Genomic DNA, 53,187 nt, shown 5'->3' with positions numbered 1-53,187 from the left:
TCGGTATCCTGTCTTTATTTCTTCTGAACGTTTCCCTCACCCATCTCTTCAGTTTGTTTCTTCTGGTCGCCTTTCCGAACTTCCTTTTTACCACTATCCCCAATCTCGAGTGATCAAGACCGCTCCTTCGAAACAGAACCACAAAGTACTCGTTTTGGAGATTCTTTCCTTCCTTGAATATCGCCAGAAAATCTCTCCTGAGCCTCAGGCGTTCCTCCCTGGTGAACCGCTGCGTCATACAGTCAGTCTCCAGCGGCCTTTTTTCCTCCTGTTCCTGAGAACTCTTCTACCACCTGGTGTTCTCTTTCGTACCAGAAATCCGTGGGTTCTTTTTCTCTTTCTTCTCGAAGGCTGGTACGTTCTTTTCATCTCACCTGCCCTCCCTTTTCACGGTGTCTGTATTGTCATCGATTCTTAGTATACCACATACCAGAAACGCTGGAACCCCTTGCTATCCTTCAAGTGCCAGTGCTACTTCCCCTGCGAGCTTCACGTTCTCTTCAAGAAGGGAAAGGTTCGCCTTCAAAGTCTTGCCGTTTGTCATCTCCGCGAGTTTTTTGAGAAGGTAGGGTGTTACATCTTTTCCCTTCACCTCCAGTTTGATCTTTTTAAGAAGACGTTCTATCTCTTCCCGTGGAACTTCGTGTTCTTCTGGAACGGGGTTCAACACCATGAGGGTCTTTTCAAGGTTCAGTTCTTCCATCGTTCTATAAATCTTCAGTACTTCTTCCACACTCTCCACTTTCTCCACTTTCCGTCCGCTTCTTCTTGAGAAAAACAGTGGAAATTCATCAGTCTTGAATCCCACCATCGGAATTTCCAGGGTTTCAAGCATCTCGAAGGTGGCTTCCACATCGAGAATGGATTTTATTCCACTAGATACGAGGATGACCCTAGAGGATGCCATCTCCGCGAGATCCTGAGAAACATCCACGCGACTAGGATGAACACCTCCCGTACCACCTGTTACAACAACATTTATCCCAAGTCTTCTACAGAGAAAGATGGTGGCACTCACGGTGGTGGCAGCGTTCATTCCTTTCGCTATCGCAATCGGAAGTTCCCGGGTCCCCGCCTTTTCAGCACCTTCGCCTATCATGATGTCGAGGTCTTTTTCTTTCATTCCGACAATGATCTTTCCTTTCAAAACGCCCACCACCGCTAACCGGAATCCCATTTTTTCAGATATTTCCTTTGCTTTTCTGAAGAGTTCCATGGCTTCTTTTCTGGGCAATCCATGAACAAAAACAGTAGTTTCCATTCCCACCACGAGTTTTTCTCCTGCCACCCTGTTTTCCAGTATCATAACGCTCCCTCCTAGAATTCTATTCCTTTCCTTGCAGGAACACCTTTTTTGTAGTAGTGCTTCACTTCTTTCATCTCCGTGACGAGATCTGCTTTCTCAATCAGCCACTCGGGGGCGTACCTTCCCGTTATCACGAGCTCCACATGTTCTGGTCTGGCGTTCAGCAGTTCTTCTATCTCTTCCCTCGAGAAAAATCCGAGGTGAATCGCCACACAGAGTTCGTCCAGCACAACAACGTTGTATCTTCCAGAAACCAGTTTTTTTCTAGCATCTTCCAGGCCTTCTTTTGCCCTTTTTATCTGCTTTTTCGAGGGCTTCTCCACGACAAATTCGGGAGTTCCGTACTGAGCAATCTCGATGTTTGGAAAGAACTCTCCTATCTTCAACTCCGACGTTGGAGTTCCTTTCAGGAACTGCCCTATAAACACCCTCAGACCTGCACAGGCCGCCCTGATCGAAAGTCCCAAAGCGGCCGTGGTTTTTCCTTTACCGTCTCCTGTGTAGACTTGAACGTATCCTCTCAACTTTTACCCCTCCTTTTCTGTATGCTAGCATAGGAAGGGGTGAGAGGAAATGGTCATAAGAGATGTGAAACTGGTCAAAGTAGCGAGGACGCCGGGTGATTATCCCCCTCCTTTGAAGGGTGAAGTAGCCTTCGTCGGAAGGTCTAACGTGGGAAAATCGTCTCTCCTTAACGCCCTTTTCAACAGAAAGATCGCCTATGTGAGCAAGACACCGGGGAAGACCAGATCGATAAATTTCTATCTTGTGAATTCTAGGTATTACTTCACGGATCTGCCAGGATATGGATACGCGAAGGTTTCCAAAAAAGAACGCATGCTCTGGAAGAGACTGGTGGAAGACTACTTCACAAACAGATGGTCTCTTCAGTTGGTGTTCCTACTTGTGGATGGAAGAATCCCACCTCAGGATACAGACCTCATAATGGTGGAGTGGATGAAAAGTTTAAACATCTCTTTCACCATCGTTCTCACCAAGATGGACAAAGTCAAAATGTCTGAAAGAAAGAAAAAACTGGATGAACACAGAAAAGCGTTTTCAAAGTACGGGGAGTACACAATGATACCAACTTCTGCTGTGACAGGTGAAGGGATCGGTGATCTCCTGGATCTGATTTCAACACTCTTGAAAGAAAATTGATAAAATAGAGTTAGGGGCAGGGGATTTTTCAGCAGCGGAGATTCGCAGGAGAAGATACGGTCAGCGAAGATTTGGTAACAAGCGAAGTTGTGAGATCAAGCAATGAAAGGGGGGGAAGCCATGAGAAAACTCGTGAAAATAATCCTCGTTCTTGGGAGTTTGCTTGGAACGCTGATGGCAGTTGTTGGGGCTAATAAAGTTTGGTAAGAATAAATTAGCTTTCGGTAAAGCCCAACTTCCCCCTGCCCCAGGTTTTTGAGAGGAGTGAAGAGGTGAAAAGGAAAGACAAAACAGAAAGGAATTTTCTTCTTTATTCCTTGACGATACTCGGGGTGTATCTAGGATTGCTATCCACAAATATCCACTACTTCAAGGTCCACCAATTGAGATTGGTTTTCATCTTTTTCCTGACAAATTTGTTCTTCGATAGTGTCAATATAAAAACTCTTGAATTCACAAAAGGAAAAGTAGAGACATCAGCTGTCTTCATTGTTAATATTTTCGCGGCAGTTCTTCTAAATCCTTTTGAAGCTTCCCTTGTGGCTGCTACATCTGGTATTTTTCTCAAATTGATAAAAGTTTTTCTGGGAGAGAAATATCCCATCAGTCGATACATATTCAATTTTTCCCAGCTGGCTATAACCACCTACATCACAAGCTTGTTGTTCCACGGACTATCTGGCCAAAGTAGTCTTCAAAATACCTTTGCTGTATTGTTGAGCACCTTCGTTTACTTTTTTATCAACAATGTCTTTGTTTTCCTTGCCGTTTATATCCTCTCTAGAGACGACATCCGAGAAACCGCTTTTAAAGTTCTTTCCGGCCCCGTCACAAGCATGGCCCTCATGATTCCTGTCATTGCCGTCATCTACATCCTCTATCAGTACATCGGTTTCATCGCCATCCCTGTCTCTCTTGCTGCCGTCCTTTCTATTCAAATTGGAAACTACTACAGGTACAGATACTACGAGGCAAAGCTGGAACACCTGAAACTTCTTGCGAAAAGCTTAGAAGAGAAGGATGAGTACACCCGCGGGCACAGTGAAAGAGTGGCAGAACTTGCAAAGAAGATGGCAAGAAAACTTGGATTCTCACCCAAGAAGGTGGATCGAATCTACAACGCGGCATTTCTGCATGACATAGGAAAGATCGGAATACCCGATCACATCTTGAAAAAGCCCACTATCCTTTCAAAAGAGGAGATGAGCATAGTGAAGAACCATCCAGTCATGGGTGAAGACATCTTAAGGGAAGTGGATATATTCAACAACAGAGAAAGCAAGTGGGTGAGACACCATCATGAAAGGTGGGATGGTACAGGATACCCTGATGGGTTAAAGGGAAGAGAGATACCTCTACCCTCCAGGATCATAGCAGTTGCCGATGTGTACGAAGCTCTCACAAGTGACAGACCTTATAGAAAGGCTCTCACGGAGGAGCAGGCGAGGGAAATCATGATAAAACAAATGAGTGGTACAGTGCTCGATCCAGACCTTGTCAAGCTTCTCTTTGAAATACTCGATGAAGAGGAGAAAGGAGAGGAAAAAAAAGATGATGATTGACGTGTTTGTGATTGCCCTGACCCTTTCACTGATCACTGGGAACATCAAAAACATTCTGAAGTACGAGTACAGAGGGCTTTATCTTTTCGCTGTTCCATTCGTCCTTCAACTTCTTCCGTGGAAAGCGATCACCGTTCCCGTTTCTTTTTTCATGCTATTTCTGTTTTTCGTGTGGAACAGAAAGCTTCCCGGTTTTAAAATCATGGCCGTAGGGGCTGTCTTAAACGGGTTCACTATGAGTGTGAACGGCGGAAAGATGCCGGTTTGGGAACCAACACTCAGACTCCTCAACCTCGGCCTGGATTTCAAGCACAGCACGTTCACCAAATTCTCCTGGAAAACTATGTTGGCAGATTACATTCCCGTCTATTTTCCGTGGGAGAGAAAGTTCGTTATAAGCGTGGGGGACATTCTGGTGTTCATTGGCGTTTTTATCTTCTTCGTTCTAAAACCTCGATTCCAAAGCCAACCGTCCCGGGTCCCACATGAGTCGTGATGATCTTTCCCATAGGTGAGATTATCTCATCGACAATCTCATAGCTCTTCCTGAGTGTGTTCAGAAGTTCTACAACACCCACCTCACAGTCCGAATGAACTCCTATCACTCTGAGTCTGGAACCCTCCGGTGTATCTTCACGCAGTTTATCTATGAGAGCCTCAATTGCCCTTTTGTCTCCCCTGACCTTCCTGTAGGGTATCAGCTCTCCATTCTCTATATGTACACACACCCTTATTTTGAGGAGATTTCCCACAAACCCCTGAAATTTTGTCACCCTTCCACCCTTGACAAGGTAGTTGAAATCCGAGACATAGAAAATCGCCTTGAAATCCTTGTTCTTCATCCTTTCGTCGAGCTCTTTCAAAACTTCCTCAACAGTTGCTCCTTTCTCCAACATCTCTCGTGCTACTCGTGCCGGTAAGGGGACAACTCCAGAAGCAAGCTGGGTGTCAACAACGCGTACGGGAATGTCCACCTCCTTTGAAGCAAGGACAGCAGAGTTGTAGGTCCCAGAAAGTTTGGAGGATATGGTGAAAACCAGAACCTCATCGTATCCTTTCTCTTTGTATTCTAAATATCTCTTTTTGAAGTCCTCCACACTCGGTTGAGAGGTCCTTGGAACACTGATCGCCTCTTTTATTCTTCTGTAGAAACTTTGTATCTCTTCTGGTGTTCTCTCATCGGGTTCAGTGGTACCATCTTCCCACACCACGTAAAGGGGAATGCTGTCCATGTCGTATTTCTCCATCCAGGAAAACGGAACATCTGCGGTACTGTCGACGAGAATTTTCACTTTCATGCTTTAGCCCCCTATTCTCTCTTTTATTATCGAGGCTGCACCAAGGATACCAGCGTCTTCGACAAGAGGACTCGCCACTATTTCATAAGTTCCCACAAAAGAAGGCATGATATAGTCTATCACCCTTTCCCTCAGGGGGTCGAACAGAACGCTTCCCGCTTTGGAGATACCACCGCCTATGATGACCACCTCGGGATTGAATATATGAATGTAACCGGCTACAGCCCGTGCCAGTGCGTCCACTACCCGGTCTCTTATCATGAGAGCGAACCGATCTCCTTCCCTTGCAGCGTCAAAGAGGTGCTTGGCATCTGCCTTCTCTGGAGAACCTGCCAGTTTGTAAACCAAAGAATCGTGGTACTTCTTATAACCCTCTCTGAGGAATCTCCTTATTGCCGTTGCAGAGGCTATCGCCTCAAGGCAACCCCTCGTGCCGCAGTTGCACATGGGACCGTTTGGTTCAACGACCACGTGCCCCAGTTCTGCTCCTATTCCATCTTTACCCGTGAGAAGCTGCCCTTGGGTTACAACACCCCCGCCAATTCCCGTTCCAAGTGTTAGAGCTACAATGTGGTTGTGACCTTTTCCTGCTCCAAACCATTTCTCGCCGAGAACGAAGGCGTTCGCGTCATTTTCGAGAAAAGCTTTCTTTTTTGTAAGTTTCGATATCTCCTGGGTCAGGGGAACATTGTGCCAGTCTGGAAAGTTCGGAGAGAACCTCACAATACCGTTCTCCCTGTCTATCGAACCGGGAGAGCCTATCCCAACATAGGGAGTTTCCTCACCGACAGATACCTCAAGGATTGCTTCTGATATCCTTCTGATCACGTCATCTTTTCCATTGTCAACGAGTGTGTCTCGGGTGATTTTTTTCAGTATCCTTCCGTCTTCACTCACCAGTCCCACCGAGAACGTTGTTCCACCGAGATCAACACCTATCAGTTTCAACTCCAGCACCCCCTGGTATGATCAGTACCTTGCTTTTTCCTTGTCTATCAGTTTCAAAAACTCCTCGTTTGAAGATGTTTCAGCAAGCTTGTTAAGAATCAAAGTCAGCCCCTCTTCCTCTGTCATGGCGGAGAGCATCCTTCGGAGGAGCCATATCTTTTTCAGTGCTTCTTCATCCAGAAGAAGTTCCTCCCGCCTGGTCCCAGAAAGGAGAAGGTTGATAGCGGGAAATATTCTCTTGTTCGCTAGCTGTCTGGAAAGGACGAGTTCCATATTACCCGTTCCCTTGAATTCTTCGAATATAACCTCGTCCATCTTCGATCCGGTTTCTACCAAAGCAGTGGCGATGATCGTGAGGCTACCACCTTCTCTTGTGTTCCTTGCTGCTCCGAAGAATCTCTTCGGCTTGTACAGAGCAGCAGGATCCACACCACCCGTCAGAAGTTTTCCACTCGGGGGAACAACTATGTTGTAGACCCTTGCAAGCCTTGTTAAGCTGTCAAGGAGAATAACCACGTCATAGTTGAACTCAACTAAGCGTTTTGCCATCTCGAGGGTGAGCTCTGCAACTTTCACCTGTTTGTCAGGTGGCATGTCGAAGGGAGCTGCTATGACAATGGCGTTCGTGGATTCTCTTATATCCGTCACTTCCTCGGGTCTTTCATCGACGAGAAGGATGATCCTTATGGTGTCTGGGTGATTCTCTGCTATGCCATTTGCTATCTCCTTCAAGATAGTGGTTTTCCCCGTCTTGGGTGGAGCAACGATCATTCCCCTCTGGCCCTTTCCAATGGGGGCGAAGAGATCTATCAGCCTCGTGGAGTATATCTTCGAATCGGTTTCAAGGATGAAGCGTTCCCTTGGATAGTCCGGTGTGAGATTGTCGAAATTCACCCTTTCGCTGGCCGTTTCGACCGGACGGTAATTTATGGCTTCGATTTTTATCATGGCGAAGTACTTTTCTCCCTCTTTCGGCTTTCTTATGACACCCGATATGATATCTCCTGTGTTCAGATTGAACTTTCTGATCTGAGAAGGGGAAATGTATATGTCATCGTTGCTCGGAAGTAAATTGTCTTCGATACGTCTGAGGAAACCAAAGCCCTCTGGGTGTATCTCCAGAACGCCTTCACCGAAGAAGTAACCAGAGGATTCCGTTTGTGCTTTCAAAATTGCAAATATGAGATCTCGCTTTCTCAAAGAGGTGTATCGAGGAATACCTAGGGATTTTGCTATTTCGTAGAGCTGTTTTATATTCATCGACTCCAGCTCCGATATGCTAATGGTCTTTTGTTCTTCTGACAACTTTCCACCTCCCTAGGGATTGGTGGAAGGAGGAAAAGGCGGGAAAGAAAAAAGGAGGCATCAGTCCTCCTGACTGGATGCCTCCACTAGCTGAACGAGAGACATTTCGGCGGCGTCTCCTCTCCTGAAACCTATTCGAAGTACTCTCACGTAACCGCCTCTCCTTCCAGCATAATTCTTCGCTATTTCGTCCACCAGTTTGTTTGTGAGCCTTCTGTCCCCAAGGACCGCGTTGATCTGTCTTCTCAGATGAACGCCTCTTGCTTTATCGCCGGTTGTGGCAGCTTCTATTGCCTTGCTAACGAGCTTATCCATGAATGTTTTCAATGCTTTCGCTTTGGCTGTGGTGGTCACGATGGATCCGTGTTCAATTATCTCTCTTGAGAGATTCCTCAAAAGGCTTTTTCTGTGACTTCCGTACCTTCCTAGCTTGTGTCTCTTCATCCTATGCCTCATCTCTCATTCCCCCTTCCTGAGCTCGAGTCCAAATTTTTCCTTCAACTTCTTTTTGACCTCGTCGAGAGATTTCTGTCCGAAATTTTTGATCTTCAAGAGCTCATCTTCTGTTCTGCTCATCAGATCACCTATCGTTTCTATTTTCGCTCTCTTGAGGCAGTTCAGAGATCTCACGGACAGTTCCAGTTCGTCTATCTTCTTGCTGTACACATCCAGGTGTTCCCCTCTTTCTTGTTCCTCTCCTTCAACAGCGGCTGCAATTTCTTCTTCGTCCTCTGCAGTGATGACGTACTCCTCGGATATCTTCAGCTCCGGGAGTCCCTCCATGACTATCCTGAAATGGTTTATCAAAATGTCAGCCGCCTTCTGCAACGCTTCTTCGGGTCTTATCGACTTTTTTGTCCATATCTCGAGGATGAGTTTGTCGTAGTCTGTTCTCTTTCCCACACGTACGTTCTCCGTTAAGAAATTCACTTTCATAACTGGACTGAAGACACCGTCGATCGGTATCCATCCCACTTCGGGCTTTTCTTCCCTTTCTAAAACCGGGACAAAGCCCTTTCCAACTTCAGCGTAGATTTCGAAGAAGAGATCGGCTTTTGAATTCAGAGTCGCTATATGAAGATCCGGGTTTGCTACCTCTATACCAGCAGGTGTCTTTATGTCACCAGCCACGAGCTCACCCGGTCCTTTCTTTTCCACTTCCATTTTAATTCTATCTTTGACAGTCACGTTCACACGGAACTGGACTTTCTTCAGGTTCAATATGATGTCAAGAATGTCTTCCTTGACTCCCTCGATGTAATCATACTCGTGGTACTTCTCTGGCTTTATGAATCTCACCCCAACGACCGCAAGCGAGGGTATAGAGGAAAGGAGGACCCTTCTCAAAGCATTACCAATGGTTATGGCGTATCCCTTTTCAAGTGGCGAGAGCGAGAATCTGGTGTAGTAGTAATCTTTCTCTTCTCGCTCTTCCTCCACTCTTAGCCTTTTCGGCATCACAAACTCTATCATTCTCATCACCTCGAGTAGAATTCGATGACGGTTTGCAAGTCGACCGGGAGGTCTGTAACTTCTTCAAGACTCGGATACCTCAAGAAGGTTCCCCTGTAGTTGTCAAAGTCAACCTCTATCCAAGGAACCGTGTTCCTTTCCTTGTTGAGCTCTATGGCCTTTTTGATCACCTCAAGATCTCTGCTCTTCTCCCTGACCTCCACCACATCGTTCGGTCTCAGAAGGTAGCCTGGTATGTCAACCTTTTTCCCATTCACAAGAAAGTGACCATGGTTGACGAGCTGTCTTGCCTGTCTTCGACTGATAGCAAAACCCATTCTGTATACCACGTTATCAAGCCTGGCTTCGAGAAGCTGAATCAGGTTTTCTCGAGTATCGCCTGCTTTCCTCATGGCCTTTTCAACGTACCTTTCGAACTGTCTTTCGAGGATACCGTATATTCTTTTGACCGTTTGCTTAGCCCTGAGCTGTATCCCGTACTGAGTGAGCTTTCTTCTTCTTTGTCCATGCTGGCCTGGAGCGTACGGCCTTCTATCAAATGGACATTTGTCGGTATAGCATTTTTCACCTTTGAGGTAAAGCTTCATGCCCTCTCTTCTGCAAAGCCTGCAGACGGGTCCCGTATACCTTGCCATTCTCTTCCCTCCTCACACTCTTCTCCTCTTTTTGGGTCTGCAACCGTTGAAAGGAATGGGTGTAACGTCCTTTATTTGGTTGATCTCGAGACCGGCTCCTTGAAGTGTTCTGATAGCAGGTTCTCTTCCCGGACCAGGTCCTTTGACCAGAACGTCCACCTTCTTTATGCCCATCCTGAGGGCTTCTCTGGCTACTTTGTCAGCAGCCAACTGCGCGGCATACGGGGTTCCTTTCCTGGTTCCTTCGAAACCGACAGTGCCTCCGCTAGCCCACGTCAGAGTGTTTCCATCCTTGTCCGTGAGGGTGATGATGGTGTTGTTGAAGGTGGATTTTATATGGACAATTCCGTAGTCGAAACTGAGCTTCTTCTGTTTTTTTCTAGCCGACGTTCCTCTCTTTCTGGCCATTTATTTCCCTCCTTCATGAAGTCCTCTTTTTGGTCTTTATCCTGCTGGGCCTTGGACCTTTTCTGGTCCTCGCATTGGATCGAGTTTTCTGACCTCTTACTGGAAGGCCGAGTTTGTGTCTTATACCCCTGTAACATCCTATCTCTATGAGTCTTCTGATGTTGCTTTCCACTTCACTCCTCAATTCACCTTCGACTTTGAAATGATCCTGGATGTACTTGGTTATCTTACTTATTTCTTCATCGGTGAGTTCGCCTACTCTCTTGTCTGGATCCACGCCCGTGTTTTTCAGTATTTCAAGGGATCTACTTCTACCGATCCCGTAGATATAGGTCAGTGCAACCCAGACCTTTTTGTTGTTGGGTAGCTCGACACCTACGATACGAGCCATTCATTTCCCTCCTTCTCAACCTTGCTTTTGATTGTGTTTGGGGTTAACCTTGCAGACGACGTAAACTCTCTTTTTCCTTCTGATTATTTTGCAGTGCTCGCATCTCTTCTTGACAGAAGCTCTCACTTTCATGCTCCTTCACTCCTTTCATTCCGGTTTCTTCCTATAAACGATTCTGCCACGGGTAAGATCGTACACAGAAAGTTCAACGATAACACGATCACCCGGCACCAATCTTATGAAATGCTTCCTCATCCTGCCAGACACGTGAGCCAGGACCTTATGACCATTGTCTAATTCTACTCTAAACATGGCATTTGGTAAAGCCTCTATTATCGTACCTTCCATTCGAATGACATCATCCTTTCCCATTTCATCCCTCCTTGGTCAATATCTCCACTCCACTCTCTGCAATCAATACAGTGTGTTCAAAATGAGCACATCTTGAACCGTCCACGGTCACAGCGGTCCATCCATCGTCCTTCACAATAACCCTCCAGTCTCCCTCACTCACCATAGGTTCTATGGCCAGTGTCATTCCCTTACGAAGAACGATCCCCGTCCCCGGTGTGCCGTAGTTCGGAATCTGAGGATCTTCGTGGAGCTCTCTTCCCACACCGTGTCCCACATAGTCCCTGATAACATTGAAACCAGCTGACTCAACGAATTCTTGTATACAGTAGGACACGTCTCCAAGCCTGATTCCTGGTTTTATGATTCTTATGGCTCTTTCAAGGGCTTCTCTTGTTATCCTCACCAACTCTTCTCCTTTCTTGTCGGTTTCACCAGCTATGTAGGTGACCGCCGCATCTCCGTAAAGTCCTTGATACACCGCCCCTACGTCGATCGATACGATGTCCCCTTCCCTGAAGACCTTCTCTTTCAACGGCAAACCATGAACAACTTCTTCGTTGACCGAAACACAAGTTGCGTATTTGTATCCGTTGTAACCTTTGAAAGCCGGTTTTACTCCATACTTTTTGAAGACCTCCAGAACGATTCTCTCAACATCCCAAGCACTCTTTCCAGGAAGAACAGCTTTCCTTGCCTTACGCAAAGCAACAGCTACCGCTTCTCCAGCACGTCTCATTTTTTTGATCTCTGAAGGTGTCTTTATCCTTATCATTCACCACTCCACCCCATTATTCTAAGAACTTCAGAGACAACGTTGTCAATCCCTATGGTACCATCGATCTTCCTCAACAACCCTGTCTTTTCGTAATAATCTATCACGGGCTGTGTCTTCTCGAGATAAACCTTGTACCTGTGTCTCACCGTTTCCTCCTTGTCGTCGTCTCTCTGTACGAGTTTCACCTTGCAGTCGTCGCACATTTCATCTTCTTTTGGGGGAAGGGAGATCATGTTGTAGATCTTACCACATTTCGGACAAATCCTCCTTGCGGTGAGTCTTTGGACAACCACGTCCTCTGGAACGTCAAAAAGAACGGCGGCTGTGAGCTGCTTGTTTTGAGAACTCAGGAAATCATCGAGAAATTCTGCCTGAGCCACAGTCCTCGGATATCCATCCAGGATGAAACCCTTCTCACAGTCTTTCTCTGAAAGTCTTCTCTTTACAACCTCGTTCACCAGTTTGTCGGGAACCAGTTCTCCTTTCTCCATTATCTCCTTTATTCTCTTTCCAAGTTCGTCATTTTCTTTCTTCACAATCTCTCTGAAGATGTCACCGGTGGATATATGCGGGATACCCGCTTTTTCCTGAATCCGCTTCGCGTATGTACCCTTTCCAGCACCCGGTGGTCCGAGAAACACCAGGTATGCCATCATCTTCTCCCCCTTATTCTACCTTTTTTGAGGAAACCTTCGTAGTGCCTCATCACCATGTGTGTTTCCATCTGCTGAATTATATCTAGAGCGACACCGACGGCGATCAGAGCAGACGTTCCTCCGATCCAAACGTTCACCTTTATGGCTCCCTGGACCAGGTACGGAAGAAGCGCTATGACGACAAGAAAGACCGCTCCAATGAACGTGACCCTGTTCAGCACTCTGTGGAGATATTGCTCGGTTGACCTTCCTGGCCTCAAACCGGGAATATATCCACCGTATTTCTGGATGTTACCGGATATTTCTCTGGGATCGAATATCACAACGCTGTAGAAGTAGGTGAAGAAGAAAACGAGTAGACCATAGATAAGCAGATAGAGGAAACCTCCTGCTCTGAAGAGAGTCTTGAGTGTTTCGTTGTTCGTCATGGAAGCTATTGCCGATGGTATCGAAACGATAGCGCTCGCGAAGATGATCGGAATCACACCACCCTGGTTCACCTTTATAGGTAGGTAAGTGCTCGCTCCTCCATAGACTCTTCTCCCAGTAACCCTTCTTGCGTACTGGATGGTGATCCGTCTTTCTGCTTGCTGAACAAGGATGATACCAAAGACGGTAATGAGAGCAATAGCGATCAGGAAGATCCACTCCAGTATGTTAAGACCACCGAGGTAGGCCCTTCTGACGTAGCTAGGGTACCTCGCCACTATTCCCGCGAAGATTAAAACGGAAATACCGTTACCTATACCTCTTTCAGTGATTCTTTCACCGAGCCAGAGCAGAAACATCGTTCCCGCCAGCATGGATATGGTAGAAAGGATAATGAACTGGAGTGCGTTCACTTCGGGAGCCACCATGTCGGGGTTCGACCGAGCAAGAGAAAAAGATATGAAAAACGCCTGGAAGCCTCCTATCAGGAGTGTAAGACGTCTTGTATAGGTTGCAAACTTCTTTCTTCCCTCTTCACCTTCCCTGAGTGTCTCCTTCAATGAAGGCATGACGGAGGCAAGAAGTTGAAGTATGATCGATGCAGTAATGTAGGGTGTGACACTCATGGTGAAGACAGAGAATCGACTCAAGGCACCTCCAGTGAACACATCGTAGAAACTTAGAATACCGGCAACACCAGCTGTTTCTGCTATCCTCTTGAAGATTTCCCCCCACGCTTCCAGATTCAAACCAGGAACGGGGATGTAGATCCCCATCCTAAAAACGATCAAAGCGAGGAAGGTAAAGATTATCCTGCTCCGCAGCTCCGGTATTTTGAAAGCGTTTCTGAGGGCTTGCCACATTTATATCACCTCAGCCTTACCACCAGCGCTTTCTATCTTCTCCAACGCGCTCTTGCTGAAAGCGTGTGCTTTGACGGTCAGAGGTTTGGTGAGTTCTCCATCTCCGAGTATTTTTATACCGTCCTTCATATCCTTTACGATCTTTCTCTCGAGGAGTTTTTCAGGTGTGACCTCCTCATTTGCCTCGAACTTTTCCTCGAGTACTTTGACGTTCACAACGGCGTAGACCTTCTTGTTTATGTTCTTGAAGCCTCTCTTAGGAAGCCTCCTCTGAAGGGGAGTCTGTCCTCCTTCGAACCAGGGGTGAACCTTTCCAGTTCCTCTTGCCTTCTGACCTTTGTGCCCTCTTCCGCTCGTTTTTCCATGGCCGGAGCCTGGACCTCTTCCTACTCTCTTTCTTTTTTTCATGGCTCCGGGAGTAGGTCTTAAGTCCTCAAGCCTCATGCGTCGCTACCCCCTTCCTCGACCTCTTCCACCTCTACGAGGTGCTTGACCTTTCTGATCATTCCTCTGATTTGAGGGCAGTCATCTTTGATGACCACCTGATTCATCCTCCTGAGTCCAAGTCTTTTCACCGTGTCTTTTTGATCCCACGAGTAACCAATGGGGCTTTTTACGAGTTTTATTTTCAGTTTTTTAGGCATTGTTCTCCCTCCTCACACCTTTGTACACTTCTTCAACTGTGATGTCTCTGAGCTTTGCTACTTTTCTTGGATCAAGAAGTTCTTTCAGTCCGTCTATCGTAGCCATCGCGAGGTTCAGAGGATTGGTGGACCCGAGTGCTTTCGTGAGGATGTTCTGAATTCCAGCGAGTTCCACGACTGCTCGTACCGTTCCACCCGCTATGATACCCGTACCTGGTGCAGCAGGTTTTAGAAGCACCTTAGAAGCGTCCTGTCTTCCGATCACCTCGTGGGGGATCGTACCGTTGATTACGGGAACTTCTATCACATTCTTTTTGGCCTCGGAGATAGCCTTCCTAATGGCCTCTGGAACTTCTCTTGCTTTGCCTATTCCCAGACCGACTTTACCGTTTTTGTTTCCAACAACAGCGACGACCCTGAAGCTGAGATTTTTCCCACCTTTTGTAACCTTAGACGTTCTTCTGATCTCTATTATCTTCTCTTCAAACTCCTCATATTGAATTTCTTTCATGACCTCCTGTGTTTCCACAGTATCACCCTCCCTCAGAATTCGAGTCCAGCTTCCCTGGCTCCATCTGCCAGAGCTTTGACCCTACCGTGATATTTGTATCCTCCTCGGTCGAACACGACCTTCTTTATTCCCTTTTCAAGGGCTCTTTTCCCAATGAGAAGACCTACTTTCCTTGCAGCTTCTACGTTCCATGTTTTTTGAAGATTCTCTCTCAGCTCGGGATCGAGTGTGGATGCGAAAACAAGAGTATGTCCTGTTGTGTCATCTATGATCTGGGCATATATGTGCTTGTTACTTCTGAACACACAAAGCCTGGGTCTTTCGGGAGTACCAAAGACCTTCTTTCTGACCCTTTTGTGCCTTCTGATTCTTCGCTCGTTTCTGGACTCCTTCTTTATCATACAACAACCCCCTTTTATGCTTTCTTACCTTCCTTCTGTCTCACCACTTCACCGACGTACCTGATACCCTTACCGGTGTAAACGTTCGGTGGCCTGAATGCCCTTATCTCAGCCGCCACCTGTCCTACTCTCTGTTTGTCGATGCCGGAGACGATGATCCTGTTTGGGGCCGGGACTTCTATTTTCACGTCACTTGGTATCTCGTAGACAACGGGGTGTGCGTAACCAAGGTTCATCACGAGGGTGTTTCCCTGAAGCTGCGCCCTGTAGCCTATCCCTACTATTTCAAGCTCTTTTTTGTAACCTTCTGTAACACCGATTACCATGTTCCTGACGAGAGACCAATAAGTTCCCTGGAACATCTTTACTTTTCTCCAGTCAGACTTTCTCCTGACCTGATCCTCGTTTGGTCTTACCCAGATTTTCCCATCTTCAACCTCTATCTTCACGTAAGGGAGAAATTCCTGAGTCAGCTCCCCCTTGGGACCTTTCACTTTAACAGTACTGTCCTTCACTTCAACGGTGACACCCTGAGGAATATCTATGGGCTTTTTTGCGAGTCGAGACATTCAAGACACCTCCTCACCAGACGTAGGCGATTACTTCTCCACCAACTCCAAGCTGACGCGCTTCTTTGTCCGTGAGAACACCCTTTGAAGTGGTGAGTATAGCTATTCCAAGGCCATTTTTTACTTTGGGTATGTGGTCTTTGTCAACGTAGACTCTTCTTCCCGCGTGTGAAACTCTGACAATTCCATGGATAACCCTTTCCCTGTTCTTTCTACCACCTTTGTATTTGAGATAGACTCTCAGTATGCCCTGTTTCCCATCCTCAATGTATTTGTAGTCGGCTATGAAACCTTCCCTTTTCAAGATTTCACATATCTTTCTTTTGAGATTGGAAGCGGGAATGTCGGTATATTCTTTGAAAACCATGTTTGCATTTCTGATCCTCGTTAGCATATCGGCAATTGGATCACTCCACACAGTACCATCCCTCCCTTACCAACTTGCCTTCCGGACGCCGGGGAGCTTTCCCTCCAGGGCAAGCTTTCTAAAGCAAACCCTGCAAAGACCGAATTCTCGATAAACTGCCCTTGGACGTCCACAGATATGACACCTGGTATACTCACGAACCTTGTATTTTTTGGGTTTCTTCCATCTTTCTATCATCGCTTTCTTGGCCATTTATCTCACCTCCATTTATCCTCTTTTGAAAGGCATTCCAAAGAGTTCAAGAAGTCTCTTGGCTTCCTGATCCGTTTTTGCGGTCGTGACGATCGTGATGTCCATTCCCTGGATTCTTCTCACTTCATCGGGGCTCAGCTCCGGAAATACCAGTTGTTCGGAGAGGCCGAAAGAGTAGTTCCCTCTTCCGTCAAAAGAGTTCGGATCCAGTCCTCTGAAGTCCCTCACCTTCGGAAGCACGATGTTTATGAGCTTATAGAGGAAGTTGTACATCAGCGCCTTCCTGAGGGTGACCTTGAGACCGATTGGCATTCCCTTCCTTATTTTGAAGTTGGATATGCTCTTCCTTGCCCTGGTGACAACAGGTTTTTGTCCGGTGATCTTTGCGAGTTCGTTCGCGTGTTTTTCAATGAGATCGTAGTTTCTGGCGCCTTCTCCGATTCCCATGTTCACAACGATCTTGACCAGTTTGGGTACCTGATGGATGTTCTTGTAGTTGAATTCCTTCATCAAAGCGGGAACAATCTCCTTTTCATACTTTTCCTTCAGAGGAACGTATTCAAATCTCATACCGATTCCTCCCTCAATCTTTGTCAATGATCTCACCACACTTTTTACAATATCTCACCTTTTTTCCATCCTCAGTAAACTTGTACCCCACTCTCGTTCTTCTATCGCAAGCGGGACAGACAACCATGACCTTACAGGCATAAATCGGTGCTTCCCTCTCTATAATTCCACCTTCCCGAAGTTGAGGGATGGGCCTTTGATGCTTCTTCACCATGTTCACACCTTCGACTATCACCTTGTTCTCCTTCGGCAGAACTCTGAGAACTTTTCCTCTCTTTCCCTTATCTTTCCCAGAGATCACTTCGACCAAATCTCCCTTTTTTATCCTCATCTTCATATCACCTCACCAAACTTCTGGTGCGAGAGACACGATTTTCATGAAGCCTTTTTCACGAAGTTCCCTAGCGACGGGTCCAAATATTCTCGTTCCCCTTGGGGCGTTGAATTTGTCGATGAGAACGGCCGCGTTATCGTCGAATCTGATGTAAGTACCATCGCTTCTTCTGATCTCTTTTTTCGTTCTCACAATGACTGCTCTTACCACATCACCTTTTTTCACGTCGGAATTGGGAATAGCGTCCCTGACAGAACACACTACAATGTCCCCAATCGTTCCGTACTTTTTGTGGAAACCACCGAGAACTCTTATAACCCTGAGCTTTTTGGCGCCAGAATTGTCAGCCACGTTGAGATAGGTCTCCTGTTGGATCATGACTCAGCCCCTCCTTTTTCCTCGACCACTTCCCTTTCGATTTCTTCAAGCTCGTCCTGGACCTCCTCTTCTTCCTTCAAAACTTTCTCAGGTTCAAATCGCTTTATGATCCTCACAACTCTCCATCTTTTGGTCTTGCTGAGAGGTCTGGTCTCTTCTATTTCAACGACATCCCCTACTTTGCATTCGTTCTTCTCATCATGGGCGTGGTACTTCTTGGTTCTCTTGATGTATTTTTTATAAAGAGGATGCTGCACATACCTTTCCACTGCCACAACGACTGTTTTATCCATTTTATCGCTCACGACCGTTCCTATCATTCGTTTCCTGGGCATGGTTTCACCTCCTTATACCTAGCTCCCTCTCCCTGAGAATGGTCTTTATCCGCGCGATGTCTCTTTTTGTCAGTTTTATGAGTGAGGTGTTCTTCAACTGCCCCATAGCCAGCTGGAACCTCAACTCCATCAGTTGCTTCTTCTTCTCTTCAAGGAGATTTCTCAGTTCTTCATCCGTGTAATTTCTGAGCTCAGAAGCCTTCATACCGCTTCACCCCCAATGTGATGACGGGGTACTATCTTCGTGGCAATCGGCAATTTGCTGGCAGCATATCTGAGAGCTTCGTGAGCCGTTTCTTCATTCACGCCGGCTATTTCGAAGAGGATCTTTCCAGGTTTCACAACGGCAACCCATCCTTCCACGTTTCCCTTTCCCTTACCCATCCTGGATTCAGCGGGTTTCTTCGTGTAAGGTTTGTCGGGGAATATCCTTATCCAAATCTTACCTGCTCTTTTCATAACCCTCATCATTGCTATTCTGCAGGCCTCTATCTGCTGGGCTGTTATCCAGGCCGGTTCAAGCGCCTTGAGACCCCATTCACCGAACTGAACGAGAGTTCCTCCTTTTGCTTTTCCCTTCAACCTTCCTCTCTGTTGCTTTCTATACTTAACCCTTCTGGGCATCAACATGGTGATTACCTCCCTTAGATATCAGCGTCTCCTTTGTAAATCCACACTTTGACACCAATGGTACCGTACTTTGTCCAAGCGACAGCCGTTCCGTAGTCTATGATCGCCTTTATCTTTTGAAGCGGAAGTCTTCCCCTGAGGTACCATTCTCTCCTCGCTATTTCCGCGCCACCGAGTCTTCCGGCGACCATCACCTTTATTCCCTGAGCGCCTTTTCTCATGGCGTTTGTGATGGCTCTTTTCATAGCTACTTTGTAAGATGCTCTTTTTTCTATACGAGAGGCTATAGATTCAGCAACAAGTTGTGCATCGAGTTCGGGCGTTTTTATTTCTTCAATGTTAATAATCATTCTTCTGTTGAACTTCTTTTCCAGCTCTTCTCTCAAACTCGTAATTTCCGTTCCTTTCCTTCCTATGATGATACCAGGCCTTGCCGTTTTCACCGTGATGTTGACCCTTTCAGCATCGGGCCTTTCTATGTAGACTTCGCTAATTCCAGCGTGGTAGTACTTGTTCTTTATTATCTTCCTTATCTCTTCATCTTCGAGGAGCCATTCCTTGTAGTTTTTCTCGTTGAACCATTTTGCCTGCCAATCGGCGCTCAGTCCGAGCCTGAATCCTCGGGGATGCACCTTCTGACCCACTTTATCACCTCACTCTTTGGATAATATCTTTTTTTCTAGTTCCTCCAGAGCTCTTCTATACTCTTCTTCCCTGGTGCGGTCTCTTACAACAACGGTGATATGAGACATTCTCCTTTTAATTATGTCTGCTCTTCCTCGTCCCCTGGGCCAGATTCTTTTCAGTCTTGGCCCATCGTTCACATAACACTCAGCAACGTAAAGATTATCGGCATCGAGGCCGAAATTGTTCTCAGCATTCGCAACAGCTGATTTCAGGACCTTTTCGATGATCCTGGCAGCCTTTTTGGGAGAGAACGCGAGTATCTGGAACGCTTCTTCAACGGACTTTCCTCTTATCGTGTTCGCCACTGCCCTCGCTTTTCTTGGAGAAATGCGGATATACTTTGCAACAGCCCTGGCTTCTATCCTCGGAAGAGAAGCTAGAAGTTCCTTTCTCTTTCTATGGAAAAGCGAACGCTTCAGCCCGTTCCTCGGTATCTGGAGCCTCATTGGTTCCCCTCCTCACTTCTTCAATTCGCCTTTTTTCGCCTTTTTGTCAGCGTGACCTCCGAATCTCCTGGTTGGGGCAAACTCCCCAAGTCTGTGTCCTACCATGTTTTCTGTGATGTAAACTGGTATGTGCTTCATACCGTTGTAAACGGCTATCGTGTGCCCAACCATCTCGGGTATGATCATGGAGGCCCTGCTCCAGGTCTTTATTACTTTCTTTTCTCCTGTTTCGTTGAGTTTTCTGATCTTCTCCAAGAGTTTTCTATCTACATAGGGGCCCTTCTTCTTAGAGCGACCCACTCAATTCACCTCCTTACACTTCGTTTCTCCTTCTGACGATGAATTTGTCAGATGGCTTCTTGCCGCGTCTCGTCTTGTAACCCTTGGTGGGCAAGCCCCAGGGACTGGTTGGATGATGTCCTTTGCCTCTGCCTTCACCACCGCCATGTGGATGGTCCACCGGGTTCATGGCAACTCCCCTGACATGTGGTCTCCTGCCCAGCCACCTCACCCTTCCCGCTTTTCCGTGTACTTCGTTTTTGTGATCCTCATTACCGACCATACCCACCGTTGCATAACATTTAACGTGGATCTTTCTCAGTTCCCCGGACGGCATCCTCAACAATGCGTAATCTCCTTCTTTTGCCATAATCTGGCAGTAAGTCCCGGCTGCTCTCGCAATCTGGCCTCCCTTGCCAGGAATGAACTCAACGTTGTGTACGAGCGTTCCAACGGGAATCTTCTCCAGTGGCAAGGCGTTTCCAGGTTTTATCTCTGCGTCAGGACCACTCATGAGCGTGTCACCAACTTTGATACCTTTCGGAGCAAGGATGTACCTCTTCTCTCCATCCGCGTAAAAAAGAAGCGCTATCCTGGCAGATCTGTTCGGGTCGTATTCGATAGCCATGACCTTTGCAGGAATCCCAGCTTTATCGTATCTCTTGAAATCTATGATCCTGTATCTTCTTTTGTGTCCTCCACCCCTGTGTCTGACGGTTACTCTGCCGTGATGGTTCCTACCGCCTGTCTTCTTCAAAGGAGCAAGCAAGGACTTTTCCGGCTCCGTTTTTGTGATATCGGAAAAATCAGAGATTACCATGAAACGCCTGCCCGGGGTAACTGGTTTAAATCTTCTGAGTCCCATGACTTCACCCCTCTCAATGTTCGCCTTCCAGCTCTTTGATGGTATAACCTTCTTTGAGAGTTACTATTGCCTTTTTCCAGCTGCGAGTCCTTCCTTCGAATATACCCCTTCTCTTTGGCTTGGGTTTAATGTTGATGACGTTCACCTTCTCCACCTTGACGTTGAATATTTTTTCCACTGCCTCCTTTATTTGGTTTTTGTTCGCAAGCGGATTCACTTCGAAGACGTATTTCCTTTGCTCCCGGAGTCCCAAAGCTTTTTCTGTGATTATGGGTCTGACCAGCACATCATTCAGTGAGAGCTTTTCTTGCTTCATTTCCGAGCACCTCCTCTATCTTGGAGACCATATCTTTGGTGAGAATCAGGTAATCGTACTTGAGCATGTCAAAAACGTTGAGACCATCTATTCTTACCGCTTTTTCACCATTTTTGCTGTTGTTTGGATTATCCGCTATTATCACTTTTACGTTTGGAAGATTTCTTCCAGAGAGTTTCACGTTAATGTAGCCTTCTTCTTTCCACGGAAGAGCGATCAAAGCTTTTTTATCGGCGAGATCAAGATTCTGAAGAACTTCTTTCAAGGACCTCGTTTTCGGCCTTTCGAACTTCAGATCTTCGAGTACCAGGAGTCTGCTCTCCCTGAACTTGATAGACAGGGCGGATCGCAGTGCGAGTCTCTTCATCTTTTTGTTGAGTTTCTTGCTCCAATCTCTTGGCTTTGGACCGTGGGCTACGCCTCCATGTCTCCAGATAGGAGATCTTATGGATCCGTGTCTTGCTCTTCCTGTGTGTTTCTGTGGCCAAGGTTTTCGACCACCGCCGGAGACCTCACCTCTTGTTTTTGTAGAGGCAGTACCAGCCCTCCTGTTGGAGAGCTGCATGTCCACATATCTCCACATCACGTCATAGTTCGGTTCGATGTTGAAGACAAAATCACTGATCTCCAGAGTACCGACTTTCTCTCCCTTCACGTTAAAAAGGTCTACCTGAGCCATCTTCTATTCCTCCTCCACTGTTACTTTTTCGGGGCTTTGGCGCTTCTGATCAGAACAAGTCCGCCCCTCGCTCCAGGGACTCCACCTTTAATCGCTATTAGATCATTTTCTGGATCGACGTCTATGACCTGTAAATTTCTGATGGTTATCCTCTCGTTTCCATATCTTCCTGGCATTTTTTTGCCTTTCCATATCTTTGCAGGTTCAGTATGTTGACCGACGGATCCAAGTTCTCTGTGGAATTTGGAACCATGGCTCCTTGGACCACCACTGAATCCCCATCTTTTCATTGCTCCTGCGAATCCTCTTCCCTTGGACCAACCGGTAACGTCCACGTATTCCCCTTTCTCGAATATATCGACCTTTATAACCTGTCCGGGTTCGTATTCGTCGGGGTTGTCTACTCTGAACTCCTTGAGTATCTTCATCGGTTCAACACCGAACTTTTTGAAGTGACCGGCAAGAGGCTTGTTCACCTTTTTTGCTTTTTCAAATCCAAGTTGAACAGCGTTGTATCCATCTTTTTCAGCTGTTTTCCTCTGAACAACAACACAAGGGCCTGCTTTTATGACAGTAACCGGGACCGCTTCGTTACCAACAAAGACTCTCGTCATGCCGATTTTTCTTCCTATTATCATCTTCATCAAAGACACCTCCAGGGATTACAGTTTGATCTCAACGTCGACACCTGCTGGGAGATTTATCCTCATCAAAGCGTCGATGGTTTTTGGAGATGGATCTATGATGTCTATCAGCCTTTTATGAACTCTCTTCTCGAAATGCTCTCTGGAGTCTTTATGTTTCATAGGAGATCTCAACACACAGTAAAGTGTCCGTTCAGTGGGCAAAGGAATTGGACCGGACACCTTAGAGTTTGTTGATTTTGCAACCTCTACTATTTTCTTTGCAGATTCATCAAGCAACTCATGGTCGTAGGCTTTGAGTTTTATCCTTATCTTCTGTCCAGGCATATTCTAAGCACCCTCCCTCTTCTCTTAGGAAGGAGGGGGAAAATTCCCCCTCACTCAATAACCTCTGTGACGGCACCAGCTCCAACCGTTCTTCCGCCTTCTCTTATAGCGAATCTCTGTCCTTTCTCGATGGCCACAGGGTAGATGAGTTCTATTTCCATTTCAACGTGGTCTCCAGGCATCACCATTTCGACTCCTTCTGGAAGTCCCACAATTGCTCCTGTAACATCAGCGGTTCTTATGTAGAACTGAGGTTTGTAACCCTTCGTGAACGGTGTGTGCCTTCCGCCTTCCTCCTTTTTCAAAACGTAGACTTCCGCTTTGAATCTTTTGTGAGGTTTGATGCTTCCGGGTGCCGCAAGAACCTGCCCTCTCTCAACTTCATCTTTGTCGATACCTCTGAGCAGACATCCCACGTTGTCTCCGGCGATACCCTCATCGAGTTCTTTTCTGAACATTTCAACGCTTGTTACAACCGTTTTCCTTATCTCGTAACTGAGTCCTATGATCTCAACTTCGTCACCAGGTTTGATTCTTCCTCTTTCAATCCTTCCGGTGACAACGGTTCCTCTTCCTGTGATGGAGAAGACATCCTCAATGGGCATGAGGAACGGTTTGTCAACCTCCCTCTGAGGATCGGGAATGTAGTTGTCCATAGCATCGAGCAGCTCCTGAATAGGTTTGTAGGCTTCGTGGTTTGGATCATCCGGGGCTTCAAGGGCTTTCAACGCGGATCCTTTTATAACAGGTACCTCGTCGCCGGGATATTCGTACTGGCTCAAAAGGTCCCTCACTTCCATCTCAACAAGTTCGATGAGTTCAGGGTCATCGACCATGTCCGTTTTGTTGATGAAAACGATCATGTAAGGAACCTCAACTTGCCTTGCGAGGAGCACATGTTCCCTCGTCTGTGGCATGGGTCCATCGGTTGCGGCAACGACAAGAATGGCTCCATCCATCTGGGCAGCACCAGTGATCATGTTCTTGATGTAGTCGGCGTGGCCAGGACAGTCGATGTGTGCGTAGTGCCTTTTCTCCGTTTCGTATTCAACATGTGTGATGTTGATGGTGATACCTCTTGCCTTCTCCTCAGGAGCCTTGTCGATCTGATCGTAAGGTACGTACTGTGCAAGACCTTTGAGAGAGAGGTACCTCGTTATGGCTGCTGTCAGTGTGGATTTTCCGTGGTCGATATGTCCAATGGTTCCAACGTTAACATGGGGTTTTGTTCTTACAAACTTTTCCTTCGCCATATTCTCCCTCCTTAAACAACTTTAATGATCTTCTCGGCGATTTTCTCCGGGACCTCTTGATAGTGAGAGAACTGCATGATGTAACTCGCTCTTCCCTGGCTCAAAGATCTCAGTGTTGTGGCATATCCAAACGTTTCAGAGAGAGGAACTTTTGCCACTATAACCTTCAAGTGGCCTCTCGTTTCGAGAGATTCCACCTTCGCCCTTCTGGAATTGAGGTCAGCGATGATGTTCCCCATGTACTCTTCCGGGGTGGTGATCTCCAGTTTCATGATCGGTTCAAGAAGGATGGGTTGTGCCTTTCTCATTGCCTCTTTAAACGCCATAGAGGCAGCTATTTTGAAGGCCATCTCAGACGAGTCAACTTCGTGGTATGATCCGTCGAGCACGATCGCTCTTATTCTCACAACAGGATACCCTGCAAGAAGGCCTGACAACATCGCTTCTTTGATCCCCGCTTCGATGGCAGGCATGAACTCCTTTGGAATTACACCACCAACAGTTTTATCGATGAATTCAAAGTTTTTATCCTCTTCCTCCGGTATAGGTTCAATTCTAAGGATAACATGACCGTATTGTCCTCTACCACCGGTTTGTCTGATGTACTTCCCTTCTGCCTCGGCAGTTTTTTTGATGGTCTCTCTGTAGGCCACCTGGGGTTGCCCGACTCTGACGTTGACGCCGAATTCTCTCTTCAATCTGTCGACGATTATTTCGAGATGCAATTCTCCCATACCGGAGATTATCGTCTCTCCGGTTTCTTTGTCCACTTTCACCTGCAGAGTAGGGTCTTCTTCAGACAGTGCCAGAAGCGCTTTTACCAGCTTGCCTTCGTCGTTTTTCGTCACCGGTTCGATGGCAAGAGATATGACTGGCTCTGGGAAATCAATCTTCTCCAGAACGATTGGTTCTTTCTCGTCACAGAGAGTGTCTCCCGTCTGAGAAACTTTCAGCCCAACTCCTGCTGCTATATCACCCGGCCTGACGTAATCGACCTCTTCTCTCTTGTCAGCATGCATGAAGACAATCCTGGAAATTCTTTCCTTCTGATCTTTTGTGGAATTGTACACGTAACTTCCTTTTTCTAGCCTTCCAGAGTATACTCTGAAGTACACCAGTTTCCCTATGTATGGGTCTACCTGGACCTTGAAGACAAGGGCTGTGAATGGCTCGCTTTCATCCGGTTTTCTGTAAATGACCTCGCCATTAGAGACTCTCCAACCTTTTACTGGTGGAAGATCTAGAGGAGACGGAAGATAATCCACAACGGCGTCCAGCAGGGGTTGTATTCCTTTGTTCATCTTTGCTGCACCGCATAGAACGGGAACTGCTTTGTTCTCTATAGTGGCTTTTCTCAATACCTTCTTGATTTCCTCTTCTGTGATCTCTTCTCCCTCAAGATATTTCTCGAGTATTGTCTCATCCAGCTCCGCCAATTTCTCCAGCATCTCCTCTCTTCTCAATTCTGCCTCTTCTTTCAGCTCCTCTGGAATCTCCCTCTCTTCGTACACAGCACCATCCTCACTGATCCAATAGATCGCCTTCATTTTTATGAGGTCTATTATTCCTTGGAAATCTTTTTCACTTCCAATGGGCATTTGAATGGGTACAGGGTTGGCCCTGAGCTTTGTAACAAGCGTCTCGACCGCCATGTGGAAATCTGCTCCAACTTTATCCATCTTATTCATGAAGGCTATCCTGGGGACGTTGTACTTGTCTGCCTGCCTCCAAACGGTTTCTGACTGTGGTTCAACACCTGCCGTCACATCGAAGACGGCTATTGCACCGTCGAGTACGCGAAGTGCTCGCTCGACTTCAGCTGTGAAGTCAACGTGTCCGGGTGTATCAATTATGTTGATTCGATATCCCTTCCAGAAACACGTCGTGGCGGCAGATTGTATCGTAATGCCCCTTTCTTTTTCCTGAGGCATCCAGTCTGTGGTCGTATTCCCTTCGTCAACGTCCCCTATGAAGTGTTTTCTTCCGGTGTAGTACAAAATCCTCTCCGTCGTAGTTGTTTTCCCGGCGTCGATGTGTGCCATTATACCGATGTTCCTAAGCTTGTCCAGGTCAACGTATCTCGCTTCCACATTCTTCATAACCCATCACCACCTGTAGTGCGCAAAAGCTCTGTTCGCCTCTGCCATTCTGTGGGTGTCTTCCTTCTTCTTGATGGCCGCACCCGTATTGTTGTAGGCTGCCATGATCTCCTCGGCCAGCTTCTCTTTCATGGGCCGTCCTTTTTTGGCTCTTGCAGCCTCCACGATCCACCTTATAGCAAGGGAAGTTCTTCGCGGTTCTTGAACTTCAATGGGAACCTGATAGGTTGCACCTCCAACCCTTCTTGGTCTCACTTCGAGAACGGGTTTTACATTCTCAACAGCCTGCTTGAAGACCTCGAGAGGATCTTTTTTCATCTTCTCTTTGATGATGTCGAAAGCACCGTAGACGATCTTCTGAGCGATCGTCTTCTTTCCGTCCCACATTACTTTGTTTATCAGCTTTGCCACCAGAACATCCCCGTAGACAGGATCGGGTGGTATTTGTCTTCTTTCAGCTCTCCTTCTACGCACCCACAGTCACCTCACTTCTTTTGATCCTTGGGTCTCTTGGTACCGTATTTACTTCTGGACTGCCTTCTTCCTTCGACTCCAGCTGCGTCCAGAGCGCCCCTTATAATCTTGTACCTGACGCCTGGAAGGTCTTTTACCCTTCCACCCCTGACAAGAACAACTGAGTGTTCCTGAAGGTTATGACCTATACCCGGTATGTACGCTGTGACTTCTATACCATTGGAAAGCCTGACCCTTGCGATTTTTCTGAGAGCAGAGTTCGGCTTCTTCGGTGTCATGGTGGAGACCTTTATACAGACACCTCGCTTCTGGGGATTTCCCTGAAGAGCGGGAGCCTTCGATTTCTTCTTTTTAGGTTTTCTTCCATGCCTGATCAATTGATTGATAGTCGGCATCTTCATCCTCCCTTCCTTCTACCTCAAGCCAAGCCAGGCTTTTATTTTACTCTTTAAACAAACGATTGTCAACAGAAGAGACCTCTGATCAATTTACCATAAGTAGCTTAAGGGTTTGTTTAAGATAAAGTGAACTTTGAGAGAATTCTTTCTATGGCTTCTTTCGAATCATTCACGTCCATGAGCATCTTTTCGAATGGACACACGTTTTTTCCATCTTTCGATAGCACAAAAGGCACCTTCTTTTCATAAGAAAACGGTACACTGTGTTTCTTCAACAAATCGATGGCACCTTCACTGATAACAAGAGCGTGAATAAAGGAGGGTTTCAGTTCCACAAAAAAGAAGGCCGCCGCTCTTCCAACGAGCTTGTCTACCACCGTACATCCGGACAGATCTTCAAAAGATCGATAGACCTCAATTAGAGGCTTCAAACCGTTTTCTGCGCTTTCAAAGATCACTTGGTTGTTCCTTATCACAATCAAACTCAGACCTCTCTCCTTAAAGAAATTCCTCACTCTCTCAACAGTACTTTCCACAGCTTTCACTCTCCTGCATGTAGTAGTATAATTTCCTTATGAAAAAGTATACCAGTTTGGAGGTGGAAACCACGGTCACTGTGAGGAAAGTTAGGCTTCCCGAGGATGTGGCCATGCTGGAGATATTCGGACAGTACGATAGAAGAGCGAGGTACCTCAAAAAGATGTTCAATGTAGATCTTGCGGTTCGGGGTAGCGAAATCCTTATAAGAGGTTCAGACGAAAAGAATGTGGAAGCAGCGCATCGAGTCTTAGATGAAATCATATCCATAACGAGAGATGGGCATTTGCTGGATTGGACTGAGTTTGAGTACTTGGTGGAAAAAGTCTCGAACGCGGAGAGCGTAAAAGAGGTTTATTCAAAGAGTAACGGAGGACCCGTCATTGGAAAAAAAGTGAAGCCCAAAACCTTGGGACAGAAGAGATACCTGGAAGCGATCGAAAAGAACGACGTGGTCTTCGTGATAGGACCAGCTGGTACGGGAAAAACGTACCTAGCAGTGGCCATCGCTCTCGACTATCTGAAAATGGGCAAAGTGAACAGGATTATTCTGACAAGGCCAGCAGTTGAAGCTGGAGAAAAGCTTGGTTTCCTGCCCGGGGATTTAGCTGAAAAAGTGGAACCCTACCTGAGACCTCTGTACGATGCCATAATCGACATCACCTCTCCAGATAAATTCAACAGTTATCGCGAAAGAGGTATCATAGAGATCGTGCCACTTGCCTACATGAGGGGACGCACGCTGAACAACTCTTTTATAATCCTGGATGAAGCCCAGAACACCACCTATCAACAGATGAAAATGTTCCTGACCAGGCTTGGATTCAACTCAAAGGCGGTTGTAACTGGTGACATTACTCAAGTTGATATAGAGGAGGAGAAATCTGGCCTCATAGAGTGTCAGAAAATATTAAAGGGTATATCTGGGATAGAATTCGTGTATCTCGATGAAAGTGACGTTGTGAGACATCCTCTTGTGAAGAAGATCATAAAAGCTTATGAGGAATACGAAAGGCTGAGAAAATCATGAATCGAAAGCGATTGCTTGTGGTAGCAGTAACCATACTTTTGTCCCTGCTGATAGCACATATCCGCACAGGGTTTCAACCTCTGAAACTGGTTTCGGAAGGTGTCGTTACTTTCGTGATTTGGTTTTCATTGGTGGAAACAAGTGTCAAGTATTTCAGAAAATACTCTCTCAGTGAGGTTTATACTTACACACATCTTCTTTTGATTCTGCTGGGAGCTGCCTTTATCGGACTTTCCCTTCCAGAAATAGGTCCGTTCATGACGCCACTTTACATACCAGTTGCATTGATGAGTCTGATCTTCAACTTTGAGATCGCTTTAACGAGTGGTGTTCTTCTCTCCGTTGTTTCTATGTACAGATGGTACTCCGATGTCAGCTTGATGCTGCCCTTTCTCTTGATGGTTTTCATCGCTGCAAAAACTCTTTCAAAGGCCGACAGAAGACTCGATGTTATGAAATCGTCTGCTCTGACGTCGCTGGCACTTGTAGGAGCACATCTTTTCATGAAGATCGCCCTGGGTATCGAATACTCTCAGTACGATTTCCTAGCTGCTCTTCTCAATCCGATTCTCTCGGGCGTGATGGTGCTGGGCATCCTTCCGTACGTGGAGTACACAAGTCGTCTCTATTCCAACCTCGGTCTCATCGAATTTGGAAACTTGAATCATCCTCTTCTCAAAATGCTTGCCATGAAAGCTCCTGGGACATACTATCACAGTGTGATCGTAGCGAACCTGGCAGAAGCAGCTGCAGAGAGGATAGGAGCGAATCCTACCCTGGCCCGAATAGGTGCTTACTATCACGATATAGGTAAGATGAAAAGGCCTCACTTTTTCACGGAAAACATAAGGGATGGTAAAAATCCTCATGAGGACATTACTCCTTCTTTGAGTCATCTTGTTCTCAACGAGCACGTAAAATACGGAATAGAACTGGCACGCAAGCACCGTCTTCCTCTACTCGTGGAGTTCATAATCCCACAGCACCATGGGACCAGATCGCAGAAGTACTTCTACTACAAAGCCAAGCAGCAGTTCGAGGACATACCAGAAGAGGAATTCCGGTATCCGGGTCCGAAACCGCAGTTCAAAGAAGCCGCTATCATCATGCTTGCTGATTCCGTGGAAGCAGCATCCAGAAGCTTGAAAAATCCTTCCGTGCCCCAGATAAAAGAATGTGTGGAAGATGTTATTTCCTCTATCTTCTTCGAGAGACAACTCGATGAGTCCGGCATCACTTTGAGCGAACTGGAGAAGATCTCAGATGCCTTTCTACAGGTGCTTGTCAACATATCCAGTTCTAGGATAGAGTATCCAGAAGAAGCAAAACTGCAGAAGGTGGTAAGGATAAATGGTCGAAATTCTGGGTGAAGGAAAAGGGAAAGAAATCTTGAAAAGTTTGAGTGAAAAATTAGATGAGATTGTAAAGAAAGAGATAGGAAATGTCAACGTGAACGTGATACTTGTGAGCAAAGATCGAATAAAGAAAATGAACAAAGAGTTTCGTAGAGAAGATTTCTCAACGGATGTGCTCACTTTTCCCCTTTTCGAGGAAGTTTACGGGGAAATATATGTATGCCCTGATGTTATCGAAGAGAATGCAAAGAACTACTACAATACCTTTGAAAGGGAACTAATAGAAGTTGTGGTACATGGGATCCTTCATCTTGCCGGATACGATCACGAGTTTGAAAACAAAGGCACAAAAGAGATGTTCGAAAAGCAACAAAGATATGCGGAGGAGGTATGGAATGAATGGAAATCAAGCCTTTCAGAGGATACCGACCAAGAGAAGACATAGTTGAAAAGTTCGTGGCAAAGCCCTACGATGTGGTTTCATTCTTGGAAGCCAAGGAAACCATCAAGAACAACCCACTCAGTTTTCTCAGAGTAACGCGAGTTGAGGCAGAAACACATGAAATAGAGATGGATCCTACTCCTGAGGACATGGAAAAAGCCAGAAAAAATCTCGAAGACTTCATAGAAAGAGGAATCCTGATTCAGGAAGAAGATGATGTCTTATACATATATCGTCAGAAGATGGGGGATCACGTTCAAACGGGTCTTGTGGCGTTGTTCCCCGTGGAAGAATACAAAAAAGGCCGCATAAAAAGGCACGAGCTCACCAGAAAGAAAAAAGAAGAAGAAAGGGTCTTGCATATTCTGAAGGCCAGAGCACATACGGGGCAGGTTTTTCTCTTTTACGAATCCATGGAAACACTGGATAGAAAATTGATGAGGCTTGCTGACTCCTTGAAACCTGTCTACAAAGTGATAGACGATCTGGATGTGGTTCACGAGTTCTTCGTCGTGTCTGATGAAAAGGAGATCGAAGAAATAAAGGATCTCTTCAAGAATATAGAAAAGTTGTACATAGCAGATGGACACCACAGAGCAGCCGCAGCGGCGAGGGTGAGTGATATCCTCGATAGAGAAATCGGAAAGGGGCCGCACAATTACTTCATGGCAACTGTGTTTCCTCACAATCAACTCAGGATATTCGATTACATCAGGGTTATTCGATCTCACTTCACAGTGGAAAAACTTCTGGAGAAAGTCTCAGAAAAGTTCGATGTCTACAGATCCTACGTTGTTCCCGCAAGACCTTCAAGAGAACACGAGATTACAATGTACACAGGAAGCGGTAAATGGTACGTTTTGATTCCCAAAAAAATCCCCGAAGACATCGTCGAAAGTTTGGACGTGAACATCCTTCAGCGCGAGTTGCTCGAACCAATTTTTGGAATTTCCAACCCAAGAGAGGACGATAGGATAGACTTCATAGGTGGAATAAAGGGACTCTGTGAACTGGAGAGAATTGTTGACAAAGGAGAATTCGATGTGGCTTTCGCCCTCTACCCTGTGAACATAGAAACACTGATGAGAGTCTCAGATGAAGGAAAAACTATGCCCCCAAAATCTACCTGGTTTGAACCAAAGCTTTTGAGTGGTTTTGTGGTACACGTGTTTGGCTGAGGAGGTGATAGCGTGTTCTTCCTCTTTGATCCTACATTCATCATACTCATTCCTGGCCTTCTTCTGGCTCTTTGGGCGCAGATACGTGTTCAGACGGCTTACACCAGATATTCACAGGTGAAATCTTCCCTGGGACTCACAGGATATGAGCTTGCAAAGAGATTACTCGAAAGCGCCGGTATCTACGACGTGAAAATAGAAGTCGTTTCAGGATTTCTTTCCGACCACTATGATCCTGTGAAGAAGGTACTCAGGCTTTCCCCACAAAACTTTAGAGGGACATCTGTTGCCTCGCTTGGAGTTGTAGCTCATGAGGTGGGGCATGCTATACAAGATGCGGAAAAGTACCCTTTACTCGCTCTGAGGAACATGATGGTACCAGCGGCCGCAACGGGATCGTATCTTGCATGGATCATCTTTGTTCTTGGCTTCATCTTCTACACACCGCTTTTGATAAGACTGGGTATAATCCTGTTTTCGTTGGTCGTACTCTTTACGTTGATCACTCTCCCCGTAGAGTTCAACGCTAGCAGGCGTGCAGTTAGACTTCTTGAGACTTCCATGTTGATGCCCGAGTACGAGTTGAAAGGCGTCAAAGAGGTGTTGAGTGCGGCTGCCCTCACATACGTCGCTTCGTCTCTAACAGCGATTCTCCAGCTCCTCAGAATGATAGTTCTGGCAGGGCTGTTCGGTGATAGAAGATGACGACAAATGTGAGACTACTCGCTTATAGGCTCCTGCGAAAGTACGAAAAGGAGAGGCTCATAGGCAGAGAGGACGTGGACAGCGTCCTCTCTGTTTTGAGCGATAGAGACAGGAGATTCCTCAAAGAACTCGTGTGGGGAGTCATGAGAAAGGAAGAGCTTCTGGACTGGTACATAAATCAGCTTCTCAAAAAGACCGACATTCCGCCAGCTGTAAGAGTAGCATTGAGAATGGGAACCTACCAACTCCTCTTCATGGACGGCGTTCCAGATTACGCTGCGGTGAGTGAAACAGTAAAGCTGATCAAGAACGAGAGCTTCAAAAAGCTGATTAACGCTGTGTTGAGGAGAATAAAGAGTGTGCCACCTCCCAGTGATCTTCATGTTGCCCTTTCACATCCGAAGTGGATAGTCGATTACTGGAGATCTTTTCTCCCAAAAGACGTGGTGCTGAGGATCATGGAGTGGAATCAAGAACCGCTCCCGACAGTGCTTCGCGTGAACTCGTTTGTTACAACCAGGGACGAGGTCATAGAGATCCTCTCAAAGGAGGGAGCAGAAGCCGTCTATGGAAAACATTCTCCGTTTTCAATTGTGATAAAGAAACTGGGGGTTCCCCTGAACAACTCAAGGGTCATAACGGAAGGCTTTGCAACAGTTCAGGGTGAATCTTCCCAGATGGTACCGTTGCTGATGGACTTGAGACCGAACATGAAAGTACTGGATACGTGCTCTGCACCAGGTGGAAAAACAACTTTCATTGCCGAACTGATGAAAGACTCAGGTGAAATTCTGGCAACGGATGTGAGCATGGAAAGATTACAGCTGGTCACAAAACATGTGAAGCGATTGAAGCTCTCCTCCGTGAAGATCAAGCTTGCAGATGCAGAACACCTCACGGAATACGTCCAGGATGCGTTTGATCGAATTCTCGTAGATGTACCGTGTTCTTCACTAGGAACGGCAAGACACCATCCAGAGGTATTGAGGAGAGTGAAGAAAGAAGAATTCAGTGAACTTTCAAAAAAGCAACTTAGAATACTTTCTCAGGCGTGGAAGCTCTTGAAAAAAGGTGGAATTCTTCTGTACAGTACGTGTACTGTGACAAAAGAAGAGAACACAGAGGTGATAAAAGCTTTTGCCAGCCAAACGCCTGATTTTGAGGTGATCGACTTGAGGGAGAAACTGGAAGATTACGGGGTAGAAGGATTGTGGGATGGTTTTGGATTTTTGATGCTTCCAGATGAGACTCTCACCCCGTTCTACGTTTCTGCTCTCAGAAAGACAGGATGAATTGCGAAGTCTCTTTCTCCACATCTTTGTTCTTTTGAGGGGAAGAACATAGAGTAGAAATTGGTCGACTTCACGTCGAGTTGCAGCTGTTCGATGAAGAGATTTTTGTCCACAGGCAGTTCTGTTCTTTTCAGTATCTTTCTGTAGAGAGACATATTGGTCACAATGGGGAGTTTCGCTTTTTTTCTCATGACTGCTAGAATTTCCCTTCCCTTCTCAGTGAAACCGAGTACCCTAAGGTACTGAGGACCCCTTACGTTACTTTTTTCGACGAACTTCTTACTCATTTCCAGCACGGAGAAAAGACACAGTCTTCTTATTCGTGAGAAAGTGAATCTCTTTGTTTTAACGCATTCCAAGAAATCCCTGTATGATCCCGTTCGCCTGGAACACACCTGAAATCTTTTTTCGAGTCCTTCGGAAAATCCGTGTATTTTTTCGAAATACTCCCTATCTTTCAACCTGAAGAACGCTAGCATGAAATCTCCTATGTGTTCAAGAAAAACGGGACCTCTTCCCTCTTTGAATTCCCTCATCAGGACTTCATAAGACGCCTCCGGAAGAGACTCTCTGGCCTCATTCCATCTCTTTTCTCTCAGGAGATTTCTGATCGCTGTGGCACTGGAAAACCGTCCCTTAAACGAAACATCTTTCTCCTCTGCACCCACTCTTTTTATTGTGTGGAACCTGATGGGAGACCCTATTCGGAGAGCAGAATGCAGATATTCGACTCCTAGTATGTCATTGGACTTTTCGAGTCTCAAAATATTTCTTTCGTTCCAACCTTTGAACGAAAAATACTTCATCAGTGCAAATTTGCGCGCATTTGGAAAGGAGTGGCCTTTTTTCAATTCTTCATGCAAGGACACTCGATACTCCTCAGGCTGTTCAAATAGGATCTTCGCTACTTGCCACAGAAAATCTATGTCGTTGGATTCACTTCCAAAAACAACGTCCGTCACAACACCCGTAGCGTCCAGTAAGCTTACAGCGCCGAAGGCAAATCCACCGGCATCCTGAGTGGCGAAAACCGTTGGAAGTTCCAGAACAACATCTACTCCCATTCTCAGCGCGATCTCAGTGCGCGCAAATTTGTCTATCACCGCGGGTTCTCCTCTTTGACAGAAATTCCCGCTCATCACCGCGATTGTATACTCAGGCTCCACAATCTCTTTGGCGAGGCTCAGGTGATAGAGGTGCCCGTTGTGAAACGGGTTATACTCCACTATGACTCCCAAAACTTTCAGCGTTCATCCCTCCTGATGACGGTCAGGAAGAAAGCCAGCGACACCACAGTGAAGAGTAGAAAAAGAAGATACACAAAACTGGCTTTGGAGATGATGCCTCCAAAGGCGTAAAGCCCATAAAGCTGAATCACTAGGGAGGGAAAGAGGAGAAGAAAGCCGAGTACCGCAAGCCACTTCCTACCGGAAGACGCGTAATAGTTCAAAGAGACACCTGAGCAAAGAAACGGAAGAAACCAAAAGAGCAACATCAAAAGTGTGTCATCTGGAATGCTCAATCCCAAAAATGTGTGAATGTAGGGTGCAAGGAGGTAAAGCGCTACCCACCCCACAAATCCCATCGTGCCCACAAGTATGAGGAGAATGGACAAGAACTGGGTGAGAAATCTCAATCTTTCACCCTCTTCAGACAATCTTCGCATACACCGCGTATGACAAGCTCTATCTTCTCTCTCTTCCCTTTAATTTCCCCCAGCTCCAACTTTTTTATCTCAACATCCTCTATCCTTCCACAGATCTTGCATATAAAATGCCCGTGTGGAACAGGATTGAAATCGAATACGGTTCTTTGCCCATCGCTGAAGGAATATATCACACCGAGATCCACCAGAAGGTACAGGGTACTGTAGAGGGTCGCTATGGAGAGCGATGGTATTTTCTTCGAAAGGACAGCAAACAGTTCTTTTGCTTCGAAATGTCCCTTTTTCATTCCCGATATGAACTTGATGATTTCCATCCTCTGGGTGGTCAGTTTGATCTTCTTTGTCTTCAACTGTTCAACGATTTCCTCTAAGTTCATCTCCTTCACACTCCTCATATTGCCACCGCGAGGGAGGCAAGAAGCTCTGATGCCATGGGTATGTACTCATCTTTCGGAAGAAAGCGAGGATGATGAAGACCTACTCGCTCTTCCCCCTCTCCCACGCCAAACCAGAAGGAAAGAGACGGAAACACCTGCGTGAAGTATCCAAAGTCTTCTCCCGTTCTCTTCATCTCGCATTCAATGAACCTGAGATTCAGTCTTTCACACGTTTTCTTCAAGATCTCCAAAAGCTTTGCATCGACCTTTACTTCTGGATAGACACTCCCTTTTTCGAGAGAGAAATCAACACCAATTCTGTCTTTGAGACACAGAAGTTGATTCATCATCTCTGATAGAGCCTCTTCTGCTATCCTCAGAGTCTTTGCCCTTATGGTGCCTTCTATCTTCACTTCAGCCGGGATCACATTCCTCACCTGGCCACCGAGGATCCTGCCGACTCCAACAAGAGTGTCCCAGCTTCTACCGTAGAGCCAGTGCAGGAAGGAGGCTGCTGCTTTCAGCGCGTCCTTTCCTTTTTCGGCAAAGGCAATATGAGCGGGGACACCCTTAAAGTATACATCGAACTCCGTCGCCGAAGCAAACAACACCCCGGATCTGGATGCCACCGTGCCCACGTCATACTCGTCTGTCACATGGTATCCAACGGCGGCTTTGATATCGTAGTTTTTCCTGAGGAACTCAACAACCTCTCTTGCACCACCCCCGGTCTCCTCGGCCGGCTGAAAAATAAAAAGAAAGTTTTTTTTCGCTGTCTTCAATCGTTTCATAGCACCGAAGAGAGCGCTCATATGGAAATCATGTCCACAGGCGTGCATGTAATCGTTTCTTGAAGCAAATTCCCATCCCGTCTCTTCTTTGATGGGAAGGGCGTCCATCTCCGCCCTCAGGACAACATAGGGGCCTTCTGTTTCTCTTTTCTCAACAACCAGTCCCGTTTCAGCAACTTCTACTATCTCTTTGTAACCGATCTTCTGGACTGCTGCTTTCAAGATCTCCTTGGTTTTGAATTCCTCGAAAGAAAGCTCTGGATTCATGTGAAGAAGATGTCTCAGTTCGATCTCGTTCATTCACATCACCACATCCTTGAAAATATCCATCGTGTTTTCTCTTCTTCTTATTAACACCAGTTCACCACTTTTCTTCACTAGCACCTCTGCGGGTTTTGGAGTTGAGTTGTAATTGTTTGCCATGGTGTAGCCGTACGCCCCTGCGTTTTCCACCACCAAAAAGTCTCCGGGTTCGACCACTGGAAGGTCTCGATCGTATGCTATCACATCCCCACTCTCGCACAGCGGCCCCACGACATCTGCTCTGATACCTGCTCCACTTTTTCCACAAACAAAAATCCTGTGATACGCAGAGTACAGAGCAGGTCTTATGAGCGTGTTCATCCCCCCATCTACAATGACAAACACTTTCTCTTTCCTCTTTTTGACGAGGACAACCTTCAGTACGAGAAAACCGGCGGGGGCAATGATGTATCTTCCAATTTCAACGAACACTCTTTTAAACCCAACCAAGAGAGGTACGACCTTTTCTTTGTATTCTTCAACGTTCAACTCCTCACCGTGGTAGTTTATTCCCCAGCCTCCTCCTATGTTGATCTCTTCGAAACCATATCTCCTGGAAGCTTCAACAACCTTTTCGCAGGCTTCGAGAAGTGGTTCTACTTTCGTTATTTGGGAGCCGATGTGAACGTGAAGGCCTTTTATGTTCATGTTTTTGAATCTTCTCATGAACCTGTCCAGTAAGTCCAGAGGAATTCCAAATTTGTGCTTCCTGAGGCCAGTGGAGATGTGAGGGTGAGTTCGTGCATCCACCTCTGGATTCACTCTGACAAAGAAACTGACACTTTCCGGGTTCAGGCCCTCCCATATCTCCATCTCTTCAAAGGAATCGACGTTGATCGTTCTTACTCCTTCTTCCAGAAAATGGACCATTTCTTCCTTACTCTTTCCATTCCCATTCCAGACGATTAGAAGAGGATCCACTCCGGCCAGCTTGGCGGCAAGCAGTTCTCCTTTCGTTACCACATCCATTCCCAAACCTTCTTCTCTCAGAATCGTCAGCAGATTCGGATTGTTATTCGCCTTCACAGCAAAGGTGGGAAGAAGGTTCACTCCCCGAAAAACTTCTTTCACGATCCGTGCACGCTCACGTATTGCCTTTTCGAAATACACATAAAGGGGTGTTCCGTAGGTTTCCGCTGCTTTCTTCAGGGTCTCCATCACGATCATCGGCGTCTTAATACCATGCACCTCCTCTGGTGTGATTAATCAGCCAGTTCAAACTCGTCAACGATTGCCTTCAAAGCCTTTTCAGCGTCATCCTCCGAAACAAGACACGAGATCTTTATCTCGGATGTGGTGACAAGCTCTGGAGTGACACCAACACCTTTCAAAGCGTTGAAAAACCTTGCTGCAACCCCGGGGCTGGTTCTCATTCCCACACCAACGATCGAGAGCTTGGCAAACCCTCCCTCGTAAGAAGATTTCCAACCTTCGATGTTCTTCAACGCTTCCTTTAGTGCTTCATCTAGCTCGTCTTTGTGGTCCTCCAGTATTGTGAAGGACAGAAACACCCTTCCATTCGATGGGACAAGGGAGATCATGTCAACGTTCAAGGATCGTTTTCCCACTTCTTCGAATATAGCGGTAATGTACTTTGCCTCTTTCGGAAGGAAAGAAATCGAAACCTTTATCTGACCGTGGGAGATTGTCGCGCCCGTTACAACTGGTTCCTCCAGCCATTCGGGAAGTCTTTCCACCACCATAGTTCCCTCCTCTTCAACGAAAGAAGAAGCACAGTATATGGGAACTCTGTACTTTTTGGCAATTTCAACGGATCTGGAGTGAAGCACCTTCGCTCCAAGGGCGGTAAGCTCGAGGGCCTCATCGTAAGTTATGTATTTGAGCTTTTTTGCACTCGGAACAATTTTGGGATCACATGTGTAGATGCCGTCCACATCGCTGTAGATCTCACAGGGAGCTCGAAGCTTCGCAGCGAGGGCAACCGCTGATGTATCAGACCCACCGCGGCCGAGCGTGGTGAGATCCCCTTTTTCGTTCACTCCCTGAAAACCAGTCACAACCAAAGTATCGTGCACTTCAAGGTTTTCCATGATCACACTGTCGTCTATGTCCATGATGCGGGCACTCGTGTGATGTGGTGTGGTCTTTATTCTCACCTGAAAGGCGTTCAAGGACTTTGCCTTCACACTAAGATCCTTCAAAGCCATCGCAAGCAGAGCAGCAGATACCTGCTCACCTGTTGCAAGGAGCATGTCAAGTTCTCTTGCGGCGGGTTTTACCGAGATCTCCTTCGCAAGTTTTATGAGATTGTCGGTTGTTTTTCCCATGGCAGAGACCACAACGATCACTCTGTAACCTTCTTCAACTTTCTTTTTTATTCTTCTCGCGACATTTTTTATCCTCTCCGGGGTGGCAACGGAGCTACCGCCGTACTTTTGCACTACCAGTTTCATCTCTGCAACCTCCATCACTCCAGGTTTCTCAGCTCGTCAATGATCCTGGTTTTCTCTTTTGTCTTCTCGTCTATCTGCTTTATCACACGAGCGGGTACACCGGCAACCACACTGTAAGGTGGAACATCTTTCGTTACAACCGCGCCTGCCGCAACGACCGCACCTTTTCTAACGGTAACTCCTTCAAGAATCACCGCGTTTGCACCCACGACCACTTCATCCTCTATTACTACCGGCTTTGCACTTGGAGGTTCTATAACCCCAGCGATAACCGCGCCTGCTCCGATGTGACATCTTTTCCCAATGATGGCTCTCCCCCCGATAACGGCGTTCATATCGATCATCGTACCGTCTCCTATCATCGCTCCAACGTTTATAACGGCTCCCATCATGATCACAGCACCTTCTCCGATCTCCACCATGTTTCTTATGATCGCTCCAGGCTCAATTCGAGCTCTGTATTTAGTGATGTCCGCGAGGGGAAGTGCAGAGTTCCTTGCTCTCACTTCCAGATGATAGTCCTCTATTTTTTCTCTATGTTCTTCGAGTAACCTTTTGAAATCTTCGTACTCTCCAAAGAGTATTCCAAACCTATCGTCCCCAAAGAACTTGAATTTCGAGAAGTCTATCTCGCCGAGTTTTCCCTTTATATAAGCAACCACAGGGGTTTTCTTTTTTGCCTTTGCTATCATCTCTATGATCTCTCTGGCGTCCATTTCATTCACCTCCGAATATGACTTCTTCGAAACTGTAAAGGCCAGGCTTTCTACCGACAAGGAATTCAGCAGCTTTCAGTGCTCCTATGGCAAAGACGGTTCGGGAGATCGCCCTGTGTTTTATCTCTATCGTCTCACCCACGTTTCCAAATATGACCGTATGGTCACCGGGTATTCCACCGACTCTCAAAGAGTGTATGGGAGCCTCTCTTCCCAGAGCGTTTTTCAGAAGGATCGCCGTTCCAGAGGGGGCATCTTTCTTGAAGCGATGGTGTGCTTCCACGATCTCCACATCCCAGTTGGACAGGACTTTCGAGAGCTCTGAAAGAAATCTCCTTAAGACATTTATTCCTATGGAAAAATTGTAAGCTTGAACAACAGGAACTTCTTTCGAAAGATCCTTCAGCATCTCGAAGTGTTCTTCTTTCAAAGCGGTGGTTCCCAGAACAAGAGCTGACTTATATGTCCTGGACAGTTCCACGGTCTTTGGCAGGGCATCCGGTGAGGAAAAATCCACAATCACATCGGGTGAATCTTTTATCTCTTCACTGTTTACATCCACTCTTAGAACGAGTTCATGACCCTTCTCGGAGAAGACCTTTTGGATTTCCTGCCCCATGCGGCCGGAGTACCCAACGATTCCGTACTTCATAACAAACCACTCTCCCTGAGGATTCCTTTGAGGTGTTCAACGGTTTTCTCACTTGCAGGAACCAGAGGCAATCTCAATTCGTTCTCTACGTACCCCATGAGGGAAAGAGCGGCTTTGACAGGTATGGGATTCGTTTCAAGGAAAAGGGCTTTCATGAGAGGTTTCAATTTTCTGTGTATTTCTCTTGCCTTTTCGAGATTTCCTTTGAAGAATTCAGAACATAGATCCGACATGTGTTTTGGTGCCACGTTGGATGCCACGGAGATCACACCATCTCCACCGGCACACAGTAAGTAGAACGTCCTGTCATCGTTTCCGGACCAAACCATGAAATCGCTCCTTGCGTTCTTGGTCAGAGCAACGGTTCTGTCTATCTGGTCGATATCTCCATTTGCTTCTTTTATTCCAACAACATTTTTTAGATCTGCTGCGATCCTCGCAGCGGTCTCTGGAAGAATGTTCACACCTGTCCTTCCCGGGACGTTGTAGACGATAATCTTCAAGCTGGTTCTTTCTGAGATGTACCTGTAGTGCTGATAGAGACCTTCCTGAGTGGGTTTATTGTAGTAGGGAGTTACGATCAAAACACCATCAACACCCAGTTTTTCTGCTTGTCTGACGAGTTTCAACGTTTTTTCTGTGGAGTTCGTCCCTGCTCCCACCACGATCGGTATCCTACCGCCTACGATTTCCAGAGTCTTTGAGATGAGTCTTTCTCTCTCGTTGTCGTTTACCGTGGGAGCTTCTCCAGTTGTTCCAAGGACGATCAGTGCACTGACTCCCCCCTCGATCTGGTAATTGACCAGCCTCTCGTAGGCATCTAGATCGAGCTCACCGTTTTTGAAGGGCGTAACGATCGCAGTTCCTACTCCTCTGAACATCTTCTCACTTCCCCCTTCAGGAAGATTTCACCGCTTTTTTCTTTCACAAACAGAGTACCTCCTGGAACATGAATTTTCACCTCGTTCAATCCCGATTTGTCTTTGTGCACCACAAAAACCGCTGTGACTCCCGTTCCACAAGCCTTCGTTTCCCTCTCAACACCTCGTTCGTAAGTTCTCACTTTCAAAGCATCTTCGATCACCTGATAAAAATCCACGTTCGCGTTCGTTTTGTTCCTGAGATCTCTTCCCAATTTCTCCGTGTTGATCTTGTCTACATTCTCCACTTCGACGACAAAGTGGGGCACACCTACTATCACAAAGTATCCGTTATATCCATTCACGGTCATTTCTCTTTTTTCAGAAAGCCGCGGCATTCTGACCCACACACCGTCTTCGACAATAACCTTTATCTCACCGGCTCTTGAGAAGAAAGAAAATTCTTCATCCTTGATCCACCCTCTGTCTATCAAATATTGTGAAAAGGCTCGGGCACCATTTCCACAGAAGGCCGCCGTGCTTCCATCACGGTTGTAGTAGTCCATGAAGAACTCCTCGTTTACCTTTTCAACGAATATCACACCGTCCAGATCTCCTGCATGATTCCTCACAAAAACCGGCTTTTCATCATCGGAAATCTTTTTCTCCGTGTTATCAACCAACAGAAAAGTGTTTCCGTTCGCAGAGTAACAGACCACTTTTTCACATCCTTTCGTTCATCTTCGCGTGTTTCAATAGGATTCTCACCGCGTTGGTTGCGGCTCCAACGCGAATGTTATCTGATACGTTCCAGAACAGAACGGAGCGTTCGTCACCCTGCCGCAATCTACAGACGTACGTTTCGTTCTTTCCTGCAACGTCTATGGCAGTTACCAGATCGTCCGTCACCACCACGTCTTCTCCGGTTGCTATGACCTCTTTAACCTTCTCCAACGACTCGAACGGTTTTTTTAACCTCACCATGATCGCTTCGGAGTGGCCGTAGAGAACGGGAACCCTCACAGTCGTTGGATAGACCCTTATCGAGTAATCGTTTAGAATCTTTCTTGTTTCGTTCACCATTTTCATCTCTTCTTGGGTGAAAAGATTGCTCTGTACATCACCGATCAGAGGTATGACATTTCTGTGAATCGGTTTTGGAAACACCTTAACAACGTCTTCCCCTCTTTCCTGAGACAAGAGTTCTTCGATGCCTTTGTGACCCGCTCCAGAAACAGATTGATATGTTGCCACAAAGATCTCCTCTATTCCATAAACTTCGTGCAATTTGTATATGGACAGGATCATTTGTATCGTCGAACAGTTGGGATTCGCTATTATGCCGGTGTATCCCTTGAGCAGGTGAGAGTTCACCTCAGGTACAATAAGGGGAATATCCTTTTCCATCCTGAAAGCAGAAGAGTTGTCGATCACCGTAACACCATTCTCAGCAGCTATGGGGGCGAACCTTCGCGAAACACTAGCACCCGCTGAGAACAGAAAATAATCGCAGTCCCATTTCATCGAATCTTCCGTGAGGAGCTCTACCTTCACCTTCTCACCTTTGAACTCTATCTCCTTCCCCACAGATCTTTCAGAGGCAAACAACCTCAGTTCTGTGACTGGAACGTTGAACTCTTCAAGAACCTTCACCATTGCTCGTCCAACTTCTCCCGTGGCACCTACCACTCCTACTTTCATCCTCTTCCCTCCTCTTTACGAATAAACAATGATAAAAAAACGTCTCTTCGCTCCCCGAAGAGACGCCAAATCAGGTCTGAAATCATTTTTTTTGATTCCAGACCCGATCGGCTCTCCACGGAGAGACCTCCGTGACAGTGGTATGGGTATTCCCCATACCCCCAGGCGTATAGGGCGGGAGGAACCCTATACCCTTCGGCGCCCTCGCCTTTCAACTGCCCCCAATTCCTCCCCTGAAGAGGCAGCCTACTCATCTCGGGCGCTCCTCCGTCGGGTCGTTGTTTACTTTAGCTTAATTGTATCAGTATTTCAAAACGAAGGCAATTAAGGGGAAGTTAACGTTGGAATGTATAGTATGCAATTACCGGCAGTGAAAAGATTCATGTGCATTTGTGATACTGGAAGCTATGCAGATTCTTTTTCTTCGAATATGCGGTTGTTCCACCTTTCCAAACAGTAGCTGATGGTACTTTTTGTATGTTAGAGTTCCAATGCTTCCTTTGAGGTATGAAAACCTTCACACCTTTTTTCGAGCTCTTCGTTTTTTTCATTTGACAAATATATGTAGAAAGTATATAATTTTCCTGAGGTGGAAGTCATGAGAAAAGTATGCCGGTGCTGGTGGTGTGGTCACTGAAACTCCCTCCCTATTTACAATTAGGAAAATAAAAAAACGAGCTAGGGAGGGAGATTATGGCGGAATTCAAAAACACTCCAGTGATCGGAAAGGACGCTCTAGGACGGGAAATTCGTGATCTTTCTGAAATTCCATGGTGGGGTGTAGATAGAAAAACGATAGAGTGGTATCCAATCATCAACTACGACAAATGCGCAACGTGTGGTATTTGCTTTGTAACTTGTGGAAGACGAGTGTTCGACTTCGACAAAAAAGAAGGAAAAGTGATTGTGGCACGTCCTTACAATTGCATGGTTGCATGCCAGACATGTATGAATCTTTGCCCAACGGGGGCAATAAGTTTCCCCGATGTTTCTTACATAAAGAAATTGGTTGCGCAGAACAAGATTGTGAAAAAGGCTTTTGAAATAATAAAACCTCTGCTACCCGATGAACACCTATCAGCAAAGGAAACAGAAACTAATCCTGAACCTTGAAGGAGGTGAAACGATGATCATAGCCATTCCAGTCTCTGAAAACAAAGGGAAAGACTCCCCTATATCGGAACACTTCGGGAGAGCACCTTACTTCGCGTTTGTGAAGGTGGAAAATAACGAATTAATGAGCGTGTTCGTTGAGGAGAACCCTCTTGCGCAGGACCATACCACCGGTGCTGTTCCAAACTTTGTAAAAGAGAAAGGAGCGGAATTGGTCATAGTGAGGGGCATTGGAAGAAAGGCCATTTCTGTCTTTGAGAGTTTGGGCATAAAAGTGATAAGAGGAGCTTCAGGAACGGTAGAAGAGGTGATAAATCAATATTTAACCGGGCAGCTGAGAGACTCGGATTATGAAGTCCGGGAAAAATTCCATCACCATTGAAAACTGAAGAGGGGCTTCAGCCCCTCTTTTTTACTCCAGATCTCTCAGTATCGATTCGAGTCTTGCAAGGCGTTCTTTGTTGTTATTCAACCTCTTTTTTGTTTCTTCAACCACTTCTTCGGGAGCCCTCTCTACGAATTCCTTGTTGGCGAGTTTCTTTTCAAGACGATCGATTTCCTTTTTGATTTTCTCCATGTTTTGTTTCAGTCTCTCCTTTTCCCTTTCGAAGTCGATCAAACCGCCAAGGTCAACGTACACTTCGACATTTCCTTCAACATAAGCAGTTGCTGTTTTCTGAGGTTTTTCATTCACAGCTGATACATCCTCTATGTTCCCAAGCGTCTTGAAGAGCAGATCCATCTCGTCCGTGACATCGAGCCCTTTGACAAAAATCTTCACTCTTTGAGACTGCGGAAGATTCATTTCTGCCCTTACGTTCCTGACACCACGTATTATGTTCATGAGCCTTGTGAATTCCCTCTCCGCTGTTTCATCAATGTATTTTTCTTCGATCTCAGGCCATCTTGCTATCGTTATCGACTCACCATCGATGGGGAGCTTCTGCCAGAGCTCTTCTGTGAGGAACGGCATGAACGGATGAAGAAGTCTCAAAGAGGTGTCCAGTACTTTGACAAGAACCGTCTGGACAAGATTTCTCTCGCTCGCCTTGAGTCTTGGTTTTGAAGCTTCAATGTACCAATCACAGAACTCGTCCCAGAAGAAATTGTATATGGCCCTCGCCGCTATGTTGAAGTCGTAGCTTTCCAGAGCTTTTGTTACCTCTTCGACCGTTCTGTTGAGTCTTGTGAGTATCCACTTGTCAACCGTTTTAAGATTTTCAAGTGGGACTCCTTTGTAATCGGCTAGATTCATCAAAACGAATCTTGTAGCGTTCCATATCTTGTTTGCAAACTTCTTGTAAGCTTCGAAGTACCTCGGATCGAGTTTTATGTCCCTTCCCTGGGCTGCAAGTATAGCAAGGGTGAATCTCATGGGATCTGCTCCATACTTGTCTATCACTTCGAGGGGATCGATACCGTTCCCCAGGGACTTACTCATCTTTCTTCCATACTTGTCTCTGACGAGCTGGTGTATGTAGACATGACTGAATGGTTTTTCGTTCATGAACTCGTATCCCATCATGATCATTCTCGCAACCCAGAAGAAGATGATATCGAAACCAGTGACGAGAAGGTCGGTTGGATAGTACCTCTTCAGATCTTCCGTTTCCTCTGGCCAACCAAGTGTGGAAAACGGCCATAGAGCAGAGGAAAACCACGTGTCGAGTACGTCTTCATCCTGTTTCAAGTTCGTGGAGCCACACTTTTCACATCTTTCTACCTCCTCTTCGGAGACATTGAGGTGCCCACAGTCCTGACAGTACCAAACCGGAATCCTGTGACCCCACCAGAGTTGTCTGGAAATGCACCAGTCCCTGATCTCGTGCATCCAGTTTAGATAGACCTTTGTCCACCTTTCCGGGAAAAATTTGATTTCTCCTTTTTCAACAGCCTCGATTCCTCTTTTTGCCAGTGGCTTTGTGGCAACAAACCACTGATCGGAGAGCTTGGGTTCTATCACCGTATCACATCTGTAACAGTGGCCAACGGAGTGCGTATAGTCTTCTATTTTCACAAGGAAACCCCGCTCTTCCAAGTCTTTCACGATTCTTTCTCTTGCCTCGTACCTGTCCAGCCCCCTGTATTTTCCACCGTTTTCGTTTATTTGTGCGCTGTCATCGAAAATCTCTACCATTGGAAGGTTATGTCTTTGTGCGATGAGGTAGTCGTTTGGATCGTGAGCAGGTGTCACTTTCACTGCCCCCGTTCCAAATTTCGGGTCAACGTATTTGTCCGCAATAACCGGGATCTCTCTTCCAACGAGTGGAAGGATGAGCGTTTTGCCGACAAAGTCTTTGTATCTTTCATCTTCCGGGTGGACAGCCACTGCTGTGTCTCCAAGCATCGTTTCTGGTCTTGTGGTTGCAACGACGATGTACTCATCGGAACCTTTAACTGGATACTTCACGTAATAGAGCTTTGCCTTGTGTTCTTTGTGTTCTACCTCTTCGTCTGAGAGCACAGTTTTGCACCTTGGACACCAGTTCACGATGTACTTTCCCTTGTAGATAAGACCCTTCTTGTAGAGCTCTACAAAGACCTTTCTTACCGCTCTACTGAGTCCTTCATCCAGAGTGAAGCGCTCCCTCGTCCAGTCTACCGATGCTCCAAGGGCCTTTATCTGTTCTCTGATCTCTTTTCTGTACTTGTTCGCCCATCTCCAGGTGATCTCGAGGAACTTTTCTCTTCCTATCTCTTCTCGAGCCTTACCCTGTGTTTGGAGAAGGAACTTCTCTACGGCGTTTTGGGTAGCTATTCCCGCGTGGTCTTCACCGGGGACCCACAGGACATCGTATCCTTTCATCCTCTTGTACCTAACTACTATGTCCTGAAGCGTTATGTTGAGGGCGTGCCCCATGTGAATCCTTCCCGTGATGTTCGGTGGTGGTATCACAATGGAAAACTTCTCACCGACATCCTTTGGTGTGAAGTAACCTTTTTCTTCCCAGTACCTGTACCATTTGGTTTCTATTTCCGCTGGATTGTATTTGGTCGAAAGCTCTGCCACTCTCAGCACCTCCTTCTCTTGAGATATTTTATCAAAACCTGAGAAGGGCACCCACCAGACCACAACCGAGTATGATCACAAGCGGGTGTACTTTTGTAAACGAACACACAAAGGCGGCAACGCCGAAAACGATCATAACAGGGTTCTTGATAGCCCCCATCAGAGAAAAGAGAGTGACGAACATGAGAGCGGTAGTAACACCCTCCAAGGCCTTCATCAACCTTCTTCTCTGCAGCCCCAGGCGCTTCCCAAGAAAAATAGCAGCGGAGAGCACCAAAACTGGTGCTCCAAGAAAAGAGATCGTGTTCAGTATGGCTCCAGCCAATCCGAAGAATTTGTAGCCCGTGTAGGTGGCAAGGTTTATCGCCACAGGCCCTGGTGTCATCTGAGCGATCGAAACGGCTTGCGAGAACTCCTCAAGGGAGAGGAACCCTCCGGAGACGAGTTCGTTTTTCAGAATTCCAACGATTGCCCATCCACCACCGAAAGATAGAAACCCCACTTTAAGAAAGACAAGAGCGAGCTTCCACAAGGTTCATTCCTCCCTCAAGTAAAGTGCAATGGCAAGCAAAAGAATCACTGGTATGACAAGAAAGCTGTGGAAAATTAGAACAAGAACAGAAAGGCCCACGAGAGATAATCTGTACAGATTCCAACGTTGATTTTTCACGAGTCGAAACAGAACACTTCCCACAAGCCCAACAATAGCAATGTATGCTCCCTTTAAAAAGCTTCGAACGTAGCTGATCCCGGAAAGGGAACGAATGATCTCCGCCACGATAACGATAGCAAAGAACGGTGGCAATACAACGGCCACCCCAGATGCGATCGCACCAGACAGTCCCGACAGTCTTTTTCCAACCAGGATAGCCGTGTTGAAAGCGATAGGACCCGGTATTACCTGTGCCATGCTGACAATCCGAAAGAATTCTCTTTCTGTCAAAAGCCCGGACTTTTCCAGCTCCCATTTCATCACAGGAATCATGGCGTATCCTCCACCTATCGTTAAAGCGGATATTCTGAGAAACAGCAGGAAAAGCCTTGCAACCAAACTTCCCACCTCCCGATTTGATTTTAGGATTCACTCTCTTCAACGCAAATTTCTTTTGGGTTAAATATATGATTTAATAGAATTAAAAGAGCTGGGAGGGATGGAGTTGGTCTTTGTAGTAGACTACGGTTCACAGTACTCTCGATTGATAACAAGACGGATCAGAGAAAACGAAGTTTACTCCGAGATAGCTTTTCCAGACGACGCCGTGGATCTTTCCAAGGTGGACGCGGTGATCCTCTCAGGTGGTCCAAGAAGCGTTTACGAAAAAGATGCCCCGAAACTACCAGCGTGGTTCTATGAATACAAAGGCCCTGTTCTTGCCATCTGTTACGGCATGCAACTGGTGGTGAAAGAACTCGGTGGGGAAGTGAAAAGAGGAAGAGGAGAGTATGGAAGAACTCTTGTGGAACTTTCGGAAGACCCGCTTTTCGAAGGGATACCAAAGAAAATTCACGTGTGGATGAGCCACGGTGACGAGGTGGTAAGACTACCGGAGGGTTTTCACCCTATTGCCGTTTCGGAAACGGGTGTGATAGCGGCTGCGACCGATGGAAAGAGATTCTGGCTTCTTCAATTTCATCCGGAAGTTCATCACACGGAGTACGGCAAAAAGATTATCTCGAATTTTCTCTTCAAAGTGTGTAAGTTTCAAAGAAACTGGAAGATAGGAGATCTCGTCGAAGAGAAGATAAGAAAGATCAAAGAGACGATAGGTAACAAAAAAGCGATCCTTGCGCTGTCGGGAGGGGTCGACTCTTCCGTAGCAGCCGTTCTCACACACAAAGCAATCGGAAAGAACCTTGTGTGTGTCTTTGTGGACCACGGTCTTTTGAGAAAAAACGAAAGAGAAGAAGTGGAGAAAGTATTCAAGGAACACTTCGATATGAATCTTGTGGTTGTGGATGCAAGAAAGCGTTTCTTGGAAAAACTCAAAGGAGTGACCGATCCAGAAAGGAAAAGAAAGATCATCGGAGAAGAGTTCATACGGGTTTTTGAAGAAGAAGCAAAGAAACATGATGTGGAATTTCTTGTTCAGGGAACGATCTACTCAGACGTGATAGAGAGCGCAGCGTCCGGCAAAACAACAGCGAAGATAAAAAGCCACCACAACGTAGGAGGACTCCCAGAAAAGATGAACCTGAAACTGGTAGAACCGCTGAGAGATCTCTTCAAAGACGAAGTGAGAAAAGTGGGAAAGTATCTTGGTATCCCGGACAGAATCATAAACAGACATCCGTTCCCTGGGCCGGGCCTTGCCGTGAGAGTACTGGGAGAAGTAACAGAAGAAAAGCTCGAGATGTTGAGAGAAGCAGATCACATATTCATAGAAACACTCAGAAAGCACAGCTACTACGACAAGGTCTGGCAGGCATTCGCCGTTCTTCTACCAATAAAAAGCGTAGGAGTGAAAGGGGACGCAAGAGCATACGAGTACGTGATCGCACTTCGAGCTGTGAACAGCGTGGAAGGAATGACGGCAGACTGGTCTAGAATTCCGCATGATATACTGGACGAAGTGGCACGAAGAATCACAAGGGAAGTGAAAGGCGTAGGAAGAGTGGTTTACGATATCACCTCCAAGCCTCCTGCAACTATAGAGTGGGAGTGAGAGCTTGGAAAAACTCCTGGAAGAGCTTGAGGAAATTCGCTGGAAGGCAAAACCCCTGGTCGAGGAAAGATTCGAGGAGTTCATAAAACTCGGAAAAGAGGGAACAGAGGAAGATCTGTTCTGTGAGCTTTCCTTTTGTGTTCTCACAGCAAACTGGAGTGCTGAAGGTGGAATCAGAGCACAGAAGGACATCGGAAAAGGTTTTGTTCATTTTCCTCCCGAGAAGCTTGCAGAAGAACTGAGAAAGCTCGGTCACAGATATCCTCAAAAGAGGGCAGAGTTCATCGTGGCAAACAGATGGTTGGTAGGAAGGTTGAGAGAACTGGTAAACGGAGATCCCTTCCTCTCGAGAGAGTTTCTCGTGAAGAATGCAAGGGGAATAGGCTGGAAAGAGTCCAGCCACTTTCTTAGAAACGCAGGGGTAGAAGATCTTGCCATCTTAGACAAGCACGTTCTGAGATTGGTGAAAAGCCACAATTTACTGACAGACATTCCAAAAAGCTGGTCCAAAAAAAGGTATCTCTACATAGAAGAGCTTCTGCGGAAAGTGGCGGAGAAATTCGGCGAACCTCTGGGGAAGTTTGATCTCTATCTGTGGTATCTTGTGAAAGGAAAGGTGGAAAAATAAGGAGGTGAAAGAGTGGGAAAATACGTATGGATAGTTCTTTTCATCGCTGTAGGAATCTACATGCTCACGGGAGTTTATCAGGTGGGACCGTCTGAAGTTGCACTCATTAAAACCTTTGGGAAATTCTCTTCTGTTGTCCAGCCAGGAATTCATTATCATCTTCCCTATCCTTTCCAGTCACATGTGATCGTTGATATCTCGACGGTGAGAAAAGTCGAGATAGGTTTCAGGAGTATTCAAAGAGGCGGAAGAATAACCTATCAGTCTGTTTCGCAGGAAGCCATCATGATAACCGGAGATAACAACCTGGTTAGCGTTGAGGCTGTCGTTCAGTACAGAGTGAAGGATCCAGTTGCTTATGCCTTCAACATAACGGAAGCGGATTCGATCGTTAGATTCACGACGGAATCTGTTCTCAGAGAAAAAGTGGCTATGAGAAACATAGACGATGTTCTTACAATTGGAAGAGACGAGATAGGACTTGAAACTGCAAAAATGGTTCAGAAGATACTGGATTCCTACAACTGTGGTATAAAAGTGGAAAACGTTTATCTTCAAGAAGTCGTTCCACCAGATCCTGTGGTGGATGCCTTTGACGATGTGAACAACGCAAGACAGGACAAGGAACGATTGATAAACGAGGCAAGAAAATACGCCAACGACATAGTACCCAAAGCACAGGGTCAGGCTCAGGAAATATTGAGACAGGCAGAAGCTTACGCTCAGGAGGTCTATCTGAAAGCATTGGGAGAGGCAGAAAGATTTAACAGGATACTCAAGGAATACACCAAGGCACCGGATATCACAAGAAAGCGCATGCTTCTGGATGCTCTCCAGTCTATTCTTGAGAAAAACAAGGACAAAGTTATATTCATAGGGGATGCTGATTCTCTTAACGTTTTGAACATTTCTGAATTGCTCAAGGAGATGGGAAAATGAAAATATGGATTCTTTCTCTTCTGATCATTTTGATCGTGGTTGGTTTTGTGCTCGCTCTGGCTTCCTTCTACATTGTTGATCAAACGCAGCAGGCAGTGGTGCTGAGATTTGGAAAGATTGTTTCAGTCAAGACAGAGCCGGGAATTTACATTAAACAGCCCTTCATCGATAAGGTGGTGAGGTTTGACAAAAGGATTCTTCTTTATGATATCGAACCGGAGAAGATCATAGCTTCTGATAAGAAGACACTTGTGATAGACACTTACGTTCTCTGGAGGATAAAGGATCCAGAGACTTTCATAAAATCTCTTAAAAGTGTTCAGCTTGCTCTTCCAAGAATAGATGATGTGGTGTATTCACATGTCAGAAACATTTTTGCAAAGTCCAACTTCGATGAGATCATTTCGGAAAAAAGAGAAGAACTCCTGAAGGAAGTTACGGAGCTTTCTAGGGAAGCTCTTAAAGATTTCGGGATAGAGGTGGTTGACGTCAGAGTGAAGCATGCGGACCTTCCCGCAGAAAACGAACAGGCTGTGTACAACAGAATGAGAGCAGAACGCTACAGCATAGCTGCGCAAATAAGAGCTGAGGGAGAAAAGGAAGCCAGAAAGATACGTGCTGAAGCGGATAAAACAGCAAAGGTGTTGATAGCCGAGGCCCAAAGCACAGCAGAGCAAATAAAGGGTACAGGAGAAGCGAGTGCAGTGAAGATCTACGCGGAGATTTTCTCAAAGGACAAAGACTTCTACGAATTCTGGCGTACAATGGAGGTGTACAGATCTATCGAAGGAGGAATTTTGCTCATAGGAGATGAACTTGATTCCTTCAAGTATCTAAAGTCAGAATGAGGGGGAAATCCCCTCATTTTCTTTTCAAAAGATTTGCTATGCTAAAAGAGATTCTGAATAAGAAGATGTTCAACCTGTTGACTTTATTTTTTCCTTCTCCGTAACCGAAATTCCGAACGGGTCTTAGAAATCTGTACCTTCCTGCATTGTGCACTATTGGAATCAGCTCACCGTTCTGGAGGTAGAACTTTGAATCTTTGACATAAAACTTCTCCCTTGCGGTTGAAGGGATGAAGTTGTATTTGGTGGGAAGTTCAACATAGGAATTTTTGTACATCACAAAGTTTCCAATGACAGTGTCTCCTCCCCAGACATTCATGTTTTTCAGGTGTTTTTTCATTTCATCTGCTAACTTGATGAAGCCTTCTCTCGGCGCCATTATCATTCCCACGTTAAAGAGCCTTTTTTCAGAGAGAAAGGATTTTATCTCTTTTCCGTTAATCAGGTCTTCTTCTTTTACCAACAGATCGATAGGAGGACTCAGTCGTTCCACAACAGCACGATATGAATCTTTGTGTTCCTCAAAAAGATGTGAGATGTCTTTCTGAAAGATAATGTCTCCCCCGTCACAGAAAAGAATCTGATCGTACTCAGGATGTTCTTCCAGAAAGAGGGCCAGGTTCAAGAATCTGGTGTTGTTTATGAGTCCGGAATGTACAACAGCAGGAAAGATTATGACTCCTTCAGGAGGATTGTTCAGCCCGTAGTCAATGATCAGAACATCGATTTTTGTCAAATCAACGTTTTCTCTGAGAGAACGATACCAATCGTTCTTGAGAAATTCCTCAATTTTGCTGTTTGCCGCGGTTGCTATCAGGTGTTTCAAAAGTATCCCTCCTGAGTTTCTTTGATAGATTTGCCATCTCAATTGCCACCATGGCAGCCTCAAAACCTTTGTTCCCGCTTTTCGCACCTGCTCTGTTTAGTGCCTGTTCCAGTGTGTCT

The 53,187-nt window shown here is 46.2% G+C and carries 74 protein-coding genes and 1 riboswitch (1 of these 75 only partly in view); of the genes, 15 read left to right on the top strand and 59 right to left on the bottom strand.

Translation table 11 applies throughout. The features are described from left to right. The 4 genes from rnpA to cobO all read right to left on the bottom strand — a co-directional run. On the bottom strand, positions 1-238 hold the 5' portion of the coding sequence (gene rnpA, locus J7K79_RS02510) for a ribonuclease P protein component (protein WP_296904795.1). 116 nt of this gene lie to the left of the window's left edge; 238 of the gene's 354 nt are visible here — the first part of the coding sequence; the start codon lies at positions 236-238; its stop codon lies beyond the left edge, outside the window. Next, positions 235-369: a 50S ribosomal protein L34 gene (rpmH, locus tag J7K79_RS02505; protein WP_296904792.1), complete on the bottom strand. Its 135-nt coding sequence runs from the start codon at positions 367-369 to the stop codon at positions 235-237. Before rpmH ends, rnpA begins: the two co-directional genes overlap by 4 nt. 82 nt (positions 370-451) lie before the next feature. Then, the gene (psuG, locus tag J7K79_RS02500) at positions 452-1,306 is read right to left on the bottom strand and encodes a pseudouridine-5'-phosphate glycosidase (RefSeq protein WP_296904790.1); all 855 of its coding nucleotides are present in this window, start codon (positions 1,304-1,306) and stop codon (positions 452-454) included. An 11-nt stretch (positions 1,307-1,317) separates the two neighbouring features. Continuing rightward, complete coding sequence (gene cobO / locus J7K79_RS02495) at positions 1,318-1,830, bottom strand: cob(I)yrinic acid a,c-diamide adenosyltransferase (protein WP_296904788.1); 513 nt, start codon at positions 1,828-1,830, stop codon at positions 1,318-1,320. Between the two features lie 49 nt (positions 1,831-1,879). Between cobO and yihA the strand changes: the two genes are divergently transcribed. From yihA to J7K79_RS02480, 3 genes are all read left to right on the top strand, one after another. After that, a complete protein-coding gene (yihA, locus tag J7K79_RS02490; protein WP_296904786.1) occupies positions 1,880-2,467 on the top strand; it encodes a ribosome biogenesis GTP-binding protein YihA/YsxC in 588 nt (195 codons plus the stop codon). A gap of 272 nt (positions 2,468-2,739) precedes the next feature. Then, positions 2,740-4,029, top strand: coding sequence for an HD-GYP domain-containing protein (locus J7K79_RS02485; RefSeq protein ID WP_296904783.1), 1,290 nt, complete (start codon positions 2,740-2,742; stop codon positions 4,027-4,029). Further along, positions 4,019-4,525, top strand: a complete 507-nt coding sequence (locus J7K79_RS02480; RefSeq protein ID WP_296904781.1) for a DUF5317 domain-containing protein — start codon at positions 4,019-4,021, stop codon at positions 4,523-4,525. The genes J7K79_RS02485 and J7K79_RS02480 overlap by 11 nt, the downstream gene beginning before the upstream one ends. Here the strand turns inward: J7K79_RS02480 and J7K79_RS02475 are convergent. From J7K79_RS02475 to J7K79_RS02285, 39 genes are all read right to left on the bottom strand, one after another. Beyond that, positions 4,461-5,327 (bottom strand): DegV family protein, encoded by an 867-nt coding sequence (locus J7K79_RS02475; protein WP_296904779.1) that lies wholly within the window; start codon positions 5,325-5,327, stop codon positions 4,461-4,463. The genes J7K79_RS02480 and J7K79_RS02475 overlap by 65 nt on opposite strands. Before the next feature lie 3 nt (positions 5,328-5,330). Further along, a complete protein-coding gene (locus J7K79_RS02470) occupies positions 5,331-6,275 on the bottom strand; it encodes an ROK family protein (protein ID WP_296904777.1) in 945 nt (314 codons plus the stop codon). 21 nt (positions 6,276-6,296) lie between these two features. Continuing rightward, complete coding sequence (gene rho, locus J7K79_RS02465; RefSeq protein ID WP_296904775.1) at positions 6,297-7,580, bottom strand: transcription termination factor Rho; 1,284 nt, start codon at positions 7,578-7,580, stop codon at positions 6,297-6,299. Between the two features lie 60 nt (positions 7,581-7,640). Further along, complete coding sequence (gene rplQ / locus J7K79_RS02460; RefSeq protein WP_296904773.1) at positions 7,641-8,036, bottom strand: 50S ribosomal protein L17; 396 nt, start codon at positions 8,034-8,036, stop codon at positions 7,641-7,643. A gap of 3 nt (positions 8,037-8,039) precedes the next feature. After that, a complete protein-coding gene (locus J7K79_RS02455; RefSeq protein ID WP_296904771.1) occupies positions 8,040-9,053 on the bottom strand; it encodes a DNA-directed RNA polymerase subunit alpha in 1,014 nt (337 codons plus the stop codon). Positions 9,054-9,058: 5 nt separating this feature from the next. Further along, entirely contained in the window at positions 9,059-9,688 is a 630-nt protein-coding gene (gene rpsD, locus J7K79_RS02450; protein ID WP_296904769.1) for a 30S ribosomal protein S4, read from the bottom strand. A gap of 12 nt (positions 9,689-9,700) precedes the next feature. After that, positions 9,701-10,096: a 30S ribosomal protein S11 gene (rpsK, locus tag J7K79_RS02445; protein ID WP_296904768.1), complete on the bottom strand. Its 396-nt coding sequence runs from the start codon at positions 10,094-10,096 to the stop codon at positions 9,701-9,703. Between the two features lie 13 nt (positions 10,097-10,109). After that, positions 10,110-10,487, bottom strand: a complete 378-nt coding sequence (gene rpsM, locus J7K79_RS02440) for a 30S ribosomal protein S13 (RefSeq protein WP_296904766.1) — start codon at positions 10,485-10,487, stop codon at positions 10,110-10,112. Positions 10,488-10,502: 15 nt separating this feature from the next. Then, the gene (rpmJ, locus tag J7K79_RS02435) at positions 10,503-10,619 is read right to left on the bottom strand and encodes a 50S ribosomal protein L36 (protein WP_038067439.1); all 117 of its coding nucleotides are present in this window, start codon (positions 10,617-10,619) and stop codon (positions 10,503-10,505) included. Between the two features lie 15 nt (positions 10,620-10,634). Then, entirely contained in the window at positions 10,635-10,859 is a 225-nt protein-coding gene (gene infA / locus J7K79_RS02430; RefSeq protein ID WP_296904760.1) for a translation initiation factor IF-1, read from the bottom strand. 1 nt (position 10,860) lies between these two features. Continuing rightward, on the bottom strand, positions 10,861-11,613 hold the full coding sequence (map, locus tag J7K79_RS02425; protein ID WP_296904758.1) for a type I methionyl aminopeptidase: 753 nt from the start codon (positions 11,611-11,613) through the stop codon (positions 10,861-10,863). Continuing rightward, positions 11,610-12,272 (bottom strand): adenylate kinase, encoded by a 663-nt coding sequence (locus J7K79_RS02420; RefSeq protein WP_296904756.1) that lies wholly within the window; start codon positions 12,270-12,272, stop codon positions 11,610-11,612. Before J7K79_RS02420 ends, map begins: the two co-directional genes overlap by 4 nt. Next, a complete protein-coding gene (secY, locus tag J7K79_RS02415; RefSeq protein WP_296904754.1) occupies positions 12,269-13,564 on the bottom strand; it encodes a preprotein translocase subunit SecY in 1,296 nt (431 codons plus the stop codon). The genes J7K79_RS02420 and secY overlap by 4 nt, the downstream gene beginning before the upstream one ends. Beyond that, positions 13,565-14,008: a 50S ribosomal protein L15 gene (rplO, locus tag J7K79_RS02410; RefSeq protein WP_296904752.1), complete on the bottom strand. Its 444-nt coding sequence runs from the start codon at positions 14,006-14,008 to the stop codon at positions 13,565-13,567. Then, positions 14,005-14,208: a 50S ribosomal protein L30 gene (gene rpmD / locus J7K79_RS02405; RefSeq protein WP_296904750.1), complete on the bottom strand. Its 204-nt coding sequence runs from the start codon at positions 14,206-14,208 to the stop codon at positions 14,005-14,007. Before rpmD ends, rplO begins: the two co-directional genes overlap by 4 nt. After that, on the bottom strand, positions 14,201-14,719 hold the full coding sequence (gene rpsE / locus J7K79_RS02400) for a 30S ribosomal protein S5 (RefSeq protein WP_296904832.1): 519 nt from the start codon (positions 14,717-14,719) through the stop codon (positions 14,201-14,203). Before rpsE ends, rpmD begins: the two co-directional genes overlap by 8 nt. A 32-nt stretch (positions 14,720-14,751) precedes the next feature. Further along, a complete protein-coding gene (gene rplR / locus J7K79_RS02395; protein ID WP_296904748.1) occupies positions 14,752-15,120 on the bottom strand; it encodes a 50S ribosomal protein L18 in 369 nt (122 codons plus the stop codon). Between the two features lie 14 nt (positions 15,121-15,134). Continuing rightward, a complete protein-coding gene (gene rplF, locus J7K79_RS02390; RefSeq protein WP_296904745.1) occupies positions 15,135-15,689 on the bottom strand; it encodes a 50S ribosomal protein L6 in 555 nt (184 codons plus the stop codon). Between the two features lie 13 nt (positions 15,690-15,702). Next, positions 15,703-16,107 carry a 30S ribosomal protein S8 gene (gene rpsH, locus J7K79_RS02385; protein WP_015919499.1) on the bottom strand — a complete coding sequence of 135 codons (405 nt, stop codon included), beginning with the start codon at positions 16,105-16,107 and terminating at the stop codon, positions 15,703-15,705. A gap of 15 nt (positions 16,108-16,122) precedes the next feature. Next, positions 16,123-16,308, bottom strand: a complete 186-nt coding sequence (locus tag J7K79_RS02380; protein ID WP_008195018.1) for a type Z 30S ribosomal protein S14 — start codon at positions 16,306-16,308, stop codon at positions 16,123-16,125. Positions 16,309-16,323: 15 nt separating this feature from the next. Further along, entirely contained in the window at positions 16,324-16,878 is a 555-nt protein-coding gene (rplE, locus tag J7K79_RS02375; protein ID WP_296904737.1) for a 50S ribosomal protein L5, read from the bottom strand. A 13-nt stretch (positions 16,879-16,891) separates the two neighbouring features. Beyond that, complete coding sequence (gene rplX / locus J7K79_RS02370) at positions 16,892-17,209, bottom strand: 50S ribosomal protein L24 (RefSeq protein ID WP_296904735.1); 318 nt, start codon at positions 17,207-17,209, stop codon at positions 16,892-16,894. Positions 17,210-17,221: 12 nt separating this feature from the next. Beyond that, entirely contained in the window at positions 17,222-17,590 is a 369-nt protein-coding gene (rplN, locus tag J7K79_RS02365; protein WP_296904733.1) for a 50S ribosomal protein L14, read from the bottom strand. Beyond that, a complete protein-coding gene (gene rpsQ / locus J7K79_RS02360; RefSeq protein ID WP_296904731.1) occupies positions 17,587-17,925 on the bottom strand; it encodes a 30S ribosomal protein S17 in 339 nt (112 codons plus the stop codon). Before rpsQ ends, rplN begins: the two co-directional genes overlap by 4 nt. Before the next feature lie 4 nt (positions 17,926-17,929). Then, a complete protein-coding gene (gene rpmC / locus J7K79_RS02355; RefSeq protein WP_296904729.1) occupies positions 17,930-18,130 on the bottom strand; it encodes a 50S ribosomal protein L29 in 201 nt (66 codons plus the stop codon). Then, positions 18,127-18,555 carry a 50S ribosomal protein L16 gene (gene rplP, locus J7K79_RS02350; protein WP_296904727.1) on the bottom strand — a complete coding sequence of 143 codons (429 nt, stop codon included), beginning with the start codon at positions 18,553-18,555 and terminating at the stop codon, positions 18,127-18,129. Before rplP ends, rpmC begins: the two co-directional genes overlap by 4 nt. A 14-nt stretch (positions 18,556-18,569) precedes the next feature. Then, a complete protein-coding gene (gene rpsC, locus J7K79_RS02345) occupies positions 18,570-19,199 on the bottom strand; it encodes a 30S ribosomal protein S3 (protein WP_296904725.1) in 630 nt (209 codons plus the stop codon). A gap of 9 nt (positions 19,200-19,208) precedes the next feature. After that, complete coding sequence (gene rplV / locus J7K79_RS02340; RefSeq protein ID WP_296904723.1) at positions 19,209-19,688, bottom strand: 50S ribosomal protein L22; 480 nt, start codon at positions 19,686-19,688, stop codon at positions 19,209-19,211. A 12-nt stretch (positions 19,689-19,700) separates the two neighbouring features. After that, entirely contained in the window at positions 19,701-19,988 is a 288-nt protein-coding gene (gene rpsS, locus J7K79_RS02335; RefSeq protein ID WP_296904721.1) for a 30S ribosomal protein S19, read from the bottom strand. Between the two features lie 13 nt (positions 19,989-20,001). Next, on the bottom strand, positions 20,002-20,832 hold the full coding sequence (gene rplB / locus J7K79_RS02330) for a 50S ribosomal protein L2 (RefSeq protein ID WP_296904719.1): 831 nt from the start codon (positions 20,830-20,832) through the stop codon (positions 20,002-20,004). Positions 20,833-20,845: 13 nt separating this feature from the next. After that, the gene (gene rplW / locus J7K79_RS02325; RefSeq protein ID WP_296904717.1) at positions 20,846-21,148 is read right to left on the bottom strand and encodes a 50S ribosomal protein L23; all 303 of its coding nucleotides are present in this window, start codon (positions 21,146-21,148) and stop codon (positions 20,846-20,848) included. Beyond that, entirely contained in the window at positions 21,120-21,827 is a 708-nt protein-coding gene (gene rplD / locus J7K79_RS02320) for a 50S ribosomal protein L4 (protein WP_296904716.1), read from the bottom strand. Before rplD ends, rplW begins: the two co-directional genes overlap by 29 nt. 20 nt (positions 21,828-21,847) lie before the next feature. Then, positions 21,848-22,471, bottom strand: coding sequence for a 50S ribosomal protein L3 (gene rplC, locus J7K79_RS02315; protein WP_296904714.1), 624 nt, complete (start codon positions 22,469-22,471; stop codon positions 21,848-21,850). Positions 22,472-22,489: 18 nt separating this feature from the next. Next, on the bottom strand, positions 22,490-22,798 hold the full coding sequence (rpsJ, locus tag J7K79_RS02310) for a 30S ribosomal protein S10 (RefSeq protein ID WP_004081837.1): 309 nt from the start codon (positions 22,796-22,798) through the stop codon (positions 22,490-22,492). A gap of 50 nt (positions 22,799-22,848) precedes the next feature. Beyond that, a complete protein-coding gene (gene tuf / locus J7K79_RS02305) occupies positions 22,849-24,051 on the bottom strand; it encodes an elongation factor Tu (protein WP_296904703.1) in 1,203 nt (400 codons plus the stop codon). 11 nt (positions 24,052-24,062) lie between these two features. Beyond that, the gene (gene fusA / locus J7K79_RS02300; protein WP_296904700.1) at positions 24,063-26,150 is read right to left on the bottom strand and encodes an elongation factor G; all 2,088 of its coding nucleotides are present in this window, start codon (positions 26,148-26,150) and stop codon (positions 24,063-24,065) included. A gap of 6 nt (positions 26,151-26,156) precedes the next feature. Then, positions 26,157-26,624: a 30S ribosomal protein S7 gene (gene rpsG, locus J7K79_RS02295; protein ID WP_296904698.1), complete on the bottom strand. Its 468-nt coding sequence runs from the start codon at positions 26,622-26,624 to the stop codon at positions 26,157-26,159. An 11-nt stretch (positions 26,625-26,635) separates the two neighbouring features. After that, entirely contained in the window at positions 26,636-27,019 is a 384-nt protein-coding gene (gene rpsL / locus J7K79_RS02290) for a 30S ribosomal protein S12 (RefSeq protein ID WP_296904829.1), read from the bottom strand. A gap of 119 nt (positions 27,020-27,138) precedes the next feature. Further along, a complete protein-coding gene (locus J7K79_RS02285) occupies positions 27,139-27,537 on the bottom strand; it encodes a DUF1893 domain-containing protein (RefSeq protein ID WP_296904825.1) in 399 nt (132 codons plus the stop codon). 59 nt (positions 27,538-27,596) lie between these two features. Between J7K79_RS02285 and J7K79_RS02280 the strand changes: the two genes are divergently transcribed. From J7K79_RS02280 to J7K79_RS02255, 6 genes are all read left to right on the top strand, one after another. Further along, positions 27,597-28,589 (top strand): PhoH family protein, encoded by a 993-nt coding sequence (locus tag J7K79_RS02280; RefSeq protein WP_296904695.1) that lies wholly within the window; start codon positions 27,597-27,599, stop codon positions 28,587-28,589. A gap of 113 nt (positions 28,590-28,702) precedes the next feature. Continuing rightward, complete coding sequence (locus J7K79_RS02275) at positions 28,703-29,959, top strand: HDIG domain-containing metalloprotein (protein WP_296904693.1); 1,257 nt, start codon at positions 28,703-28,705, stop codon at positions 29,957-29,959. Beyond that, the gene (ybeY, locus tag J7K79_RS02270) at positions 29,940-30,389 is read left to right on the top strand and encodes an rRNA maturation RNase YbeY (RefSeq protein WP_296904691.1); all 450 of its coding nucleotides are present in this window, start codon (positions 29,940-29,942) and stop codon (positions 30,387-30,389) included. Before J7K79_RS02275 ends, ybeY begins: the two co-directional genes overlap by 20 nt. After that, positions 30,344-31,564, top strand: a complete 1,221-nt coding sequence (locus J7K79_RS02265; protein ID WP_296904689.1) for a DUF1015 family protein — start codon at positions 30,344-30,346, stop codon at positions 31,562-31,564. The genes ybeY and J7K79_RS02265 overlap by 46 nt, the downstream gene beginning before the upstream one ends. Before the next feature lie 12 nt (positions 31,565-31,576). Continuing rightward, entirely contained in the window at positions 31,577-32,269 is a 693-nt protein-coding gene (locus J7K79_RS02260; RefSeq protein WP_296904687.1) for a zinc metallopeptidase, read from the top strand. Continuing rightward, positions 32,266-33,561 carry a 16S rRNA (cytosine(967)-C(5))-methyltransferase gene (locus tag J7K79_RS02255; protein WP_296904685.1) on the top strand — a complete coding sequence of 432 codons (1,296 nt, stop codon included), beginning with the start codon at positions 32,266-32,268 and terminating at the stop codon, positions 33,559-33,561. The genes J7K79_RS02260 and J7K79_RS02255 overlap by 4 nt, the downstream gene beginning before the upstream one ends. On the opposite strand, the gene J7K79_RS02250 is transcribed toward J7K79_RS02255, so the two are convergent. Genes J7K79_RS02250 through J7K79_RS02200 form a run of 11 tightly spaced genes read right to left on the bottom strand, consistent with a single transcriptional unit; the run spans position 33,531 to position 43,041 of the window. Beyond that, entirely contained in the window at positions 33,531-34,808 is a 1,278-nt protein-coding gene (locus J7K79_RS02250) for a nucleotidyltransferase (protein ID WP_296904823.1), read from the bottom strand. The two genes, J7K79_RS02255 and J7K79_RS02250, sit on opposite strands and share 31 nt — an antisense overlap. Next, a complete protein-coding gene (locus tag J7K79_RS02245) occupies positions 34,805-35,197 on the bottom strand; it encodes a hypothetical protein (protein WP_296904683.1) in 393 nt (130 codons plus the stop codon). Before J7K79_RS02245 ends, J7K79_RS02250 begins: the two co-directional genes overlap by 4 nt. Then, complete coding sequence (locus tag J7K79_RS02240) at positions 35,194-35,604, bottom strand: Fur family transcriptional regulator (protein ID WP_296904681.1); 411 nt, start codon at positions 35,602-35,604, stop codon at positions 35,194-35,196. The genes J7K79_RS02245 and J7K79_RS02240 overlap by 4 nt, the downstream gene beginning before the upstream one ends. Positions 35,605-35,618: 14 nt before the next feature. Continuing rightward, the gene (locus tag J7K79_RS02235) at positions 35,619-36,695 is read right to left on the bottom strand and encodes a M20 family metallopeptidase (protein ID WP_296904679.1); all 1,077 of its coding nucleotides are present in this window, start codon (positions 36,693-36,695) and stop codon (positions 35,619-35,621) included. Then, a complete protein-coding gene (lysA, locus tag J7K79_RS02230; protein ID WP_296904821.1) occupies positions 36,696-37,856 on the bottom strand; it encodes a diaminopimelate decarboxylase in 1,161 nt (386 codons plus the stop codon). It lies immediately after the preceding gene. Positions 37,857-37,900: 44 nt separating this feature from the next. Then, complete coding sequence (locus J7K79_RS02225) at positions 37,901-39,112, bottom strand: aspartate kinase (RefSeq protein WP_296904677.1); 1,212 nt, start codon at positions 39,110-39,112, stop codon at positions 37,901-37,903. Positions 39,113-39,126: 14 nt separating this feature from the next. Further along, positions 39,127-39,828 carry a 2,3,4,5-tetrahydropyridine-2,6-dicarboxylate N-acetyltransferase gene (gene dapD / locus J7K79_RS02220; protein WP_296904675.1) on the bottom strand — a complete coding sequence of 234 codons (702 nt, stop codon included), beginning with the start codon at positions 39,826-39,828 and terminating at the stop codon, positions 39,127-39,129. Between the two features lies 1 nt (position 39,829). Then, positions 39,830-40,480, bottom strand: coding sequence for a 4-hydroxy-tetrahydrodipicolinate reductase (gene dapB, locus J7K79_RS02215; RefSeq protein WP_296904673.1), 651 nt, complete (start codon positions 40,478-40,480; stop codon positions 39,830-39,832). Beyond that, complete coding sequence (gene dapA, locus J7K79_RS02210) at positions 40,477-41,361, bottom strand: 4-hydroxy-tetrahydrodipicolinate synthase (RefSeq protein ID WP_296904671.1); 885 nt, start codon at positions 41,359-41,361, stop codon at positions 40,477-40,479. Before dapA ends, dapB begins: the two co-directional genes overlap by 4 nt. Then, positions 41,346-42,059, bottom strand: coding sequence for a diaminopimelate epimerase (gene dapF, locus J7K79_RS02205; protein WP_296904668.1), 714 nt, complete (start codon positions 42,057-42,059; stop codon positions 41,346-41,348). The genes dapA and dapF overlap by 16 nt, the downstream gene beginning before the upstream one ends. Positions 42,060-42,063: 4 nt before the next feature. Next, positions 42,064-43,041, bottom strand: coding sequence for an aspartate-semialdehyde dehydrogenase (locus J7K79_RS02200; protein ID WP_296904666.1), 978 nt, complete (start codon positions 43,039-43,041; stop codon positions 42,064-42,066). A gap of 99 nt (positions 43,042-43,140) precedes the next feature. Beyond that, positions 43,141-43,319: riboswitch (Lysine riboswitch) on the bottom strand. Between the two features lie 415 nt (positions 43,320-43,734). Here J7K79_RS02200 and J7K79_RS02195 point away from each other — a divergent pair. Beyond that, complete coding sequence (locus J7K79_RS02195; RefSeq protein ID WP_296904664.1) at positions 43,735-44,154, top strand: ferredoxin family protein; 420 nt, start codon at positions 43,735-43,737, stop codon at positions 44,152-44,154. Positions 44,155-44,167: 13 nt separating this feature from the next. Next, positions 44,168-44,536: a NifB/NifX family molybdenum-iron cluster-binding protein gene (locus tag J7K79_RS02190; RefSeq protein ID WP_296904663.1), complete on the top strand. Its 369-nt coding sequence runs from the start codon at positions 44,168-44,170 to the stop codon at positions 44,534-44,536. 30 nt (positions 44,537-44,566) lie between these two features. On the opposite strand, the gene J7K79_RS02185 is transcribed toward J7K79_RS02190, so the two are convergent. Genes J7K79_RS02185 through J7K79_RS02175 form a run of 3 tightly spaced genes read right to left on the bottom strand, consistent with a single transcriptional unit; the run spans position 44,567 to position 48,224 of the window. Then, positions 44,567-47,164, bottom strand: coding sequence for a valine--tRNA ligase (locus tag J7K79_RS02185; protein WP_296904661.1), 2,598 nt, complete (start codon positions 47,162-47,164; stop codon positions 44,567-44,569). A 31-nt stretch (positions 47,165-47,195) separates the two neighbouring features. Continuing rightward, on the bottom strand, positions 47,196-47,696 hold the full coding sequence (locus tag J7K79_RS02180) for a chromate transporter (protein WP_296904659.1): 501 nt from the start codon (positions 47,694-47,696) through the stop codon (positions 47,196-47,198). Positions 47,697-47,699: 3 nt separating this feature from the next. Beyond that, a complete protein-coding gene (locus J7K79_RS02175) occupies positions 47,700-48,224 on the bottom strand; it encodes a chromate transporter (protein WP_296904657.1) in 525 nt (174 codons plus the stop codon). 97 nt (positions 48,225-48,321) lie between these two features. On the opposite strand from J7K79_RS02175, the gene guaA reads away from it, so the two are divergent. The 4 genes from guaA to J7K79_RS02155 are packed head-to-tail and all read left to right on the top strand — an operon-like array spanning position 48,322 to position 52,242. Then, the gene (gene guaA / locus J7K79_RS02170; RefSeq protein WP_296904655.1) at positions 48,322-49,827 is read left to right on the top strand and encodes a glutamine-hydrolyzing GMP synthase; all 1,506 of its coding nucleotides are present in this window, start codon (positions 48,322-48,324) and stop codon (positions 49,825-49,827) included. Positions 49,828-49,831: 4 nt separating this feature from the next. Beyond that, positions 49,832-50,455, top strand: a complete 624-nt coding sequence (locus J7K79_RS02165) for an N-glycosylase/DNA lyase (protein ID WP_296904652.1) — start codon at positions 49,832-49,834, stop codon at positions 50,453-50,455. 12 nt (positions 50,456-50,467) lie between these two features. Then, the gene (gene hflK, locus J7K79_RS02160) at positions 50,468-51,394 is read left to right on the top strand and encodes an FtsH protease activity modulator HflK (RefSeq protein ID WP_296904650.1); all 927 of its coding nucleotides are present in this window, start codon (positions 50,468-50,470) and stop codon (positions 51,392-51,394) included. Further along, positions 51,391-52,242, top strand: coding sequence for a protease modulator HflC (locus J7K79_RS02155; protein ID WP_296904648.1), 852 nt, complete (start codon positions 51,391-51,393; stop codon positions 52,240-52,242). Before hflK ends, J7K79_RS02155 begins: the two co-directional genes overlap by 4 nt. Before the next feature lie 13 nt (positions 52,243-52,255). Here J7K79_RS02155 and J7K79_RS02150 read toward each other — a convergent pair whose 3' ends face one another. Both J7K79_RS02150 and J7K79_RS02145 read right to left on the bottom strand, forming a co-directional pair. Then, positions 52,256-53,068 (bottom strand): glycosyltransferase, encoded by an 813-nt coding sequence (locus J7K79_RS02150; RefSeq protein WP_296904646.1) that lies wholly within the window; start codon positions 53,066-53,068, stop codon positions 52,256-52,258. Beyond that, on the bottom strand, positions 53,028-53,187 hold a 160-nt coding region (locus J7K79_RS02145; RefSeq protein ID WP_296904819.1), incomplete at its 5' end, for a 6,7-dimethyl-8-ribityllumazine synthase. The genes J7K79_RS02150 and J7K79_RS02145, both read right to left, overlap by 41 nt.

The sequence above is a fragment of the Thermotoga sp. genome, assembly GCF_021162145.1.
Taxonomy (GTDB): domain Bacteria; phylum Thermotogota; class Thermotogae; order Thermotogales; family Thermotogaceae; genus Thermotoga.
The sequence above is the reverse complement of the archived record's forward strand: the minus strand, read 5'-3'. Positions and strand labels throughout refer to the sequence as shown.

Excerpts from the sequence above, each read along its gene's own strand:
- rpmH (WP_296904792.1), bottom strand. The coding sequence starts at position 369 with ATGAAAAGAACGTACCAGCCTTCGAGAAGAAAGAGAAAAAGAACCCAC.
- psuG (WP_296904790.1), bottom strand. The coding sequence starts at position 1,306 with ATGATACTGGAAAACAGGGTGGCAGGAGAAAAACTCGTGGTGGGAATG.
- yihA (WP_296904786.1), top strand. The coding sequence starts at position 1,880 with ATGGTCATAAGAGATGTGAAACTGGTCAAAGTAGCGAGGACGCCGGGT.
- J7K79_RS02480 (WP_296904781.1), top strand. The coding sequence starts at position 4,019 with ATGATGATTGACGTGTTTGTGATTGCCCTGACCCTTTCACTGATCACT.
- J7K79_RS02475 (WP_296904779.1), bottom strand. The coding sequence starts at position 5,327 with ATGAAAGTGAAAATTCTCGTCGACAGTACCGCAGATGTTCCGTTTTCC.
- rplQ (WP_296904773.1), bottom strand. The coding sequence starts at position 8,036 with ATGAGGCATAGGATGAAGAGACACAAGCTAGGAAGGTACGGAAGTCAC.
- J7K79_RS02455 (WP_296904771.1), bottom strand. The coding sequence starts at position 9,053 with ATGATAGAGTTTGTGATGCCGAAAAGGCTAAGAGTGGAGGAAGAGCGA.
- rpsD (WP_296904769.1), bottom strand. The coding sequence starts at position 9,688 with ATGGCAAGGTATACGGGACCCGTCTGCAGGCTTTGCAGAAGAGAGGGC.
- rpsK (WP_296904768.1), bottom strand. The coding sequence starts at position 10,096 with ATGGCCAGAAAGAGAGGAACGTCGGCTAGAAAAAAACAGAAGAAGCTC.
- rpsM (WP_296904766.1), bottom strand. The coding sequence starts at position 10,487 with ATGGCTCGTATCGTAGGTGTCGAGCTACCCAACAACAAAAAGGTCTGG.
- rpmJ (WP_038067439.1), bottom strand. The coding sequence starts at position 10,619 with ATGAAAGTGAGAGCTTCTGTCAAGAAGAGATGCGAGCACTGCAAAATA.
- infA (WP_296904760.1), bottom strand. The coding sequence starts at position 10,859 with ATGGGAAAGGATGATGTCATTCGAATGGAAGGTACGATAATAGAGGCT.
- map (WP_296904758.1), bottom strand. The coding sequence starts at position 11,613 with ATGATAAGGATAAAGACACCTTCAGAGATCAAAAAAATGAGACGTGCT.
- J7K79_RS02420 (WP_296904756.1), bottom strand. The coding sequence starts at position 12,272 with ATGATGGCATACCTGGTGTTTCTCGGACCACCGGGTGCTGGAAAGGGT.
- secY (WP_296904754.1), bottom strand. The coding sequence starts at position 13,564 with ATGTGGCAAGCCCTCAGAAACGCTTTCAAAATACCGGAGCTGCGGAGC.
- rplO (WP_296904752.1), bottom strand. The coding sequence starts at position 14,008 with ATGAGGCTTGAGGACTTAAGACCTACTCCCGGAGCCATGAAAAAAAGA.
- rpmD (WP_296904750.1), bottom strand. The coding sequence starts at position 14,208 with ATGCCTAAAAAACTGAAAATAAAACTCGTAAAAAGCCCCATTGGTTAC.
- rpsE (WP_296904832.1), bottom strand. The coding sequence starts at position 14,719 with ATGAAAGAAATTCAATATGAGGAGTTTGAAGAGAAGATAATAGAGATC.
- rplR (WP_296904748.1), bottom strand. The coding sequence starts at position 15,120 with ATGATAAAGAAGGAGTCCAGAAACGAGCGAAGAATCAGAAGGCACAAA.
- rplF (WP_296904745.1), bottom strand. The coding sequence starts at position 15,689 with ATGTCTCGACTCGCAAAAAAGCCCATAGATATTCCTCAGGGTGTCACC.
- J7K79_RS02380 (WP_008195018.1), bottom strand. The coding sequence starts at position 16,308 with ATGGCCAAGAAAGCGATGATAGAAAGATGGAAGAAACCCAAAAAATAC.
- rplE (WP_296904737.1), bottom strand. The coding sequence starts at position 16,878 with ATGAGATTTGAATACGTTCCTCTGAAGGAAAAGTATGAAAAGGAGATT.
- rplX (WP_296904735.1), bottom strand. The coding sequence starts at position 17,209 with ATGAGGATAAAAAAGGGAGATTTGGTCGAAGTGATCTCTGGGAAAGAT.
- rplN (WP_296904733.1), bottom strand. The coding sequence starts at position 17,590 with ATGATCCAACAGGAGACCTATCTCAACGTGGCTGACAATTCTGGCGCC.
- rpsQ (WP_296904731.1), bottom strand. The coding sequence starts at position 17,925 with ATGCCCAGGAAACGAATGATAGGAACGGTCGTGAGCGATAAAATGGAT.
- rpmC (WP_296904729.1), bottom strand. The coding sequence starts at position 18,130 with ATGAAGGCTTCTGAGCTCAGAAATTACACGGATGAAGAACTGAGAAAT.
- rplP (WP_296904727.1), bottom strand. The coding sequence starts at position 18,555 with ATGTTGATGCCCAGAAGGGTTAAGTATAGAAAGCAACAGAGAGGAAGG.
- rplV (WP_296904723.1), bottom strand. The coding sequence starts at position 19,688 with ATGAGGCTCCAGATACCGAGGAACGGGCTGAAGCGTTCGCTTTTCCAT.
- rplB (WP_296904719.1), bottom strand. The coding sequence starts at position 20,832 with ATGGGACTCAGAAGATTTAAACCAGTTACCCCGGGCAGGCGTTTCATG.
- rplW (WP_296904717.1), bottom strand. The coding sequence starts at position 21,148 with ATGAAGCAAGAAAAGCTCTCACTGAATGATGTGCTGGTCAGACCCATA.
- rplD (WP_296904716.1), bottom strand. The coding sequence starts at position 21,827 with ATGGCTCAGGTAGACCTTTTTAACGTGAAGGGAGAGAAAGTCGGTACT.
- rplC (WP_296904714.1), bottom strand. The coding sequence starts at position 22,471 with ATGAAGATGATAATAGGAAGAAAAATCGGCATGACGAGAGTCTTTGTT.
- rpsJ (WP_004081837.1), bottom strand. The coding sequence starts at position 22,798 with ATGCCTGGACAGAAGATAAGGATAAAACTCAAAGCCTACGACCATGAG.
- tuf (WP_296904703.1), bottom strand. The coding sequence starts at position 24,051 with ATGGCGAAGGAAAAGTTTGTAAGAACAAAACCCCATGTTAACGTTGGA.
- fusA (WP_296904700.1), bottom strand. The coding sequence starts at position 26,150 with ATGAAGAATGTGGAAGCGAGATACGTTGACCTGGACAAGCTTAGGAAC.
- rpsL (WP_296904829.1), bottom strand. The coding sequence starts at position 27,019 with ATGCCGACTATCAATCAATTGATCAGGCATGGAAGAAAACCTAAAAAG.
- J7K79_RS02280 (WP_296904695.1), top strand. The coding sequence starts at position 27,597 with ATGAAAAAGTATACCAGTTTGGAGGTGGAAACCACGGTCACTGTGAGG.
- ybeY (WP_296904691.1), top strand. The coding sequence starts at position 29,940 with ATGGTCGAAATTCTGGGTGAAGGAAAAGGGAAAGAAATCTTGAAAAGT.
- J7K79_RS02265 (WP_296904689.1), top strand. The coding sequence starts at position 30,344 with ATGGAAATCAAGCCTTTCAGAGGATACCGACCAAGAGAAGACATAGTT.
- J7K79_RS02255 (WP_296904685.1), top strand. The coding sequence starts at position 32,266 with ATGACGACAAATGTGAGACTACTCGCTTATAGGCTCCTGCGAAAGTAC.
- J7K79_RS02240 (WP_296904681.1), bottom strand. The coding sequence starts at position 35,604 with ATGAACTTAGAGGAAATCGTTGAACAGTTGAAGACAAAGAAGATCAAA.
- J7K79_RS02235 (WP_296904679.1), bottom strand. The coding sequence starts at position 36,695 with ATGAACGAGATCGAACTGAGACATCTTCTTCACATGAATCCAGAGCTT.
- lysA (WP_296904821.1), bottom strand. The coding sequence starts at position 37,856 with ATGGAGACCCTGAAGAAAGCAGCGGAAACCTACGGAACACCCCTTTAT.
- J7K79_RS02225 (WP_296904677.1), bottom strand. The coding sequence starts at position 39,112 with ATGAAACTGGTAGTGCAAAAGTACGGCGGTAGCTCCGTTGCCACCCCG.
- dapD (WP_296904675.1), bottom strand. The coding sequence starts at position 39,828 with ATGGACGCCAGAGAGATCATAGAGATGATAGCAAAGGCAAAAAAGAAA.
- dapB (WP_296904673.1), bottom strand. The coding sequence starts at position 40,480 with ATGAAGTACGGAATCGTTGGGTACTCCGGCCGCATGGGGCAGGAAATC.
- dapA (WP_296904671.1), bottom strand. The coding sequence starts at position 41,361 with ATGTTCAGAGGAGTAGGAACTGCGATCGTTACGCCCTTCAAAAACGGT.
- J7K79_RS02200 (WP_296904666.1), bottom strand. The coding sequence starts at position 43,041 with ATGAAAGTAGGAGTGGTAGGTGCCACGGGAGAAGTTGGACGAGCAATG.
- J7K79_RS02195 (WP_296904664.1), top strand. The coding sequence starts at position 43,735 with ATGGCGGAATTCAAAAACACTCCAGTGATCGGAAAGGACGCTCTAGGA.
- J7K79_RS02190 (WP_296904663.1), top strand. The coding sequence starts at position 44,168 with ATGATCATAGCCATTCCAGTCTCTGAAAACAAAGGGAAAGACTCCCCT.
- J7K79_RS02155 (WP_296904648.1), top strand. The coding sequence starts at position 51,391 with ATGAAAATATGGATTCTTTCTCTTCTGATCATTTTGATCGTGGTTGGT.